At 45.3% G+C, this 57671-nt stretch carries 62 protein-coding genes and 1 riboswitch (2 of these 63 running past the window's edge); of the genes, 13 read left to right on the top strand and 49 right to left on the bottom strand.

Going from position 1 to position 57671, the window contains the following annotated elements; genetic code table 11:
* The 12 genes from sigB to acpS all read right to left on the bottom strand — a co-directional run.
* A protein-coding gene (gene sigB / locus MHB62_RS02675; RefSeq protein ID WP_029727187.1) for an RNA polymerase sigma factor SigB crosses the window boundary here: on the bottom strand, nt 1-197 show its 5' portion. 592 nt of this gene lie to the left of the window's left edge; the window shows 197 of its 789 coding nt (coding positions 1-197); the start codon lies at nt 195-197; its stop codon lies beyond the left edge, outside the window.
* Nucleotides 163-645: an anti-sigma B factor RsbW gene (rsbW, locus tag MHB62_RS02670; protein ID WP_003234299.1), complete on the bottom strand. Its 483-nt coding sequence runs from the start codon at nt 643-645 to the stop codon at nt 163-165. The genes sigB and rsbW overlap by 35 nt, the downstream gene beginning before the upstream one ends.
* Nucleotides 642-971 carry an anti-sigma factor antagonist RsbV gene (gene rsbV, locus MHB62_RS02665; RefSeq protein ID WP_003234298.1) on the bottom strand — a complete coding sequence of 110 codons (330 nt, stop codon included), beginning with the start codon at nt 969-971 and terminating at the stop codon, nt 642-644. The genes rsbW and rsbV overlap by 4 nt, the downstream gene beginning before the upstream one ends.
* A gap of 61 nt (nt 972-1032) precedes the next feature.
* The gene (rsbU, locus tag MHB62_RS02660; protein WP_003234295.1) at nt 1033-2040 is read right to left on the bottom strand and encodes a phosphoserine phosphatase RsbU; all 1008 of its coding nucleotides are present in this window, start codon (nt 2038-2040) and stop codon (nt 1033-1035) included.
* 11 nt (nt 2041-2051) lie between these two features.
* Nucleotides 2052-2453: a serine/threonine-protein kinase RsbT gene (gene rsbT / locus MHB62_RS02655; protein WP_003246640.1), complete on the bottom strand. Its 402-nt coding sequence runs from the start codon at nt 2451-2453 to the stop codon at nt 2052-2054.
* A gap of 3 nt (nt 2454-2456) precedes the next feature.
* Nucleotides 2457-2822 carry an RsbT antagonist protein RsbS gene (rsbS, locus tag MHB62_RS02650; protein ID WP_003225190.1) on the bottom strand — a complete coding sequence of 122 codons (366 nt, stop codon included), beginning with the start codon at nt 2820-2822 and terminating at the stop codon, nt 2457-2459.
* 4 nt (nt 2823-2826) lie between these two features.
* A complete protein-coding gene (rsbRA, locus tag MHB62_RS02645; protein WP_009966610.1) occupies nt 2827-3651 on the bottom strand; it encodes an RsbT co-antagonist protein RsbRA in 825 nt (274 codons plus the stop codon).
* Between the two features lie 114 nt (nt 3652-3765).
* Entirely contained in the window at nt 3766-4116 is a 351-nt protein-coding gene (gene ndoA, locus MHB62_RS02640; protein WP_003156187.1) for a type II toxin-antitoxin system endoribonuclease NdoA, read from the bottom strand.
* Nucleotides 4117-4120: 4 nt separating this feature from the next.
* On the bottom strand, nt 4121-4402 hold the full coding sequence (gene endB, locus MHB62_RS02635) for a type II toxin-antitoxin system antitoxin EndoAI (RefSeq protein ID WP_003225183.1): 282 nt from the start codon (nt 4400-4402) through the stop codon (nt 4121-4123).
* 115 nt (nt 4403-4517) lie between these two features.
* Nucleotides 4518-5687, bottom strand: a complete 1170-nt coding sequence (gene alr / locus MHB62_RS02630) for an alanine racemase (protein ID WP_032722929.1) — start codon at nt 5685-5687, stop codon at nt 4518-4520.
* 114 nt (nt 5688-5801) lie between these two features.
* Entirely contained in the window at nt 5802-6818 is a 1017-nt protein-coding gene (locus MHB62_RS02625; protein ID WP_003234282.1) for an outer membrane lipoprotein carrier protein LolA, read from the bottom strand.
* Nucleotides 6819-6983: 165 nt separating this feature from the next.
* The gene (gene acpS / locus MHB62_RS02620; protein WP_015252768.1) at nt 6984-7349 is read right to left on the bottom strand and encodes a holo-ACP synthase; all 366 of its coding nucleotides are present in this window, start codon (nt 7347-7349) and stop codon (nt 6984-6986) included.
* A 94-nt stretch (nt 7350-7443) separates the two neighbouring features.
* On the opposite strand from acpS, the gene MHB62_RS02615 reads away from it, so the two are divergent.
* A complete protein-coding gene (locus tag MHB62_RS02615; protein ID WP_032722928.1) occupies nt 7444-8043 on the top strand; it encodes a rhomboid family intramembrane serine protease in 600 nt (199 codons plus the stop codon).
* 196 nt (nt 8044-8239) lie between these two features.
* Here the strand turns inward: MHB62_RS02615 and MHB62_RS02610 are convergent, their stop codons facing one another.
* The 5 genes from MHB62_RS02610 to MHB62_RS02590 all read right to left on the bottom strand — a co-directional run bounded on the left by MHB62_RS02610 (nt 8240) and on the right by MHB62_RS02590 (nt 14777).
* Nucleotides 8240-9721, bottom strand: coding sequence for a PH domain-containing protein (locus tag MHB62_RS02610; RefSeq protein ID WP_017697005.1), 1482 nt, complete (start codon nt 9719-9721; stop codon nt 8240-8242).
* Nucleotides 9711-10190, bottom strand: coding sequence for a PH domain-containing protein (locus tag MHB62_RS02605; RefSeq protein WP_003234318.1), 480 nt, complete (start codon nt 10188-10190; stop codon nt 9711-9713). The genes MHB62_RS02610 and MHB62_RS02605 overlap by 11 nt, the downstream gene beginning before the upstream one ends.
* Before the next feature lie 172 nt (nt 10191-10362).
* Entirely contained in the window at nt 10363-11847 is a 1485-nt protein-coding gene (gene cshA, locus MHB62_RS02600; RefSeq protein WP_003246685.1) for a degradosome RNA helicase CshA, read from the bottom strand.
* A gap of 399 nt (nt 11848-12246) precedes the next feature.
* Nucleotides 12247-13620, bottom strand: a complete 1374-nt coding sequence (gene murF / locus MHB62_RS02595; protein WP_032722958.1) for a UDP-N-acetylmuramoyl-tripeptide--D-alanyl-D-alanine ligase — start codon at nt 13618-13620, stop codon at nt 12247-12249.
* A gap of 71 nt (nt 13621-13691) precedes the next feature.
* On the bottom strand, nt 13692-14777 hold the full coding sequence (locus tag MHB62_RS02590; RefSeq protein ID WP_014475870.1) for a D-alanine--D-alanine ligase: 1086 nt from the start codon (nt 14775-14777) through the stop codon (nt 13692-13694).
* Between the two features lie 153 nt (nt 14778-14930).
* Between MHB62_RS02590 and MHB62_RS02585 the strand changes: the two genes are divergently transcribed.
* Nucleotides 14931-15251 (top strand): thioredoxin family protein, encoded by a 321-nt coding sequence (locus MHB62_RS02585; protein ID WP_032722927.1) that lies wholly within the window; start codon nt 14931-14933, stop codon nt 15249-15251.
* A gap of 14 nt (nt 15252-15265) precedes the next feature.
* On the opposite strand, the gene MHB62_RS02580 is transcribed toward MHB62_RS02585, so the two are convergent.
* The gene (locus MHB62_RS02580) at nt 15266-16138 is read right to left on the bottom strand and encodes a cation diffusion facilitator family transporter (protein WP_032722926.1); all 873 of its coding nucleotides are present in this window, start codon (nt 16136-16138) and stop codon (nt 15266-15268) included.
* Nucleotides 16139-16385: 247 nt separating this feature from the next.
* Here MHB62_RS02580 and MHB62_RS02575 point away from each other — a divergent pair, with 247 nt between their 5' ends.
* Both MHB62_RS02575 and fbpB read left to right on the top strand, forming a co-directional pair.
* Nucleotides 16386-16550, top strand: coding sequence for a Fur-regulated basic protein FbpA (locus MHB62_RS02575; protein ID WP_003225157.1), 165 nt, complete (start codon nt 16386-16388; stop codon nt 16548-16550).
* Nucleotides 16504-16683 carry a Fur-regulated basic protein FbpB gene (gene fbpB, locus MHB62_RS02570; protein ID WP_010886410.1) on the top strand — a complete coding sequence of 60 codons (180 nt, stop codon included), beginning with the start codon at nt 16504-16506 and terminating at the stop codon, nt 16681-16683. Before MHB62_RS02575 ends, fbpB begins: the two co-directional genes overlap by 47 nt.
* A 24-nt stretch (nt 16684-16707) precedes the next feature.
* Here fbpB and MHB62_RS02565 read toward each other — a convergent pair whose 3' ends face one another.
* From MHB62_RS02565 to dctS, 8 genes are all read right to left on the bottom strand, one after another.
* The gene (locus MHB62_RS02565) at nt 16708-17853 is read right to left on the bottom strand and encodes an acyl-CoA dehydrogenase family protein (RefSeq protein WP_032722925.1); all 1146 of its coding nucleotides are present in this window, start codon (nt 17851-17853) and stop codon (nt 16708-16710) included.
* Between the two features lie 129 nt (nt 17854-17982).
* Nucleotides 17983-18318, bottom strand: a complete 336-nt coding sequence (locus MHB62_RS02560; RefSeq protein ID WP_003225151.1) for a hypothetical protein — start codon at nt 18316-18318, stop codon at nt 17983-17985.
* A gap of 94 nt (nt 18319-18412) precedes the next feature.
* The gene (locus MHB62_RS02555; RefSeq protein WP_015715273.1) at nt 18413-19180 is read right to left on the bottom strand and encodes an ABC transporter permease; all 768 of its coding nucleotides are present in this window, start codon (nt 19178-19180) and stop codon (nt 18413-18415) included.
* Nucleotides 19173-20099, bottom strand: coding sequence for an ABC transporter ATP-binding protein (locus tag MHB62_RS02550; RefSeq protein ID WP_003246573.1), 927 nt, complete (start codon nt 20097-20099; stop codon nt 19173-19175). Before MHB62_RS02550 ends, MHB62_RS02555 begins: the two co-directional genes overlap by 8 nt.
* Before the next feature lie 276 nt (nt 20100-20375).
* Nucleotides 20376-21428, bottom strand: a complete 1053-nt coding sequence (locus tag MHB62_RS02545; RefSeq protein WP_015252777.1) for an AI-2E family transporter — start codon at nt 21426-21428, stop codon at nt 20376-20378.
* 148 nt (nt 21429-21576) lie between these two features.
* On the bottom strand, nt 21577-22842 hold the full coding sequence (gene dctP / locus MHB62_RS02540) for a C4-dicarboxylate transporter DctP (protein ID WP_032722923.1): 1266 nt from the start codon (nt 22840-22842) through the stop codon (nt 21577-21579).
* A gap of 120 nt (nt 22843-22962) precedes the next feature.
* On the bottom strand, nt 22963-23643 hold the full coding sequence (gene dctR / locus MHB62_RS02535) for a two-component system response regulator DctR (RefSeq protein WP_003234347.1): 681 nt from the start codon (nt 23641-23643) through the stop codon (nt 22963-22965).
* The gene (dctS, locus tag MHB62_RS02530; protein ID WP_032722922.1) at nt 23633-25240 is read right to left on the bottom strand and encodes a two-component system sensor histidine kinase DctS; all 1608 of its coding nucleotides are present in this window, start codon (nt 25238-25240) and stop codon (nt 23633-23635) included. The genes dctR and dctS overlap by 11 nt, the downstream gene beginning before the upstream one ends.
* Nucleotides 25241-25309: 69 nt before the next feature.
* Between dctS and dctB the strand changes: the two genes are divergently transcribed.
* Together dctB and MHB62_RS02520 are read left to right on the top strand one after the other, a co-directional pair.
* Nucleotides 25310-26362: a C4-dicarboxylate TRAP transporter substrate-binding protein DctB gene (gene dctB / locus MHB62_RS02525; RefSeq protein ID WP_032722921.1), complete on the top strand. Its 1053-nt coding sequence runs from the start codon at nt 25310-25312 to the stop codon at nt 26360-26362.
* An 84-nt stretch (nt 26363-26446) separates the two neighbouring features.
* A complete protein-coding gene (locus MHB62_RS02520) occupies nt 26447-27268 on the top strand; it encodes a manganese catalase family protein (RefSeq protein ID WP_015715268.1) in 822 nt (273 codons plus the stop codon).
* A gap of 36 nt (nt 27269-27304) precedes the next feature.
* On the opposite strand, the gene MHB62_RS02515 is transcribed toward MHB62_RS02520, so the two are convergent.
* The 4 genes from MHB62_RS02515 to MHB62_RS02500 all read right to left on the bottom strand — a co-directional run bounded on the left by MHB62_RS02515 (nt 27305) and on the right by MHB62_RS02500 (nt 29449).
* Nucleotides 27305-27664, bottom strand: a complete 360-nt coding sequence (locus MHB62_RS02515) for a YdbC family protein (RefSeq protein ID WP_032722920.1) — start codon at nt 27662-27664, stop codon at nt 27305-27307.
* Nucleotides 27658-27999, bottom strand: a complete 342-nt coding sequence (locus MHB62_RS02510) for a cupin domain-containing protein (protein ID WP_003246564.1) — start codon at nt 27997-27999, stop codon at nt 27658-27660. Before MHB62_RS02510 ends, MHB62_RS02515 begins: the two co-directional genes overlap by 7 nt.
* Nucleotides 28000-28130: 131 nt before the next feature.
* Entirely contained in the window at nt 28131-28502 is a 372-nt protein-coding gene (gsiB, locus tag MHB62_RS02505; protein WP_003246542.1) for a glucose starvation-inducible protein GsiB, read from the bottom strand.
* Between the two features lie 128 nt (nt 28503-28630).
* Nucleotides 28631-29449, bottom strand: a complete 819-nt coding sequence (locus MHB62_RS02500) for an EcsC family protein (protein ID WP_003234359.1) — start codon at nt 29447-29449, stop codon at nt 28631-28633.
* A gap of 117 nt (nt 29450-29566) precedes the next feature.
* On the opposite strand from MHB62_RS02500, the gene MHB62_RS02495 reads away from it, so the two are divergent.
* The 5 genes from MHB62_RS02495 to MHB62_RS02475 all read left to right on the top strand — a co-directional run bounded on the left by MHB62_RS02495 (nt 29567) and on the right by MHB62_RS02475 (nt 32400).
* Nucleotides 29567-30019: a DUF2188 domain-containing protein gene (locus tag MHB62_RS02495; RefSeq protein ID WP_003246574.1), complete on the top strand. Its 453-nt coding sequence runs from the start codon at nt 29567-29569 to the stop codon at nt 30017-30019.
* Nucleotides 30020-30096: 77 nt separating this feature from the next.
* Complete coding sequence (locus MHB62_RS02490) at nt 30097-30354, top strand: GlsB/YeaQ/YmgE family stress response membrane protein (protein WP_003246519.1); 258 nt, start codon at nt 30097-30099, stop codon at nt 30352-30354.
* Between the two features lie 229 nt (nt 30355-30583).
* Complete coding sequence (locus MHB62_RS02485) at nt 30584-31861, top strand: Nramp family divalent metal transporter (protein WP_003234364.1); 1278 nt, start codon at nt 30584-30586, stop codon at nt 31859-31861.
* A gap of 103 nt (nt 31862-31964) precedes the next feature.
* Nucleotides 31965-32231, top strand: coding sequence for a hypothetical protein (locus MHB62_RS02480; RefSeq protein ID WP_021481716.1), 267 nt, complete (start codon nt 31965-31967; stop codon nt 32229-32231).
* Between the two features lie 28 nt (nt 32232-32259).
* Entirely contained in the window at nt 32260-32400 is a 141-nt protein-coding gene (locus tag MHB62_RS02475; RefSeq protein ID WP_128992274.1) for a hypothetical protein, read from the top strand.
* 56 nt (nt 32401-32456) lie between these two features.
* On the opposite strand, the gene MHB62_RS02470 is transcribed toward MHB62_RS02475, so the two are convergent.
* The 10 genes from MHB62_RS02470 to lrpC form a co-directional block, all read right to left on the bottom strand.
* Nucleotides 32457-34181: a pyruvate oxidase gene (locus MHB62_RS02470; RefSeq protein ID WP_032722919.1), complete on the bottom strand. Its 1725-nt coding sequence runs from the start codon at nt 34179-34181 to the stop codon at nt 32457-32459.
* Between the two features lie 24 nt (nt 34182-34205).
* Nucleotides 34206-34697 carry an 8-oxo-dGTP diphosphatase MutT gene (mutT, locus tag MHB62_RS02465; RefSeq protein ID WP_048217621.1) on the bottom strand — a complete coding sequence of 164 codons (492 nt, stop codon included), beginning with the start codon at nt 34695-34697 and terminating at the stop codon, nt 34206-34208.
* A 58-nt stretch (nt 34698-34755) separates the two neighbouring features.
* Entirely contained in the window at nt 34756-36579 is a 1824-nt protein-coding gene (gene kimA, locus MHB62_RS02460; protein ID WP_003246693.1) for a potassium transporter KimA, read from the bottom strand.
* 196 nt (nt 36580-36775) lie between these two features.
* Nucleotides 36776-36919, bottom strand: a riboswitch (cyclic di-AMP (ydaO/yuaA leader).
* A gap of 135 nt (nt 36920-37054) precedes the next feature.
* The gene (locus tag MHB62_RS02455; RefSeq protein ID WP_003246598.1) at nt 37055-39166 is read right to left on the bottom strand and encodes a cellulose biosynthesis cyclic di-GMP-binding regulatory protein BcsB; all 2112 of its coding nucleotides are present in this window, start codon (nt 39164-39166) and stop codon (nt 37055-37057) included.
* 5 nt (nt 39167-39171) lie between these two features.
* Nucleotides 39172-40434 carry a glycosyltransferase gene (locus tag MHB62_RS02450; RefSeq protein WP_003246697.1) on the bottom strand — a complete coding sequence of 421 codons (1263 nt, stop codon included), beginning with the start codon at nt 40432-40434 and terminating at the stop codon, nt 39172-39174.
* Nucleotides 40427-42136, bottom strand: coding sequence for a DUF2334 domain-containing protein (locus tag MHB62_RS02445; RefSeq protein ID WP_404978350.1), 1710 nt, complete (start codon nt 42134-42136; stop codon nt 40427-40429). The genes MHB62_RS02450 and MHB62_RS02445 overlap by 8 nt, the downstream gene beginning before the upstream one ends.
* 10 nt (nt 42137-42146) lie before the next feature.
* Complete coding sequence (gene epsK / locus MHB62_RS02440) at nt 42147-42998, bottom strand: cyclic-di-GMP receptor EpsK (RefSeq protein WP_003246541.1); 852 nt, start codon at nt 42996-42998, stop codon at nt 42147-42149.
* The gene (locus tag MHB62_RS02435; protein ID WP_003246551.1) at nt 42979-44067 is read right to left on the bottom strand and encodes a lipoprotein; all 1089 of its coding nucleotides are present in this window, start codon (nt 44065-44067) and stop codon (nt 42979-42981) included. Before MHB62_RS02435 ends, epsK begins: the two co-directional genes overlap by 20 nt.
* Nucleotides 44068-44269: 202 nt before the next feature.
* A complete protein-coding gene (locus MHB62_RS02430) occupies nt 44270-46453 on the bottom strand; it encodes a DNA topoisomerase III (RefSeq protein ID WP_029317313.1) in 2184 nt (727 codons plus the stop codon).
* Nucleotides 46454-46517: 64 nt separating this feature from the next.
* Nucleotides 46518-46952, bottom strand: coding sequence for a transcriptional regulator LrpC (gene lrpC, locus MHB62_RS02425; RefSeq protein WP_003246585.1), 435 nt, complete (start codon nt 46950-46952; stop codon nt 46518-46520).
* A gap of 184 nt (nt 46953-47136) precedes the next feature.
* Here lrpC and MHB62_RS02420 point away from each other — a divergent pair, with 184 nt between their 5' ends.
* Nucleotides 47137-47427: a DUF3817 domain-containing protein gene (locus MHB62_RS02420; protein WP_015252794.1), complete on the top strand. Its 291-nt coding sequence runs from the start codon at nt 47137-47139 to the stop codon at nt 47425-47427.
* Between the two features lie 44 nt (nt 47428-47471).
* Here MHB62_RS02420 and amj read toward each other — a convergent pair whose 3' ends face one another.
* The 5 genes from amj to MHB62_RS02395 all read right to left on the bottom strand — a co-directional run bounded on the left by amj (nt 47472) and on the right by MHB62_RS02395 (nt 51305).
* Nucleotides 47472-48281, bottom strand: a complete 810-nt coding sequence (gene amj, locus MHB62_RS02415) for a lipid II flippase Amj (protein ID WP_032722918.1) — start codon at nt 48279-48281, stop codon at nt 47472-47474.
* 505 nt (nt 48282-48786) lie between these two features.
* Complete coding sequence (locus MHB62_RS02410; RefSeq protein WP_003234396.1) at nt 48787-49209, bottom strand: pyridoxamine 5'-phosphate oxidase family protein; 423 nt, start codon at nt 49207-49209, stop codon at nt 48787-48789.
* 77 nt (nt 49210-49286) lie between these two features.
* A complete protein-coding gene (locus MHB62_RS02405; protein ID WP_014478866.1) occupies nt 49287-49838 on the bottom strand; it encodes a GNAT family N-acetyltransferase in 552 nt (183 codons plus the stop codon).
* An 87-nt stretch (nt 49839-49925) separates the two neighbouring features.
* The gene (lyxE, locus tag MHB62_RS02400) at nt 49926-50429 is read right to left on the bottom strand and encodes a D-lyxose ketol-isomerase (RefSeq protein WP_003234400.1); all 504 of its coding nucleotides are present in this window, start codon (nt 50427-50429) and stop codon (nt 49926-49928) included.
* Nucleotides 50430-50444: 15 nt separating this feature from the next.
* Nucleotides 50445-51305 carry an SDR family oxidoreductase gene (locus tag MHB62_RS02395; RefSeq protein ID WP_032722917.1) on the bottom strand — a complete coding sequence of 287 codons (861 nt, stop codon included), beginning with the start codon at nt 51303-51305 and terminating at the stop codon, nt 50445-50447.
* 154 nt (nt 51306-51459) lie between these two features.
* Between MHB62_RS02395 and MHB62_RS02390 the strand changes: the two genes are divergently transcribed.
* Nucleotides 51460-52056: a class I SAM-dependent methyltransferase gene (locus tag MHB62_RS02390; protein WP_032722916.1), complete on the top strand. Its 597-nt coding sequence runs from the start codon at nt 51460-51462 to the stop codon at nt 52054-52056.
* Nucleotides 52057-52075: 19 nt separating this feature from the next.
* On the opposite strand, the gene MHB62_RS02385 is transcribed toward MHB62_RS02390, so the two are convergent.
* The 4 genes from MHB62_RS02385 to pbpC all read right to left on the bottom strand — a co-directional run.
* Complete coding sequence (locus tag MHB62_RS02385; RefSeq protein WP_014478863.1) at nt 52076-53587, bottom strand: class I adenylate-forming enzyme family protein; 1512 nt, start codon at nt 53585-53587, stop codon at nt 52076-52078.
* Between the two features lie 211 nt (nt 53588-53798).
* Nucleotides 53799-55883 (bottom strand): mannitol operon transcriptional activator MtlR, encoded by a 2085-nt coding sequence (gene mtlR / locus MHB62_RS02380; protein WP_032722915.1) that lies wholly within the window; start codon nt 55881-55883, stop codon nt 53799-53801.
* Between the two features lie 185 nt (nt 55884-56068).
* Nucleotides 56069-56971, bottom strand: a complete 903-nt coding sequence (locus MHB62_RS02375; RefSeq protein WP_003234411.1) for an aldo/keto reductase family oxidoreductase — start codon at nt 56969-56971, stop codon at nt 56069-56071.
* 100 nt (nt 56972-57071) lie between these two features.
* Nucleotides 57072-57671, bottom strand: partial view of a penicillin-binding protein 3 gene (gene pbpC, locus MHB62_RS02370; protein WP_032677496.1) — the end only. Its footprint extends 1407 nt past the window's final position; only the last 600 of its 2007 coding nucleotides appear in the window; its start codon lies off the right edge, out of view — the gene reads right to left on this strand; its stop codon occupies nt 57072-57074.

The raw sequence follows: 57671 nt of genomic DNA, 5'->3' as shown, positions 1-57671 counted from the left end.
CCGATCATGCCGACCTGGCGGAGATCCTCGTGGAAGCTTTTGCCTTTTGAATATTTTTTCGCAAGCATGTCAACCAGATTTGTATACACCCGCACAAGCGTTTCCTGCGCCTGTTCATCTTGCCTTGTTTGGTAATCGCTTATGAGCCGATCGACTTCATCTTTAGTTAGTTTCGTAGTTTTTGATGGTTGTGTCATGATCAACTCGCTCCCCATTTAAATACTTTGTCATCGCTACGGTGACGCCGGAGTGGTTTTGCACTCTGACTTCATCCATGAGCGTTTCCATTAAATATAGACCGAGCCCTCCTTCTGATAATTGATCAACTGTGTGCGAAGGTGTGTACGGCCCTAAATCCTGCTGCTTTTGATCAAAGTCAAAGCTGTCTCCTTCATCCGCCACAATAACCTCTAAACGGTCTTCAAACACACCGAATCGTATTGACACTTCCCCATTTTTATCTTCTTTGTAAGCGTGCTGAACCGCATTTGTGCACGCCTCACTGACTGCGATTTTCAAGTCTTCAATTTCATCGTACGTATAGCCCATTCTGCTTGCGACCCCTGACAGCGTCAGTCTTATAATTCCCACATATTCAGGTTGGGCCGGCACTTTCATTTCGATGTAATCAGCATTATTCTTCATTGCACTCCACCTTCTGACTTTGCAGAAATATCAATGATGTCCTTCAAGCCTGTAATGTCAAACAGTCGGATCAGCCGTTCAGAAAGATTTTCAAGTTTCAGCGAACCGCCTTGTTTTTTCACCATTTTAAAGGTCCCTACAAAAACGCCCAATCCGGTACTGTCCATGTAGCTGACATCTTTCAGGCAAATTCTTAAGTCAGCTCCTTGTTCTGCCAGAGGAACGAGCTTCTCTCTAAGCACCGGGGCTGAGTATACATCAATTTCTCCTGCAATGTTTACTTGTATATCATTCTCGTTTTGCTTCACATCAACATTTATATTCATTCGTATCACCTCAAATTTTCCTTCAAATCACTAGTTGCTTTATACCCTGGTCTGACAGACGTTAAACCTTTCTCCGCAAAACAATTAACGTAAAATCATCGTGAAGCTGAAAATCCTGCAATTTGAGGAGGCTGTCATAAATGTTTTTGACCATTTCCTGCGCGGAGGAACACATATGTTCCTCAATGAGCTTCTGCAGATCAGGACGCTCCAAGAAACCGTTTTCCGTTCTGCATTCTGTGACGCCGTCAGAAAATAAAACAATCATATCGCCCTTTTCCAGATGCTGATCGAATTGTTTGTAGTCATAGTCCTGCGAGATGCCGAGAACGAGTCCTTTGGCCTCTAAATCGTAAAACGTGTTGTCTTTTTGAGAATAATAGAATCCCGGTTCATGTCCCGCTGAAGCATATGTAAATTGATGCTTGTCCATATTGTAATTCGCATAAAACATCGTAATAAACATACTGGCATCAACGTTTTGTTCAACAACACGATTCAAATTTTTCAGCACTTGAGAAGGGTGTATGCCCGTTTCCGGCAAAGAGTCCATCGCGTATTTAATCATGGACATGCATAAAGCCGCTGGAATGCCTTTTCCGATCACGTCCGCGATTGCGATATTGATGGATTCCTTGTCTTTGACAAAGTGGTAGTAATCACCGCTCATCTGTTTAGCAGGAACACTGATGGCGCCGATATCCAGCGCTTCTTCCTGAGGAACTTTAGTTCCGAGCAGCGTCTGCTGGACATTTGCCGCGATTTCAATTTCTGATTTGATTTCCTGCTGTATCCCTCTAAGGGTTTGATGCTCCTGATAAGCCATTCCATAACCAATCATGACTTCTATTAAAAAATCCAGCGAATGAAACACATCTTCCGGGAGACTTGGATACAGCTCCTTCAGCACTTTTCTGTGAATGCTGATGATTTCTTCCGGAGGAATTTGGTGCTCGATTGTTTTTCGGCTGAATTTTTGGGCTTGATATAAAGATGTTTCTGTTAATTCGGCTATATATCGACTAAGCAGCTGATGATACCGCTGCTCAATAACCTCCCTAAAATCCACGTTCTTACCTCCTACCGAAGCCATTTGATGGCTTGTATCTCTGTTCCTTCCCCCGCTACGGAATTTAAGCTGAATTCATCCATCAGCCTTTTGACCCCGGGAAGTCCCGCACCAAGTCCTCCAGACGTTGAAAACCCGTCTTCCATGACTTTTCGGATATCAGGAATTCCCGGCCCTTGGTCTTCCGCTATAATTTTCAGGCCTTTTTTTCCTCTGTCTGCGACCTGTTCAATTCCAATCTGCCCTTTGCCGGCATATAAATAAATATTCCTGGCTAATTCTGAAATAGCCGTTGTAATTCTAGCCTGGTCTACCGTGCCGAAACCCAGTTCTTTCGCAACGTTTCGTCCCAGCTGTCTGGCGGCCACAATATCCCATTCTGTCATGATTCTTACACAGGATTGGTCGTTCATTCGCTATTCCCCCAATTCCCGCTTCAATGTCTCAAGCCCCTGCTCTAAGTCGAGCGCAGTTTCGATTTCCTCAAGTGCGATTCCAAGTTCAATCAGCGTCACTGCCACAGCGGGCTGAATGCCGGTCAAGACAACTTTTGCCCCCATTAACTTAGACATTGTAATGACGTCGCCCAGCACTTTCGCGATAAATGAATCAATCATATCCACAGATGTCAGGTCAATGACGACTCCGTTAGCACCTGTTTCGTATATTTTATTTAATAAGTCTTCTTGAAAGGTTAATGCTGTTTGGTCATCAAGTTCCCACTGAATGGACACTAATAAGCAATTATACAGTTTCAAGATCGGGATTTTCGGATGTCTCAAAATGTTATTCCCCCAATGAAACGATTTTTCGATCCGTCATTTCCAATGCTGTTTGAATTCCTTTTTGCAGGGTATTCTTAGTTATAACTTGGGATAAATCAATCCCCAGGTTGACGATTGTTTGAGCAATTTCCGGACGGATTCCGGCCAGCAGGCATTTTGCTCCGACAAGCCTTACAGCTTCTGATGCCTGAATAATATGATGGGCAACCATCGTATCGACGACAGGGACACCTGTAATGTCAATCAGCACGACTTGGGAACGGTGTTTGACGACGCCATTAAGAAGGTTTTCCATAATTCGTTTCGCGCGTTCGGTATCAATTGTTCCGACAAGAGGCATCACAGTGATATTTTCAAACACCGGGATAAGCGGCGCAGACAGCTCTTGCAGCGCGATTTTTTGCAGGGATACTGTTTTTTCCCATGAGATTGAGTATTGATTAAAAATTTCTGTGTTAATCGGGCTGAAAAAGCGATCAATCTGCCAGATTAATTCCGTGCTCTCTTGATCTGGCAATCTCTTATCATTCATTTTCGTGTAGAGACGCTTCCAGAATTCAGCAAGTGCAGTAGCCAAAAACTTCATAGACAGTCCGATTTGGACCGCTCGAAGCGCCAGTTCGCTGATTTGGCTTTCAGCAGCGTTTTCGTCCTTAACAGACAGCAGCAGAATGTCGATATATTCTTTAGATATATTTTCATACACTTGGTCAGTCAGCTGATAGGATTCTTGCTCGCTTAATTCTTTTAGTGTGTCAGTCCACAGTTGGAGCAGTTCATTTTGATTTTCGGCAATGAACTGGTATACAGTCTGATTCGACATCAAATTCGCTTACCTCCCAATAAAAAACAACATATTTTTTCGTTATTTCACTATTATATCGTTTATGTTTTTTGAAAACAAAAAAAGTTGCTCTATTTGAGCAACCTGCAAATATGTCTAAAAATCAATGAGTGCCAAACTGATTTGTAAGGCTTCATCAACCTTATCCATCATTTCATCATCCAGATGAGTAATCTTATCCGTTAACCTTTGCTTGTCAATCGTCCGAATTTGCTCCAGCAAAATAACGGAATCTCTTTCAAAACCGTAGCGTTTTGCATCGATTTCGACGTGGGTTGGTAATTTCGCTTTCTGTATTTGTGCTGTTATGGCTGCAACAATAGCAGTTGGGCTGAAGCGATTTCCGATGTCATTTTGGATCACTAAAACCGGGCGCACCCCGCCTTGCTCTGAGCCAACAACAGGAGATAAATCAGCAAAATAAACATCGCCGCGTTTCACAATCAAATGATTATCCTCCGCTGACTAAGCGCTCAACTGTCGTTTCAGCCTCGCACTCCGCAAAGTGAGCCTCAGAAGAAATATTCAGGTTGATTTTCGCCATTTCCATATAGCCGCGTCTCATCAAATCACGGTTGTGACGAGTTGTTCGTTCGCTGACATACGCTCTCACTGCTTGTGATATCAGTTCGTTTCTGCTTCGTTTCTCCCGCATCGCTACACCATCCAATTCAGCTACTAGGTTTTCGGGCAAGCTGATTTTCATTTCGGTTCTTGCGCTGGATTCAGACAAAAAACATACACCTCCACCAAACTTACGGATACGACTCTTTTATCCATCCAGTGATAATGATACCATTATTCACTCTTCAAGCAAAGCTGTTTTATGAATTCTCCATTTAGGTAAGTTAATTGCTTGTATTTACCTGCAATAAAGGATTTCTTACTTCCATTATACTCCCATTTTCCAAAAACATACGGGGAACACGGGAACTTATTGTACAGGCCACCTCATAGTTAATGGTTTCAAGCCTTCCTGCAATCTCATCCATGGAAATACATTCATCCCCCTGCCGGCCTATTAATGTAACTTTTGTGCCCGGCGGATATTCCTGATCCAGCTCCACCATAAATTGGTCCATGCAAATTCGGCCGGCAATTTTCAGGCGTTTTCCCTTCACAAGGATGTCGGTCCCTTTCAATTTTCGGAGCCAGCCGTCCGCATAGCCTACAGGCACCGTCCCGATCCATGTATCTTTTTCTGCTGTGTACTCGGCTCCGTAGCTGACGCTCTCGCCTTTTCTGATCAGTTTGACATGTGACAGCGTCGAATGCAGGGTAAATGCCGGACGCAGCTGAAACGGTATCTCGTCCGAAATGTCAGCAGACGGGCGAAGGCCATACATGCCGATGCCGAATCTGACTGCATTAAAAAAGCCTTTTTTCAGCCGGAGACCGGCGGCGCTGTTCGCGCAGTGGACCATCAGATTCTTTAACGGCAGCGGAGCAATCAGCTCTTTAAAGCGCTCAAACTGCATTAAGAAATAGCCTCTTTCTTTTTCATCCGCTGTCGCAAAATGGGTAAATACCCCTTTGCACTTTAAACGAGGGTTGCGGTCAAGAATGGCCATCACGTTCTGAACTTCTTCCTCTGTTTTTACACCAAGCCTGTTCATCCCCGTATCGACCTTCAGATGAAAATGAAGAGAACCTTTTTTCGTGTGGCGGGCTGCCTCCTGAAGCCATTCAACAGAATAACCTGTTAAGGTCACGTCATACTCAGCAGCGATTGCCACATACTCTGGGGGAACCGCGCCAAGCACCAATATAGGCGCCTTCAAGCCCTTTTTGCGCAGTGAAATCGCTTCATCCAAAATAGCCACAGCCAAGCATGAAGCACCTGCGTCAAGAGCAGCCTTTGCTGTTTCTGCATCACCATGCCCGTAGGCGTTTGCTTTCACAACTGCCATCAGGTGGACATGTTCACCGATATGTTTTTTCATATTGCTGACATTTTCCTTTATCGCGGACAAGTCAATTTCCGCCCACGTATCTCTGTAAAAAGGTTTTGTGCTCATTACGACACTTCCTAGCTTTTATTCAATATCATTTACATATCATACTAAAATTAAAGGCTAAAGGGAAACGATGTCTAACGAAAAAAAGGCCAAATCATGTTTGGCCTTTGGCGGTTATTTCGATGATTGTCCCTGCATGCTTTTCGCTACTGTCACCATTTCCTCTTTAGAAAGATCTTTAGAAGAGAGAAGGTAATCTACGCCGTCATATGTCCATGATAATGATGCATCCGACAGGGCGCCGATGGTGTAGCCGAGATTTACCGGTTCGCCGTTCAGCGTAACGGAGGAGGAAGCCTTGGCAATCTGGGCTTTTTCCTGAATTAACGTAAATGATTTTTCTCCTCCGTACGTCATGATGATGCGCTTCCCGTCTTCAGTAGATATATCTTTTTCTTCAAGCAGCTTGACGCCAAGCGGCAGTTCCAGCGGCGTTTTGACCGCGAATGTATCGGAAGGCTTTGCGCTTGTGGCAACATCCATTTGAGAAAGGGTCATATTTTTCTTTTCGTCAAATGATTCTTTATCAAATTGTTTATTAAATTCAAAGCTGCTGAATTCTACTTTGACCATCACTTTCCGGTCAGTATCCATCACTTTGACAGATGACGGGCTCATATCTTTTTTGTTAAATGTGATTTCTTGCGTGGGCAGCATTTTGTTATGCTGATAATTTGTTTTTGTTTCGAATACGTATTTCTTTTCTTTCGCTGTGAAAACTGCATCCGAATCGTTTTGAACATCCTTTACGAGCGATTCAAACAGATAAACCTGGCTGCTGTTGTTCGGCCAATCGCTTTGAAATCTGAAGCTCTTATTTAAAGACGGCGTGAGAACGAATACTCCGTTTTCATTTCGTAAAATGACTTGGTTTTGGTCCTTTTTCGGATTTTCTAAATAAACCCTGTACAGAGACGGCTTTTTGTGCCAGATTTCCACATTGTATACTTGAGGCTCACTCCCTGTCTCGATGGTCATTTTCGCTTTTGCTTTGTACGAGGTGTATTCTTTCGCCTTTTCATCTAACCCGGCCACAATATCTTGCTGTGTTTTTTGCCCGCAGGCAGAAAGAATAAGAACAGCAAGCAGTCCCGTTAAAAGCAAAACAAAGCTTTTTCTCACCTTTTTCAACCCCTTTTTCTCAATTGATGTAAAAGGAAGAAATCGCTTGTTTGACTTTAACGGTACGCTCGGTACACGTTTAGGCAGAACAGATGCGTACCATAAAAGCCTCAAACAACTTGTCTCCCTTAATGCACTATCAAATATATGAGTGGGGTTTCCCTAATATGCAGACTAGCTTGACAACCTTTCAATCACAACCTGCGCGGCAGCGTATTCTTTTGTATGAGTGATCGATACGTGAACGGCGGCTTGGCTCAGTTTCGTGCAAATGATATAGGGCTTGCCATTTTGGTCTTTCCTAATTTCAATGTCCTGAAAGCTGAGCTGCCTCCCAATGCCGGTGCCAAATGCTTTCGAGAAAGCTTCTTTTGCCGCGAATCTGCCCGCGAGAAATTCGATTTTTCTTTTCTCTGAAAGCTCATAGTATTGGTCAAGCTCGCTTCGCGTCAAAATCCGCTCGGCAAACCTTTTCTGGCGCCCAGCCATAGAGGCGATGCGTTTAAGCTCGGTAATGTCCAGCCCAATGCCGTAAATCATGTATGATAACCTCCTTTGCCTACGTACTATTTAAATGGTTTGTCTCATAAACGTGTTACTATAGATATACCAAAATGAAGAAAAGGGGCTCGGAATGTTTATACGGACTGAAAATTTTCAAACGTTTATCAGGCTTTACCCCGTTGTCACCTTTATATTGGCTTTGCAAGCTGTTCTCTGGCTGTTTTTTTCACTTCCTGCCCATTCAGTCGTGTTATGGAGGGATACCGTCACAGGCTATAATCTAGGTGTCGCAAACGGTGAATGGTGGCGGCTGATCACACCGATTTTGCTGCACGCCGGTTTCACACATCTGCTGTTTAATTCCATGTCCATCTTTTTATTTGCCCCGGCTTTGGAACGCATGCTGGGAAAAGCGCGTTTTCTTCTTGTATACGCCGGCTCCGGCATCATCGGCAATATCGGCACTTATGTTACAGAGCCGCTTGATTACGTGCATGTCGGTGCTTCAGGCGCAATTTTCGGGCTATTCGGCGTGTACCTGTTTATGGTTCTTTTTCGCAATGAGCTAATAGGGCAGGAGCATTCCAAAATGATCATCACACTGCTCGCATTTGCCGTTCTCATGTCGTTTATCAACTCCAATATTAACATGATGGCCCATCTGTTTGGACTATGCGGCGGGCTTCTTCTTTCGTTTTTATTCGTGCAAAAAAAAGAGCGGCGGTATTAACCGTCGCTTCAGATTGTTGACAAAATCCTAAAATGGTTTTCATTTTAGGATTTTGTCATCTTTTCAGCGTGATTGAAAACCCTTGAAGTCTAGGAAGGACGAGCATAGGAGCGGAGCGAATGTTCTAATTCGTGAGCACCGAAGCGCAGTCCTGACAACGAATGCGAGGGTTTGTCGACACGCTGGAGCGGCGGTATTAACCGTCCGCTTTTTCATATGAGTACCAGTTTAAAATGAAGGCTGCATCCTCTTCACCTACATCCCTCACCGTTAATTCTTCCATATGGCTCGATGATTTCACCGAAGTAGAAATGGTATACAAGCGGCCTTTCTTTTGGAAATAGGATTGGCTGAACTTGCAGACCTGCATTCGTTTTTTCAGTACAATGGCGGTTGTTCTGCCTATAAATCTAGACGTCAGCTGAAGACGGTCCCCGTTGATCGTCCATGCAGCCTCTTTATACGCGAGATAGCCGAAGAGCAACTCTATCGGCAACAGGATGGCTGACAGATAGCCCCATGGCTGAAAGAAGATACATAACGGGATGATCAAAAAGAGTGAAAAAATGACAGAACGGAACAAATAGCGTTTCAACGCGCGCCGCGGCAGGCGGCGGCAGTTTTCTTCCAGCGTATATTCCGGCGTAAATGTTCGGAGCATGTGCGGAAGCTTTTTTTTATGAATCATTGGAAAGAGAATGGTCAAAGCGCCTTCTTCTTTTTCCCGGTCGCCGCCTCCTGCGCTGACGATGGACACCGTTACAAAGCCGAAAAGCTGGCGAATGATATTTTCTTTGATTTTAATGGCTTGTATTTTTCGCAACGGAATCGTGACTTGATGTTTTTCAATAATTCCCCTTGAAATCACCAGTTCCTGCTCTTTTTTTATGATTTGAAAGTTCGCGTATCTAAACATCATGCCCGCGATGCTGAAAATCCAGGCGATAAATAAACCGATAAAAATGAGTACCGCGTAAATACCAATACTGGCGTGCTGAAGGAAGGAAAATTTATCAAATAACCAATCCATTGGCAGCACTTCATCAAGCTGGGAAATAAGTGCAAATACAGCGGAGATAATGACTCCGATTCCGCCGGAGGTAGAAGCGGCCATGAGCAATTCTTTCGCGTTCATGCGATAGTGCTCTTGCACCTCAACGGCCGGAACCAACTCCTCTTCAGCTTCAAGCCGTTCTTCATCAAGTTCATTTTCTCGTCTTTGCGCTTTTTTCTTAAAGACAGCTTCTTTGATGCGTTCGGCTTCTTCAACAGAAATAGCAGAAAGAACGGCTTCTGCCTCCTTGCCTCCGCCTGCTGTTTCAATTTGCAGCTTCACAAGCTTAAAGATTTGCTGGACAAGGCCCGCGCTCGTATTCATCGTTTGAATCCGATCAATCGATATGTATCGCTTTTTCGTAACAAATAAGCCTTCTTCGATTCTAAATTCATCATCTTCAATTCGATAGGTAAACCTTCTCCATTTGATAATGCTTGCCGCTACAAGCCAGATGAATAGCACACCGAGCGCAATGGCTCCGTAAAAACGGACAGTATGGTTTGAATTGACAATATACACAAAAAAGAATGGCAGAATGATATTTTTTATCGTTTGAATAATGGTATGGCATAAATTCAAAATGACTGCTGCCGGGTGCAGGCGTTTCGGTTCAGACATCATCATCAGTCACCCTCGCCAGACGGGAAATGGAGTCTCTCAGCCGATCCGCTTCCTCCATCTCTAAAGCGGGGATCGAATGAACGGTCGCGGCCGTGGAAATTTTCACCGTTGCCAGGTTGTATTTTTTTAATAATGGCCCTTGTGACGTATCGACGTGCTGAACTCTGACCATCGGAACAATCACACGTGTCACCACAAAAATACCTGACTGAATATCTATTTCATGTTCATGGACTTCATATCGCCACACCTTATGACGGACCTTCGGAATGATAAAGACCGTCACAATCGATCCCAACAGCCAAACCGCGCCGAGCACGCCGCTGATCCAGTACGGCCAATGAAAATAATAGCTTAACACTGCAACTGCAATGACAATAAGTAAGCAAACAGCGGATATGATGATCTCTTGAAGTCGCCAAACCTTTAATCCGTCTGGACTGATTTGGTTTTTTGGCTGCTCTCTCAAAAATACCTACCTCCCTTTTTTTCGTCGTTATTTATACGTCTCTTTTACAGAAAGGTTTCATTCTTAAGCATACAGAGAAAAATGGCTTCCGTCAGCTGAAAATTTGCTGAATAACAAATCGCGAACATAAAAAAGCCCAAAACATCATGTTTTGGGCTCTGAATCGATCAAATTAGTAAGATTTTTTCTGGCGTCTGTCACCTGAAGAACGGCGATCGTTTGAACGCTTTTTGTCATAGGAAGAACGGTTGTTGCTTTTCCCTTTTCCGCCGCGGTAGCCGCCGCCTTGACCGTCTCTGCGTTTAGAAGAGCGCTGGTTCTTGTAGCGTTTGCTGACCATCGGCGCTTCGTCTGTTAAGCGAACCGGTGTGTCGTCTGGCTCTTTTGTAGCCATTTTGATAGCCGCCGCAACCACTGTTACTGCATCATGATCTTCAAGCAGCTCAGCTGCCGCTGTCATGTAGAAGTTCAGGTTGTTTTCACTGATTGTCGTGCGAAGACGTTCAACAGTAACCTGCTGCTGGCCTTCTAACGCTTCATCAAGTGTAGGCTCCTTCATGCGGTCCATTTTGCGTTTTGTTGTTTGTTCAATTGCGCGAAGCATGCTTTTCTCACGCGGTGTAATGAACGTCATCGCCATACCTGTTTTTCCTGCACGGCCCGTTCTTCCGATACGGTGAACGTAGCTTTCAGGATCTTGAGGCACGTCGAAGTTGTATACGTGTGTAACACCTGAGATATCAAGTCCGCGAGCGGCAACATCAGTTGCGACTAGAACTTCGATTGCGCCTTCTTTAAATTTACGAAGCGCAACCATACGTTTCGCCTGCGTTAAGTCACCGTGAATACCTTCAGCTGCATATCCGCGAAGGTTCAGGGCTTCAGCCAGCTCATCGACACGGCGTTTTGTACGTCCGAATACGATCGCAAGCTCAGGAGACTGAATGTCAAGAAGGCGAGTCAGTGTATCGAATTTTTTGCGTTCTTGCACTTCCAAATAGAACTGCTGAATGTTAGAAACCGTCATTTCTTTCGCTTTTACTTTTACGTGTTCCGGCTCAGTCATAAAGCGCTCTGCAATGCGTTTGATCGGCGCAGGCATTGTGGCAGAGAACAGAAGTGTCTGATGCTCGCTTGGCACGTTTGAAAGGATAGATTCAATATCATCAATGAATCCCATGTTCAGCATTTCATCCGCTTCATCCATTACAACAGTATTAACATTGTTTAAACGAATGGTGCGGCGATTGATGTGGTCAAGAAGACGTCCAGGTGTTCCGACAATAATATTCGGATTCTTCTTTAACGCCCGGATTTGCCGTCCAATATCCTGTCCGCCGTAAATAGGAAGAACCTTCGCACGTTTATCTTGTCCGATTTTATACAATTCTTCAGATACTTGAATGGCTAATTCACGGGTTGGCGCGATTACGATTGCTTGAATATTAGGAGACTCGGGGTTAATTTTTTCAACAAGGGGTATACCAAACGCAGCTGTTTTACCTGTACCTGTTTGCGCTTGTCCAATGACGTCTTTATTTGAAAGTCCGAGCGGTATCGTTTGTGCCTGAATCGGTGTTGCTTCTTCAAATCCCATACGATTAATTGCTTTCATGAGATCAGAACTTAAATTAAAATCTTGAAACGTTATAGTCAAATTATTCAAACTCCTTCTAATTGCTGTTTCAGTAATGTCGTGATTTACCACTTATAAAACTGCCCTTTAGACAAGAAGGACAGGATCCATCCGTATACAAAGCCCGAATTACTTTAAGTTTTATCTTACCATTACACTATTTGTTTTTCAATAAGATGAGAAGCAGATCGGCATCTCGAATATGCCGGCTGCTGCTCCATCCGCTCCCAAGAATCCAGCGGAGAACTTCGGGTCACGATGAAAAGTCCGGACGAATATGTTCGTATCGCGAAATAACCTATATATATTGTATCATAGCCGCAGCCGGCCAGATATACATAATTTTCGGCCGGCATACATTAGTGTTTGCACATCATGTTATTTTATGATGCAATATGCGTTTTTTCGCAAAATATTTTCTTACGAAAGCGGGCTCTCTATTAAATCTTTAACGATTTCTTCAAGCTTCATACCTCTGGACGCTTTGAATAAAATCAAATCGCCTTTTAATGCGTTTTCCTTCACAGCTTGGAGGAGATCTTTTTTCTCAGTGTAATGGCTGACGCGGTCTTTCTCAAAGTGTTTCAGGGCGCCTTCCGCGATAAAAGCTCCCAGTTTTCCGTACGTAAAGACGCGGTCAATTTTATCAGGGCTGATCACAGCGCCGCACTCTTTATGGAACGTTTCTTCAAGATCGCCGAGTTCAAGCATATCACCGAGCACGAGCATTTTTTTGCCGTAGCCTTCGAGGCTTTCTGTCAATTGAATTGCAGCTTTCATGGAAGTCGGGCTCGCATTATAAGCGTCATTGATTATCGAAAGGCCGCTGTCTGTTTTGATGAGTTCAAGTCTCATCCCGGTTACCTTTAGGCCGCTCAGTCCTTTTGCCGCACCCTCAGGCGTGATGCCAAAATAAGCTCCTGCAGCAATCGCTGCCATGGCGTTCATCACATTGTGCTTGCCGAGTATTGGAATAAAAAACGTGTTTTTTATCCCTTTGATTGTAAAATGGGTTCCTTCCTCACTCTGGCTGACATCCTGAAGCTGATAATCATTATGCGCTCCCGTACCGTACGTTTTCGTCTGGCAGCTGTATGCATTTTGAAGAAGCGGTTCGTCCCCGATATAAATCAGCACTCCGTCTTCTTTAAGCCCGTTAATGATTTCAAGCTTCGCCTCCGCGATGCCCTCTCTAGAGCCAAGGTCTTGCATATGCGATTCGCCGATATTCGTAATCACTGCCGCATCCGGGTTTGCCAGTCGGCTCAAGAGGTCAATTTCTCCTTTGGCGCTCATTCCCATCTCCAATACGGCGATCTCCGTATTTTCAGGCATCGCTAAAACCGTCAGCGGCAAACCGATATGATTATTGAAGTTTCCTCCTGTTTTGTGAACACGGTACTTGGTCCCCAGTACGGCGTGAATCATATCTTTTGTTGTCGTTTTGCCATTGCTTCCGGTTACTCCGATGACACGTGTGCCAAGCTCCTGCAAATAGGCTTTTGCAAGCTGCTGAAGTGCGGTAAGGGTATCGTCCACTAAAATGACGGCGTGATTCTCGGGCGGATTTGGTTCTGACCGATCCCAAAGAACAGCCGCTACACCAGCTTCAAAAGCCTGCTCCACAAAAGTGTGGCCGTCAAAACGTTCCCCTTTCAGCGGAATGAAGAGCTGATGTTGTTCCAGTTTTCTTGTATCGGTTGCCACTCCATGAATGACTGTTTGTTCATATTGCGGATTTGTTAGTGTGCCATTAACCATTTCGGCAATGTTTTTTACTGTTCGCTTAATCAAGTAAGGTCCCTCTCTTTCTTTTGTATATACGGGAAAAAACACTGCCCTTTTACCGGCAGTGTCCTTCTTCATTAGAATGTATGCTTAATCAATTGTTTTTCAGCGTGGCGTTCTTTTGCAAGCTCCACAAGCTGTTCAATCAGGTCAGCATATTCCACTCCGGCTTCTTTCCAGAGCAGCGGGAACATGCTGAAAGGTGTAAAGCCAGGCATTGTGTTGACTTCATTGATCAGAACTTCGCCGTCAGCTGTCAGGAAAAAGTCCGCTCTGACGAGTCCTGAACCGTCGATCGCTTTAAATGCTTTGATCGCCATATCACTGATTGTTGCGTATTCCTCATCAGTCACAATCGCCGGAATCATCAGATCAGTATCTCCATCCTCATATTTCGCTTTGTAATCGTAGAAATCCGTCTTCGGTGCGATTTCCCCCACAACAGAGCATTTAGGATCGTCATTTCCAAGAACGCCGATTTCGATCTCGCGGCCGTTAATGCCTTCTTCGACGACGACTTTGCGGTCATATTGGAAAGCAAGCTCAAACGCTTTTTGCAGTTCTTCACGGTTTCGGCATTTGCTGATTCCGACACTTGAGCCGAGGTTAGCCGGCTTTACGAAGCAAGGGTAGCCTAATTCCTGTTCAACCTGCTCGCAGCTTTCTTTCGGAGAACGAGTCCAGTCTTTCTTAAGGAAAGCTGCGTATTTAGCCTGAGCAAGGCCAGCCTGCGCAAATAAATGTTTCATGACAACTTTATCCATGCCAGCTGAGGAAGCAAGCACTCCGTTGCCGACATAAGGAATGTTCAACAGCTCGAGCATTCCCTGAATCGTACCGTCTTCTCCGTTCGGTCCGTGGAGGAGCGGGAATACGACGTCGATGGCTTCATTTTGCTGTGACGCTTCCTGCGGAAACATCTCCTGGTTCAAGGCAGCTGGAGAAAAAGCACTGCCTCCTTGCTCAAATTGAAGCATTTTCACATTTGAAACAGGCTCAGTTAAACGGGCGCCTCTTACCCATTCGCCTTTTTCTGTTATATAAATCGGATGTATATCAAACTTCTCAGTATTTAGCGCTTTGATTACAGCCAGAGCCGTCTGCAGGGAAACATTATGTTCTGCCGACTTTCCTCCGTACACTAATCCTAGACTTGTTTTCAATGGATACTCCCCCCACTACAATTCATCTTTACTATCTTATCATTTTCACCGGAAAATGATCTAATTATTTTTGGGCATGCTGATGTTGAATGCATTTGTATGTAATTCCTTTTTATTTTATATTAAAATGGCATTGAAAAGGAGATGTGACATATGAAAAAAATCACAACAAACGAACAATTTAATGAACTGATTCAATCCGATAAAGAAATCATTGTAAAGTTTTATGCTGATTGGTGCCCAGACTGCACACGCATGAATATGTTCATCGGCGATATTTTGGAAGAATACAATCAAAACGATTGGTATGAGCTGAATAAGGACGAGCTTCCTGACCTGGCTGAAAAATACCAAGTAATGGGCATTCCCAGCCTGCTTATTTTCAAGAACGGTGAAAAAACAGCTCACCTTCACAGCGCCAATGCCAAAACGCTTGAAGAAGTGACTGAATTTTTATCTGAACATATAAGCTAATTCGTTAAACAGCCTTATTTTATGTCGTCAGGCTCTACATGAACATGAACATGAGTGACATCGTGTTCATGTTTTATTTTGTCTTCTACTTCATCCGCCACTCCATGGCCTTCTTCTACTGTAAGCTTCGGATCAACCGCAATGACCATCTCGATATGAACTGTACTGCCTAAATACCTCGCTTTCACATCCTTTAGGCGATGCACATTTTCGATCCTGCCGACGGTCTGTTTGTAAGGCTCAAGATCTTTTAAATGGAAGCCGTCTGTTAAGGAATGTGAAGCGTCTTTAAAGATATCCCACGCTGTTTTGCAAATGATGATGCCGATGATAAAAGCCGTTACCGGATCAATCCACGGCAGCTTCAGCTGGGACGAAAAAACACCGATAAACGCGCCGGCGCTTACAAAAGCGTCTGACCTGCTGTCCTTTGCCGCTGCCATCAGGGCAGAGCTTTTAATGGATGCTGCCAGCCTTTTGTTATATAAATAGATGCCATACATAAACACAGCACTGCCTAACGCCGTCCATGCCGCGATAAGATTTGGCGTTTCCGTTGTGCCGCCCGCAATCGCTTTTCCTCCGCCGATTAACACTTCAATGCCGACTGCCATCATAATAAAAGACGCAACAAGAGACGAAATTGTTTCAGCCCGATAATGGCCGTATGGATGATCGCTGTCAGCCGGTCTTTGAGAAATCCGCAATCCTATCAGCACTGCTACTGACGCAACAATATCTGTTCCATTATTTAACCCGTCTGCTCTCAGCGCTTCAGAATGATATAGAATCCCGATGACTAGCTTTACAACAGCAAGAATGACATATGCAAAAATATTGAGGAGCGCCCCTTTTTCTCCCTTTTTCAGATTTTCTGTCCGCTCCATTGAATACCAGCCTCCATTCTATTACATAGTATGGTTCAAAACATGAAAAATAGCAGGGTGCGTTCAATGAAGCGGAATATTTCGACAGCAAATTATTGCCCGGGAAACTTTTTGTCGATTTGTTGAATGTTTGTAAATTGGAGAAAGAATAGGACTCTTTTCATCTTTACAGGCTATTGCGGACATTGTATACTGAAGTTAATTGATAATGATTATCAATATCGTTTGATTGGAGGTTGGTGACACAATGACACCTCAGTCTGCAGAAATCAGAAAAAAACAGCTCATTCATCTGTTAATACAGAATGGTATATACAAAAAGTCAAAGCGTCATCTGTATGAATTGTCGCTGACGGAGTTAGAAAGTGAATACAAACATGTCAGGAGGGCGCCGGAGCATGCCGAAGCGTAAAGTGAAAACTTACCAACAGCTGATCCAGGAAAACAAAGAGGCGATTATGGGCAATCCAAAGCTGATGAACGTTATTTATGACAGAATTGACCGCAAGCATCAAAAAAATCTGCAAGAGCAAAACAATACATAAAAAGAGCCGGTAAGGCTCTTTTTTTTATGACTCAAACGCTTCAGCTGCCAGCTTGTGTATCACGGCGTCATCCATCGGCGGGTTGTGAAGACCGGCGCGCACATCACGGTAATAGCGCTGAAGCGGGTTGGTTCGTCCCAGGCTTTTGGCCCCGACAATTCTCATCGCTTTATCAACAACAGACAGCGCAGCGTTTGTGACGATATGTTTCGCCGCACCGAGCTCGCTGGTCAAGTGTGGACGCCGCTCCGGATCGTCATACAATTGAGCGATATGGAAAAGAAAGTGTCTGGCATTGAGCAGTTCAAGCTCCATTTCGCCTGTTCTTTGCTGTACGGCCGGGACATTCTTGATCGGTCCATTCAAGCTGTTTGGAGAATACTCAGATGCAAATTGCACTGCATAGTCACGAGCAGCTTGAGCCACACCAAGATAAATCGCAGGAATGTGAAGCAGCCAGCCATTCGGCTTAGCTCCACGAGGCCCTTGAAGCAGTTCCACCAGCTTATTCTCATCAAGCATTACTTCGTTCAGTACAAGGTCATGGCTCCCAGTCGCCCGCATCGCCATCATATCCCACGTCTCTTCAATCGACAAGCCGGGATCATCTTTATGAATGAGAAACACGCCTGTTGTTTGTTTGTCTTCAATCCATGCGGTTACTAAAAAATAATCCAGAGCTTGTGACATCGTCGTAAAGGTTTTTCTCCCGTTCACTGCCCATTTGCCATCCTTTTTGACGGCGTGTGTACCCGGACGCCCTCCTCTTGTCGGGCTTCCGGTTTTCGCTTCAGTCGCCGCCCTGTTAATGACGGCTCCGTTTTGGACTTCCTTGGCAACAAATGCAAATACGTCTTCATCCCAGCTGTTGCCTTCTCCAAGCTCCCCGATCACGCTCAAATGCCAGCCGATGCTAAGAGCCGTCGAAGCATCTCCCCGTGCAAGCCGTTCTTGAAACAGGAGCATATCGTAAACAGAAATGCCCCCTCCGCCATGAGATGCCGGCAATGTTAATGCTGTATACCCAGCATCACGCAGTTTTTGTATTTTCTCTGCAGGAAAACGTCCCTGTTCGTCATCTTCAGCAGCTGTTTGCTGAAATTCATCCGCAATCCGTCCGATTTTCTCCATCCATTGCCGCTGTTGATCGTTTTGTATAAATAATGACATCCGGCAGCCCCCCAAGTTTTAATTCCGATAAATTTAATATGTATTATAGATTTCCTGCCATTTTTCCGCAACTGTTAATCTTTTTGTCCAGTATAGAAAAACACGCCGTTCCCAAAGGGAACAGCGCGATTACACAGGATTTGCATCCCGGTCTTGTTTCATGCCGAGATAAATCAGCATATATGTCAGGTAACCCATCGTCATCACCAGGCCGCCAAAGAAAAAGCTTGAGAAAATCGGCTCTTCAAAAGCGGTCACTGCGGCCAACACAATCCAGCTGGCATACAGATAGATGATAAAATAGCGGATGCCCGTCTTCATTTTATATATCATGTACAGTCCCACGAGAGAAAACAACCCAAGCGCGAGCCTGAAATAAACAAGATGTTCAAACTGAAACATGAATGACACAAATGAGAATCCAAGCAGCAATACGATCGGTAAAGCGGTAATAAAGTTCCTCAATCGAGACACCTCCGTCAGTACCTTTAGTATAAACCAAAATATCAAATGATATTGATTTACGTGAGCTTTTTCACAAAAATGTCATTCCTTGCCTTTAGACCCGAACATCCCGTTTACAGAAGCACCACCAGCCAACAACGATGAAGAATATGGCATGTATGATGAGAATTCCAATTGAAAACAATGGCGTCATGCCTGAAAACAACGCTGTCTCTCCGCTTCTGTATTGCGTAAAGTCAGTGTTCGCAAAAAGCAAAAAGCTGCCCCACTTGTTTTCAAACAACTTCATGAGCTGAACAAGTGTACTCGCTCCGTATAAAACGACAAAAGAAACAACAACTGCTACCGCGCTGTTGCGGAACAGCGAAGAACAAAGCAGCCCGAATAATCCCATCATTACAGCTTCAAGCCAGTTTGACCCGATCAGCGCCAAGGTGTTGACCAGCAATGTCTTTGATTCCGCAGTCACCGATGTGCCAAAAAACACGAGACCGAATAATAATGCCAGAATGTAGTATGCCAGATACAAATAGAAGCTGACCATCACGACTGTGATTAATTTTGACCAAAAGACCTTTTGGCGTTTAACCGGACGAATGAGCAAAAATTTGATCGTCTTTTTATCAAATTCCATCGAAACAATTGTTGCTGCAATTACGATCGTTAAAGCCTGCAGCAAAATGTTCAGGCTCGGTGTATACGATAAATAGCCGATGAAGTTTTCATCTGTTCCGGCACTGATGACAATCCGTTTAATGATCAATGCCATGAAGAATTGAAAGACAGCCATCAGGATAAGAGAAACCAAAGTGACCTTCCGATTAAAAAGTTTCATATGTTCATTCCAAATTAATTTAGACAAGCTCTTCTCCCTCCTCTTGATGAGCTGTTGTCGCTTTTATAAATTCGTCTTCCAGTGACTGCGTGTAAGGCGTAATGGAAAACACATTCAGATCTTGTCCGACAAGTGATCGGTTCAGCTCCGGTATGTTTTCTTTTGCCACCTCAACTACAATTGTCCCGTCTTGGCTCTCAGCTTGATATTGATTGCCTGTCAGCCAATTGAGCGCTTTTTCTTGCGGCTGCACTTCTATAATCGCTTTTTCTGTGGTTTGATCAGTTCCTTGTAAGCTGACTTCCGCTTTGATCTCACCTTTTTGAATGATGATGACACGGTCGCACAAGTCTTCAACCTCGCGCAATAAATGAGTGGCGAACAGGACAGCTGTTCCTTCCATTTCTGCGAGCTCTTTAATATGATCGCGAAAATCCTTCATCCCCGCAGGATCGAGGCCGTTTGTTGGTTCATCTAGAATAAGAAGCTTCGGCCGGTGAAGAATTGCCTGGGCGATTCCCAGACGCTGGCGCATCCCAAGGGAATAGGTTTTCACCTTATCATGAATCGCTGACGTCAGCCCGACACGTTCCACCACTTCATCAAGCCGTTCATCCGCTATTTTTTTGTGCATATTCGCAAAGTGCTTGAGGTTTTCCCAGCCTGTCAGGTACGGATAGAACTCAGGGTTCTCAACAATCGCTCCAACCGCTTCCATCGCTTTTTCAAACTCTGTATCATGCTGGAATCCGCTGATTGTCACGCTTCCGCTGTTTTGTTTCAGCAGCCCGACGATGATACGGATGAGTGTTGTTTTTCCGGAACCATTTGGACCGAGAAGGCCGATGATTTCACCCTCCATGACGTCCATGCTGATCTGTTTTAAAATCTGTTTAGACCCAATCTTTTTATCGAGGCCTTCAATATGTAAAATCGGCTCAGCCATAAAGCCTTCCTCCTTTTTCGACAAAAAATAAACAGTGCCTAACATTAGGCACTGTTTGTATTATAGCATTTGTTGCTTCCAAATGTTTGGTTAAACCGATGATGAGCGTTTACTCCGACTGTTTGTTCTTTTCAGTTTCTGTAATGATGACAGGCATTGTCACCTGTTGTGTTCACCACTGTGCGAAGCAATGCCAAGCTCCGATTCCGAGTCTTAATTCCATGCCTTGAACAGGCAGGCCGGCAGATCGAGGCACACTCATTATTCGATTTTAAACTACATTTTATCGCTATTCTCTCGGGGTCCTTTAGACCTATCTTCCTTGTTGGTGACATCCAGAATATCAAGGAGAAACACAAAGATCGGAATCCCGATAATTAAACCCCAAATGCCGAAGAAGTGTTCAGAGAAAATGAGTACTGTGAAGGTGAAAAAAATTGGCAGCTCTGTTTTCGCCGACATCAGCTTCGGATTTAAGAAATAGGTTTCGATCGCATGAATGGCGAATATGACAAGGACAATGTAGAGCACATACATTCCACCGCCAGTGCTGTAGGCGATAATGCTGAGCGGAATCAGGGAAATGACGACGCCTGCTACAGGGATCAATCCAAGGAAGAACACCATAATCGAAAGCCCAAACAGCTGCGGAAAATGCATAATCCAAAGCGCGATAAACGTCAGAATACAGTTGACGAGCGCAATGATAAATTGAGCCTCGAGCACCTTGCCGAACGTTCTTGCAAATTTGCTTCCGAAAAAAGCAATCTCCTCATAAAAGACCCTCAGTTTGCTCGTTTTAAATTTCGCCATGAATTCAGAAAGCCGTTTTTTCTCAAATAAGAAAAACATGCTGAGAATGAGCGCCATCACGACCTGCAAGCCGAATGTGCTGATATCGGCCAGATACGTATACACTACATTGAAGCCCTCTTTGACATATGAACTGATGTTAATATCCCCGAAGACACTGGTGATCTCATCAAAGAAAGGGATGCTGTCAGGATGATACGCAATATGTTTAATCTGCTTTACCAGCTGCTGGATCTGCGCCGCGACGACCGGATAAAACACAAAGCCCCCGACTGTGAGCAGCACAGCCAGCAACATGTAAAGAAACGTAATGACAACCCGCTGGCTCACGCGGAAGAACTGGCTTACAAACTGCCGCACGACAAGCTCCAAACGATCCATTAGAAATGTGAAAATGAAGGTAAGCAATATTAAGTTGATCATGCTCTTAAATAGATATAACACACCAGTTAACACGACAAAGATGGAGAAACGCCTTACTCCCGGGTGCTGAAAAAATTTAACTAAAGCGGCCATTTATACACTCCTGTTAGGACAAACGTCCTTCATTCAATATAGTATCCATTTGTAAATTATATAACAAAAAAATGCTGAGGTCTCTGTCCTTACCTTAATAATTCTTAAACAATTAAAAAAACGGCCCCATGGATGGGCCGTTCTTTTTTCAGACTGCTGTTTTCATTTTTTTCATGCCTTCAACAGCCTCTACGCTTTTTTCTTCATCAAATTCATTTTCGCTTTTAGCAACAATGATCGTGGCGATTCCGTTTCCGATCAGGTTCACAATGGCTCTTCCTTCACTCATGAAACGGTCAACCCCTAGCAGGAGTGCAAGACCCTCCAGCGGAATGACCTGCAGCGCTGACAGCGTTGAGGCAAGGACGATAAATCCGCTTCCCGTCACACCTGCCGCTCCCTTCGATGTCAGCATCAGAACGAGGATAATCGTAATTTGCTGGCCGATGCTGAGGTCTACTCCAAACACCTGTGCCAAAAAGACAGTCGCCATTGATAAATAAATGGATGTGCCGTCGAGGTTAAACGAATAGCCCGTCGGAATAACTAGCCCGACAACGGATTTGGAACAGCCGTAGCGCTCCATTTTATCCATCATACGCGGAAGCACCGATTCGGAAGAGCTTGTGCCAAGCACGATCAGAAGCTCATCCTTAATGAAGCGAAGGTAATTCCACAGGCTGAATCCGTAAAGCTTGCAGATGATATTTAAAGCAACAAATACGAACAGGAACATCGTAATATAAACAGACATCATTAAGCTTGCCAGCGGTTTGATGGAATCGAGCCCGAAGTGTCCGATTGTATACGCCATCGCCCCGAATGCCCCGATTGGCGCGGCACGCATAATGTAGCCGATAATTTTGAAAAAAACGTGAGAAACCTTGTCGAAGAAATCAATGACGCTTTTCCCTTTTTCGCCTAATGCCGCAAGACCCACTCCGAAAAGAATAGAAAAGAATAAGACCTGCAAAATGTCCCCTTTTGCGAAGGCATCAACCATGTTGGATGGAACAATGTGTGTAACAAATTCAATCCAGTCGATTCCCTGACCGCCATTTTGCGTGTATTGTGATACATCTCCCTTTTCAAGCTTGCTGTAATCAAGACCCGCACCCGGCTTCATAATATTGACGACAAATAAACCGATAATGAGTGCGAGGGTGGTGACAACCTCGAAATAGATAAACGCTTTTCCCCCTACTTTTCCAACCTTCTTCATATCGCCCATTTTTGCAATCCCGAGAACGATTGTGAAGAAAATAATTGGTGCGATCACCATTTTAACAGCGTTGATAAATGTATCGCCAAGCGGTTTCATTTCTTTGCCGACATCCGGCCAGACCAGCCCGACAATGACCCCGATGATGACCGCGGTTATGACCTGAACTGTTAAATTTTTAAACAGTTTCATATCCTTCATCCTCCTGTCCTATTCGCCTTTTGTGTCTTTCTTACTAGAATGATAGCGTTTTCATAACGTCTGGGGAAGTTTATGATCATAACGGACATTTTGGTCTTTTTGGTCTCAGGTTTATCCTTTTAACACGTAGCGGTTGACCGGCCGGCCGACTCCGCCGTATTGAACGTCCAATTTGATGATCCCGGTTTTTTCTAAGTAATCAAGATATCGTCTGGCTGTCACTCTGGCGATGCCGAGCGCCTTGGCGACCTCTTCAGCAGAAAGGGATGCGGTTTGCTGTTTCAAAAAAGCAGTGACTTCATTCATCGTGAAGTGATTCAACCCTTTCGGCAGATCCTGTACGGCCTGCTGCGGAATATTCAGGATCGCATCGAGCTGTTCCTGGGACAGCGTATCATTCGCTTCGATTTTTTGTTTATATTGCTTGTACTTTTCGAGTGCCTGTCTCATTCGCTCAAGCTTAAACGGCTTTAAGATATAGTCAACCGCCCCGTTTTGCAGCATGAGTGAGATCGTTTCCTTGTCTTTTGCAGCGGAGACGACAATGACATCCACTTCAAGCTTTTGCTTTCTGATCTCCTGCAAGGTCTTGATGCCGTCTTTTTTCGGCATGTACACATCGAGAATGACGAGATCCGGCTGTTCTTCTTTAATCAGCTTCATGCCTTCCTCTCCGTTTCCTGCCGTTGCACAGACAGTAACGCCTTTAACAGTTGTAATAAAATCCTTATTGACCTCTTGAACCATCGGATCGTCTTCAATGAGCAGAACCTTCCATTCTTTACGAGCCATGCTGTGCTTCCTCCCCCTTCATTGGAAAAACGATAGAAAAAGATGTCCCCTGCCCCGCATGTGAATCAACTTCTATCGTGCCCGATCCTTTGTCTATGATTTGTTTCACTAGATACAAGCCATAGCCTGTGCCGCCAGTTTTATTGACCGTAAAACCTTTGTCGTAAAGGCGAGGCATATGTGCCGGATCAATTCCGCAGCCGTTATCTTCTATTAAAATAGCAAGGATATCATCTGTTTGTTCGATACTAATGTCAATTCGTTTGTCTTCAGATTGAACGGTTTCAAATGAGCCGAAGGCATTTTCAATCAGATTCCCCAAAAGCACCACAATATCATGCTGATCAACATGCTCGGGAAATTGCTGAAGACTGCTGTTTTCATCTATATGAACAGCAACGCCGAGCTCTCTTCCCCTTCTGATTTTACTTAATAGAAGGCCTGCCGCAGCGTCATTTTGAATCGAGCGGTGCAGAAATTCAGTCACATTTTCCTGCTCAGTTGACGCCTGGAATGCAAGCTGCAAGGCTTTTTCAGATTTCCCCAGCTGGATGAGACCGGCGATCGTGTGCAGCTTATTCATATGCTCATGGTTTTGGACACGGAGCGCCTCCACAAAGTTTCTGACACCAGTCAATTCCTCTGCCATCTTGGCCGCTTCCGTTCTGTCCTGAAAAATCGCGACGGCGCCGATCACTTTTTTCTTCATGACGATCGGAATTCTGCTGCTCATGATGACTTTTCCGCTAACACGAATTTCTTCATTATAAACCGCTTTGTTCCGCTCCACGATTTCGGGCAGGCGCGAATCCTTGAGAACCTCCCAAATCACCTTGCCGATCAGATCCCCCTGCACTTCAAAGATCTGTTTCGCTTTTTCATTGAAAATCGTAATGACGAGCCGATTGTCAATAGCGATCACCCCTTCATTCATCGAGTGAAACGTCGCTGTCCGTTCTTCATACATTCGGACAATCTCATGGGGTTCAAGCTGAAACATTTGTTTTTTGATATGGCGGGCCAGCAAAAAGGAACCAGCAAGGCCAAAGCCGAGTGTCAGCACAACGATGAATGCAATATCACGCTTTAAATGAAGCAGGATGTCAGCGATCCCCGGCAGCGTTTTTCCGACAAGCACCACGCCTATTTGGTTCAGGTCTTGATCCTTAACCGGATAAAAAGCGCGAACCGCCGTGCCGAGCTCGCCCTTTGCTTCAGAGAAATAAATGTGCTCCGCAAACGCTGCCTCCTCGTCTGCACCTTCTGATTTCTTGCCGATGCTTGTGCTGACAGGATGCGTATATCGGATGTGATTCATATCCATGACGACAATATAGTCTGCTTCATTAATCATCCTGATTTCTTCAACCGCATGGCGAACAGCTTCTGTTTGTTTTTTTCGCGCCAAGGCTTCTTTCACTTCTGTCATCTCTGACACCGTCCGGGCCGTATTCATCAGCCGCTTTTTCAGCTCCCGCTCCTCTGTATGCTGAATGTTGCCGATGAGCACAATGCCGCCGATCAAAAAGGAGAAAATGACGAGTATATAGGATAAGATTGTGATTTTCCAACGGATTGAGAGCTTCTTTTTGTTCATCAGCTTCTCCTTTCAGGTCTTTACGAATGTCATTGCCCCCATTATCCTTAACATAGGGGAGGGCTTTTCATGAAGAGTTTGCTTGCATGTCTCGCACTGATGATCGCTGGAATTGCAACCGCTTTATTTATTGGATTCCATGATCATACAGGCAATAAAAAGATTGTTTATGATGACGACCAGGAAGGCCTGAAGGATCAAATCGTGTTTAAATTCAGCCACGTGGTTGCTGAAAATACGCCAAAAGGGCTGGCCGCCAATAAATTCGCTGATCTGGTGAACGAAAAATCAGGCGGGAAAATAAAAATAGAAGTATTTCCGAATGGAAGCCTGTACTCGGACATCGAAGAAATTGAAGCATTGCAAAACGGTGATGTTCAATTTATCGCCCCCTCCACATCGAAGCTCGGCATGCTCTCGCCTGAATGGGGAGTGCTGGATCTGCCGTATGCATTTACAGATTACAACGCCGCCAAAAAAGGGCTGAACGGAAGCATCGGCACACAGCTGTTTGATTCTCTAAAGAAAAACCAATTAAGAGGACTGGCCTATTGGACGAACGGCTTTAAGCAAATCACAACAAATCAAGGGCCGGTCAAAACACCGGATGATTTAAAAGGGCAGGATCTGCGCATTATGCAAAGCGATGTGATTGAGGATCAGTTCAAGCTGCTTGGCGCAACACCTCATCAGGAATCCTTCAATTCTACCTTTCAGCTGTTAGAAAACAATGTAGTCGATGGCGAAGAAAATACAATTTCAAACATCTATTCTAAAAAATTTTATAATGTTCAGGACTATTTGACAATAAGCAGCCACGGTTACCTCGGCTACGCTGTCATGACTGATGAACACTTCTGGAAGGCGCAAACACCAGAAACAAGACGCATTTTGACTGAAGCGATGAAGGAGACGACGGAGTGGAATGAAACGTATGCCGAACAAATGAACAAGGAGCAGCTGGAAGAAATCAAAAAGAATTCTGCTATACATATTTATGAGCTGTCAGATAAAGAGAAACAAGAATGGATGAAGCGTCTTGACCCTGTTTACCGGCAGTATGAGCCCATCTTTGGCCGGGAGCTGATCCGGGAACTGTTGGAGCTGCGAAAAGATTCATAGTTCCCATCTCGATACGCTGTTTTTCGTTTATCTTTCTATCGATCGGAAATATAAAAAGAGATAATCGAAAAAGGAGATGGGTACATGTTTAAGCACACAAAAATGCTGCAGCATCCTGCTAAACCAGATCGTCCAGATCCATTATTCGCTAAAAAAATGCAAGAAATTTTAGGCGGGCAATTCGGAGAAATTTCAGTTGCCATGCAGTACTTATTTCAAGGCTGGAACACAAGAGGAAATGAAAAATACAAGGACTTGCTGATGGATACGGCAACTGAGGAGCTCGGGCATGTTGAAATGATCGCAACGATGATTGCCAGACTTCTTGAGGATGCCCCTCTTGATCAGCAGGAAAAAGCTGCTGAAGATCCGGTCATCGGCTCCATCCTGGGCGGCATGAACCCTCACCATGCGATTGTATCAGGACTTGGCGCCATGCCGGAAAGCAGTACAGGCGTACCTTGGAGCGGCGGTTATATCGTAGCAAGCGGAAACCTGCTGGCAGACTTCCGCGCCAACCTGAATGCGGAATCTCAGGGCCGTCTGCAGGTCGCACGCCTGTTTGAAATGACGGATGACAAAGGCGTCAAAGATATGCTCAGCTTCCTGCTGGCGCGTGACACAATGCACCAGAACCAATGGCTTGCCGCCATTAAAGAATTAGAAGCACAGGAAGGTCCGGTTGTGCCGGGTACATTCCCGAAAGCGCTCGAAAAACAAGAGTTCTCACATCAGCTTATCAATTTCTCTGAAGGCGAAGAAAGCGCCGAGCAAAACTGGCTGAATGAAAAAGCGCCGGACGGAGAAGCCTTTGAATATGTGAAAGAAGCAAAAACGTTTGGAGAAAAACCGGAGTTAAAACCAGCACCGCCTTTTGTTCATAATACACTTCCGGGACGCGAGTAAAGAGACAAGCCCAAAACATGATGTTTTGGGCTTTGATTATGCCTTCAGAACCGTCCAGTCTGGTTCGTACCGGATATCAGGGTTATGTAACAGATCGTGAACGAACGGTTTATCCTCTTCGTACACCGTCACCTCTATCGAAAGAATTACAGCCTTCTGATCGTTTTCCTCGTATATGCTGTCATGTTCGTTCTCCATAAAATGATCATAGGCTTCTCTGTTTTCCCATACACTGATGATTTCTGCGGTGAGCGGCTCGTCTATCGTTTTTCGCCAGCCGCCGGCCTGTTTGATAAAGCCGCTTATATGCGATAATGCTTCCCACTGTGACTGCGCTTTTGCAAATGCTTCAGCGTTTGCAGCGTCTACTTCACATATCACCTTTTTGATTAGCATGGCTGCTCCTCTATGATGACGGTTTCGGCTTGTTTATGCTCCACACAGAGATTAACCGTTCTGACATAAGAGCGTGTGCGGTGAACCGTGCCTTTCGGGATCAGCAGGCTGTCATTTGCTTTGAGCACCGCGGTTTCTTTGTCCTTAAAATCGATCAGCAGCTCCCCTTCAAGAACAATAAACAATTCGTCTGAGTCAGGGTGATGGTGCCAGTCATATTCTCCCGTAAACACCGCAAGGCGCACGCAGTGGTCGTTGACCTCTGAGATTGAAAAATTGGCGTGCTTTTCTTTGACTTCATTTGCGATGGCGAGCAAGTTTTGCATCTTGGACATTAGCGAAAACCCCTTTTTCACTTATTGTATCGCAATAGCGGCATAAATTGAGAAGATTCCAAAAAAAAGCGATCCAGCTGATGTGCCGGATCGCTTTTTTATTTACAGGTTGTCTGCCTTTATGCTTTTGATTAGTCGTTGTTGCGGGCGTTTCCGCCTTTTGAGCCAATTTCTTGGTAGAATTCTTTATCATGATTTTTGCTTGTTGCCTCTCCGCCTTTTCGGCCGATTTCTTGATAGAATTCTTTGTCATGATTTTCGCTAGTGGCTTCTCCGCCTTTTTCACCGATTTCTTGATAGAACTCTTTGTCATGGTTCTTGCTAGTGGCTTCTCCGCCTTTTTCGCCGATTTCCTGATAGAATTCTTTGTCATGGTTTTTGCTAGTGGCTTCTCCGCCTTTTTGACCAATCTCTTGATAGAATTCTTTGTCATGGTTCTTGCTTGTTGTTTCTCCGCCTTTTCTACCTGCTTCTTCTCTGCTCATTTTGTTATTGTCTGCCATTTTGAATTCCTCCTTTAATTGGTGTTGGTTGTTGTATTCCCGCTCACAATTCTTTTAAACAAACAAAACACATTGGGTATGTTTCCACTAAAAAAAGCAGGCGGATCGCGGTGTCCGTCTGCTTTCTGCTATTCCATCTCTCGTTCTGTTTCTTTCAGTCGTTCAAGAATGCGCCTCTTTTTGTACAGCATCATGCCTGTCTCGGTAATGTCGTTTAATGTTGAGCGATTGGCAGCGGCGCCAAAAACCATTCCGGCAACCGGCACCATCTGGAAAAGTTTTTTCCAGCCAAACGTGTCTCGATAGCCCAAAACGACTTCTCGCCAGCCTTGGATTTGAGAAGCGACATTCTTATATGTACGGTCTTGATCGTAGTGTTTTAATTCCTGCAAAATCGATCTTTTGCCGACAACATCAGCCGACGTCAGCTGCAGACATTTCACAATGAAGACGCGTTCTTTTTTCTCCTTTGGGTCATAGCCGTATGCGACTGCGATATCCTGTAATGTTTTTAGTGATAAGCCAAGCACTGCCGGAATGTCTGCCGCCAGCGTAAACACGCCGCCCACACCGGTTGTCGCGCCTTGAACGGTTGCTGCGTTGGTTCTGTTTTTGCCCATTCCTTCCGCAATTTCATCCATGACAGGAAGAGGCGCTTTCCGGATGTCCTCCAGCGATTCAAAGATCTCCTCCGGCAGTTTCTTTTGAAATATCCTGATAATCTGTTTTTCAGATGTCAGGTACTGTCCGCCTGTTTGAACAAAGCTGCCGACCTCATCCAAGAGCTTGCCGATCTTTTTCTGGATGAATTCCGGTGTCAGCTTGTCCAGGAGTTGAAACGGGAGACGGCTGAGCTTTTCCCAAAACCAGACTTTTTGCTGATCTTTTTCCCATTTCTCTATCTCTTTTAATTGCTGATGTAAGTCTTCTTTTCGTTCTGTTGGCACCCAATCCGCACTTCCCTTCCGTTTTTTCTACTATATAGTATACCTTCATTTTTTCGGATGCGTTTTTATTTTTCACCTGCGGGTACCATTTTTATAAAAGGAAAAGGAGTGATGGACATGCCTTGGTCGATGAAGGATTATCCTGCTTCATTAAAAAATCTTGAGAAGCCGGTGAGAAAAAAGGCGATAGACATTGCGAATGCGATGATTGATGAAGGCTATGAGGAAGGGCGCGCGATTCCAATTGCGACAAGCAAAGCGAAGGAATGGGCGGAAAACGCCTCTACAGATGAAATTGATGATTTCCTGACGCATGATGATGAGACAGAACGCGATGCTGATCCAAGCAGCGGCAGCGGCCCCGAGCTCATGAATAAAGCAGAGCATGTTATTAAGCATAAAAAAGGCTGGGCAGTCAAAGCCGAGGGCGCCAAACGTGTGTCTGAAATCAAGGATACAAAGAAAGAAGCGATTGAACGGGCAAAGGAAATCGCGGCGCATAAAGGCACTGAGGTCATTGTTCATTTAGCTGACGGCAGTGTGCAGAGAAAGATTAAAACAGGATCATAAAGGAATATGCTTTCAAGTGTTTCGAAATGATCAGGAGCGGTTATTGATTGGTAAATCATTTATGAGAGGTGATCATGATGCTTAGCTTTTTGGTTTCATTAGTTGTTGCTATTGTTATCGGATTAATTGGGAGCGCCATTGTAGGAAACCGGCTGCCGGGAGGAATTTTCGGCTCTATGATTGCCGGGCTGATCGGCGCTTGGATCGGGCACGGACTTCTTGGCACATGGGGACCGAGCCTCGCCGGCTTTGCTATTTTCCCTGCCATCATCGGGGCAGCCATCTTCGTATTCTTGCTGGGCCTTATATTCCGCGGGCTGCGGAAGGAAGCCTAGACTCATTAGATACAGAAGGCATCGTTTCGAACTGAAACGATGTCTTTTTATATGGGACCTTATCCCGAATCCCTACATATCATGTTACATAACAGGGAAAAATTCAGAAGTGTATTTTGAACATTTTCGGTTGACAAGAAACCGGGATGGTCATATGATGTAGATAAAATAATTTGCCTTAAGGAAACTCTTTGTTGTACGGCAAAAACAAACAGAATTCAGGTGAGACATGATGAACAAGGACATCACAGCACAATCTCCCCGTTCCAAAGCCGTCCAAGATGCGCTTGACGGGAAAATCAGAGGATTCAGAGGGCTGCTCCCTTTTCTCGGCCCTGCATTTATAGCAGCCATTGCCTATATTGATCCCGGCAACTTCGCAACGAATATTTCGGCGGGTTCTAAATACGGATATATGCTCTTATGGGTGATCTTATTTTCCAATATCATGGCCCTTTTAATTCAATCCCTATCCGCCAAACTCGGTATTGCGACAGGCAAAAACCTGCCTGAGGTTGCCCGTGAAGAATTCCCGAAGCCTGTCTCGATCGGATTATGGATTCAGGGCGAGCTGGTCATTATCGCAACTGATCTGGCGGAATTTATCGGAGCGGCTCTGGGACTGTATTTGCTGTTCGGCATTCCGATGCTTGAAGCGTCTATTATTGCGGCGATCGGTTCTTTCGCGATATTGGAGCTTCAGCGCCGCGGTTATCGCTCACTTGAAGCCGGTATTGCCGGTATGCTGTTTGTGGTCGTGATCGCCTTTGCGCTGCAGACCTTTTTCGCAAAGCCTGATGCCGTGTCAGTGATGAAGGGCCTTTTTGTCCCGGCGTTTCATGGCACCGACAGTGTGCTTCTTGCAGCGGGTATTCTTGGCGCAACTGTTATGCCGCACGCCATTTATTTACACTCTGCCCTTACACAGCGGCGGGTGGTTGGCAAAACTGATGCAGAACGGAAGAAAATCTTTAGGTTTGAATTTATTGATATTTTAATAGCGATGCTGATTGCAGGGGCTATTAATGCAAGTATGCTGATTGTGGCTGCCGCATTATTCTTCAAAAACGGCCTGTTTGTTGAGGATCTCGACGTCGCATTTCAGCAATTCGGACATCTTGTCAGCCCTATGTCTGCGGCTTTATTCGGGATCGGGCTGCTCGTTGCCGGTCTATCCAGTTCGTCTGTCGGCACACTTTCAGGCGACGTGATTATGCAAGGATTTATCAACTACCGCATTCCGCTGTATGTACGGCGTTTTATCACGATCATTCCGCCGATCTTGATCATCGCGTCAGGTGTTAATCCGACGACCGCTCTCGTACTGAGCCAGGTCGTGCTGTCCTTCGGGATCGCCTTTGCCCTCATTCCGCTTATTATGTTTACAAGCAATAAACGGATCATGGGATCTCTGATCAACGCCAAATGGATCACAGTGGTGTCTTGGCTGATTGCTGTATTGATCGTTGCTTTGAATGTGTTTTTAATTGTAGATACGTTTCGATAAAAAAACCGGCTTCTAAAGCCGGTTTTTATTTTTTCGCAAAAGCTCATTGATACCCTTTTTGACAGAAATTTGTTATGATAGAAGAAAAATCGGAGTTTTGATGATGTCAGTATTTATTCTGTTTTATTTGTGGATTGTTCCTATTGTTATCGGCATTTTATGTTCTGTTGCTGCCCATAGATCCAAGGGAAAAATGAGAGTCGCGCCCGGCATTGCCATGATCGTGCTCAGTATTATTTCCCTAATCACGGCGTTTACGGCCGGACACACAAATTTCCACGTGTTTATCGGCGGCATGTTTTTATTCGGCACCTTCTTGGTCGGTTCTGCTTTTCCTTTCTTCTTCGGGCTGAAGAAAAAAGAGAAATAACCCTATTATGAGAAGAGTTCTGTAAGATTTGATAAGAATAAACATACAAGGACAAATGCATCTCATTGCTTTGAAACAAGATGCATTTGTCCTTTTGTCTGTTTCGAGAATGGCGAAATCAGTTCCTAATACATACACCGATCATTTTATGAATTCAAACATGTTATAGCTGAAAATACGTTTGTTTCCAACAAAAAACAGAGGCCTTTTGGGGCCTCTGTTTTTTTAGAATAACCGTTTCAAACTTTTCTTCAGTGACGGCATTTCAAATTTTTGGTTTTCGAAGAAGTTTTTCAGCATGTACTTGCTAAAACCTTTCGCCTGCCCGTAGGTGATTTTGCCAGGCAGCGGCGGTTCGTTTCCAATCATGACATCCACTACGACCGGTTGGTCAGAGTGCAGCGCCTCATGGAAAGCCGGCGCAAGCTCTTCCGCTTTGGTCACTTTGATGCCCTTTGCTCCGCAGCTTTCTGCAAATGCGGCATAGTCGACATTTTGAAGTTTTGTGACATAGTCGATATTGCCTTTGACCTGCTGCTCGTACTCAATCATGCCGAGATTTTCGTTGTTTAAAATGACGACTGTGATCGGGAGCTTATATTTGACGGCGGTCGGAAGGTCCTGCATGACCATAGAAAATCCCCCGTCACCGCAGACGGCGATCGCCTGGCGTTCCGGTTCGGACAAGCTTGCTGCAATCGCTCCCGGCAGGCCGCAGCCCATTGTCGCAAGCCAGCTGGAGACGATGAAATCCTGGTTCGCGTTCATTTTGAAATGACGCGCCATCCAGACTGTCACAGTTCCGACATCTACAGAGAGCACCGCATCATCGGCTGCCGCTTCCTGAAGACGGGCCACGACCTGCTGAGGTTTAAGCGGTGTTGTTGCCTCTGTCTCATCTTTTTCAATTTCGTTCCACCAATGCTGCATATGTTCTGTGCAGGCATTCAGGAATCTTCTGTCTTCCTTGCGTTCAATATACTCTGTCAATTCGCGCAGACCGAGAGCCGAATCGCAGACAAGGCCCGCTGTCACCGGATACCTTTTTCCGATTTTTGCCGGGTCTGAATCGAGCTGTATCGCCGGTGTGTCATCAGGCAAATAATCACGATACGGGAATGACGTTCCGAGCATGATTAATAAATCACATTCCTCCATTGCCTCGTAAGCCGGCTTTGTTCCAATCTGACCGAGGTTGCCGAGAAAATGCGGGTGCTTATCGGGAACAACACCCTTTGCCGGGAGTGTAACAACGATCGGAGCGGCGGCTTTGTCCGCAAATTCTAAGAGCTCCCGTTTCGCCTTTTTCATTCCCTGCCCTGCCAGGATAATCGGCTTCTTAGCGTTATTAATATATTGGGCGCAGGTGACGAGCTGTTCTTTTTTCGGTTCAAGGTTCCCTTCAATATACACTGGTGAAGTATACAAGGGCTCCCGTTTGATTTTCTCCGCAAACAAATCATCTGACACGCTCAATACCGCAACGCCTTTTTTGCTGTAGGCGGTCCTGATCGCCTGATTTAAGAGATCCGGAAGTGATTCTGCGCTATGTACCTCTCTGTTGAACACAGCCACGTCCTCAAACATTTGCTCCAGCTTAATCTCCTGGAAATAGTCCCGTCCGACTTCGCCAGAAGAAACCTGTCCTGCAATCGCCAGCACAGGGGCGCCGTCGGCTTTTGCATCATATAAACCATTTAATAAGTGCACCGCTCCCGGCCCTGCGATTGACAGACAGACTCCGACCTTGCCGGTGAGTTTTGCTTCAGCTGCGGCTGCCAGTGCCGCTACCTCTTCGTGGCGGGTTTGAATGAACTTCAGTTGATTTCTTTCGTGTCTTAATTCTTCAATAAACTCATTTATACTGTCTCCGGGGATGCCGTATACATGATCAACTCCCCATTGCTCAAGCAGCTCTGTCATTACTTGTCCTGCAGTTTTATGTGCCATAACGTATCCTCCTTTTTCCTTTTTTCAATACCACAGGAGAAAGGCTTTAAAACCCGGAGACCTGAATCGCTTGCCCAGTCTTCTTTTCAACAGGTCGATCGCCGCGAGCAACCCGCTATCCTTGACGGTGACATTTACATCTTGAGCGCCGTTCTTGAAATCATTGATCTGCCTTTTTCGATTCGGCACCATAAAAAGCGGCAAACGCCCCGGGGAAACCCACTTTAATCCCGCTGTCTCTGTGCCGTCAGCCATTGCTTGTCCGCCTGTAATGCTTCCGAAAAACAGATGCTGTTCATCTTGAAACTTTGGCCTTTGGTAAACACCTATTTTCGCAGAAAGCGCTGCATTGTATCCCGTTTCTTCCAATATCTCCCGCACTGCCGCTTCCTCAGCCGATTCCCCGGGATCAACCCTGCCGCCGGGCAAATCCCATAGAGGGACATCTTTTCGTTTCACCAGCAGAATTTGCTGACTTTCGTTCAATACGATCACAAAAGCACCTTGTGTATACACCCCCATACCTCCTTTTCCCGCTAAAAAGGACCAAGGTGATTCCCTTGGTCCTAGAGCTTTACTTTTTAAAATGATACGGCAGTGTGGCAACCATTATGTCCTTTTTCCAGAACAGCCGGACTCTGAGGAGGAAGGCCGATTGGTTGTGAAGGATGGTGTGCCAGCGTTTTTTCGTTATAAATTGCGGAAACAGCACCATAACGGAAAACTGCTCCTTCTTCGCTTTTGCCTCAACTGTTTCCAAAAACTTATCAAACGGATGGACAAGGCTTCTGTAAGAGGAGTGAAGCGTCACGAGACGCACTCCGTTATTAAGCTCTTCCCAACGTTTTTCGAATTTCTTTTCCTGTTCTCTGTCAAATGACACGTGAACGGCGATCACCTGATCGGACAGTGATTTCGCATAGTGAATCGATTTTTGCACGACGGTGGTGACACCGGCCACAGGCACAATCACAACGGTGCCTTTGATTTCTTCCGGCTCTTTGTCTACGATGCGAAGCTGTTCACCAACCGCAGTATAGTGATTTTTAATCGCAAAAAACAGCAAAACGACGATAGGCATAAAGATTAACACAGGCCATACGACATTAAACTTCGTCACAAACAGAATGGATAGAACCATAAATGATATCAGAGCGCCGCAGGAGTTGATCAGCATTTTTCCGATCCAGCCTTTTGGTTTTTGCTTGATCCATTTCATGCACATGCCGGTTTGTGAAAGCGTAAATGGAATAAATACGCCCACAGCATATAACGGGATTAAGTGCTCCGTCTGTCCCCCGAATAAGATAATGAGAACAATGGAGGCAAAGCCTAAAAAGATAATCCCATTTGAGAAGCCTAAGCGGTCGCCCCTGACTGTAAACATTCGCGGCATATACTGGTCTCTCGCCAGGTTGAAGGCAAGCTGCGGGAAGGCTGAGAATCCCGTATTTGCCGCAAGAACCAAAATAAGCGATGTGACACCTTGGATGACATAGTAGAACACATTCCGCCCAAAGGTTTCGGACGCAATTTGTGAAACCACTGTTTCATCAGGTTTCGGCGCCGTACCATACCCGTACGCGAGAACCGTGATGCCGGAAAACAGAATCGCCAGCAAAATCCCCATCATCGCAAGCGTTCTTGCCGCGTTTCGCGCAGGCGGGTTTTTGAATGCAGGAATCGCATTAGAAATGGCCTCAACCCCGGTCAACGCTGAGCATCCGGAGGAAAAAGCCTTAAGCAGCAAAAATAGCGTAATGCCGGCTACAGGTGTGCCGAGCGATGTATGATGGGCTGGCTGGTCTATTTGTCCTGTCATAAGTTTAAACAACCCGACTGCAATGAGAACCAAAAGCGCCACCACAAACAGATAAACCGGGTAGGCAAGTATGGATGCTGATTCCGAAAGCCCGCGCAGGTTCAAAATCATAATCACTAACACGAGAAAAATAGCGATCGGCACATGATAATCATGCAATGCAGGAAAGGCTGACGTGATGGCATCCGTGCCTGCGGAAATACTTACCGCTACTGTTAAAATATAATCAACAAGCAATGAACCGCCCGCAATCAATCCCGGTTTTTCACCGAGATTTTCTTTAGAAACGATATACGCCCCGCCGCCCTGCGGATAAGCGTAAATAATTTGCCTGTATGAAAGAATCAGTGCGAGCAGCAAGATGAGAACGCCAACCGCAATCGGAATGGAGTACCAAAATGCGGCTGCACTGATTGTTGCCAAAATGATTAGAATTTGTTCTGTCCCATATGCGACAGATGACAGCGCATCTGAGGAAAGCATAGCCAAGGCTTTTAATTTCGTCAGTTTTTGCTCTCCAGCTGCTTGGGATTTTAGTGGTTTCCCAATCAAAAAACGTTTGATTGAATGATACATCGATGTCTTCCCCTTTTAATTTCTCATTTTTCAATTAAAACAATAAAACATCCATCAGTGTCTTGCTCTCACATGTTGATGATAGTCCTTTCTGCTATGATGTCTCTGTATGCGATTTGCATTCAAAAATGAACAACAAAAAACACAGAGGCAAACGGATGCCCCTGTGCCATAACATCGAACACAGGTTTCATTCATCTCCTCTCACGAACGCTTACGAGGTTAGCTGACGGATTCGGGCATATGAGAGTTAGCCCTACCTAAAAAGGATTCACCCCAACGGCAAAAAGCCGTTCTATTGGGTCCCCCGCTCTGATTTCAGATTAAGCGATTTGTTTTCTAAAAGAGATCATACTCCCGTTCCCGCACGTTGTAAAGAGGCTTATTGGCTGAGAGAAAAAAATAAAATGACAGGTTCCACAAATGGAATTTACTTACCAAAAATAAAAAAACAGAGGCTAAAATCGCCTCTGTTTTATTCTGTATCTGTCTTTCTTTTTTTGCGTCTTACGGCAATCCAAATGAACACTGCCGCAACCACCATAATGAGTGCCAGCACACCAATATACATCCATTTCTGGCTATGATCCTGTGTTGGTTGTTCTGCATCGGAACTGTTTGTTTCCGATTTGAGCTGCTGGTGGTTTGTAAACACCTGCTGGCTGTTTGTTTCATTAAGGACGGTTGCCGACTCATCGTTGCTGTTCAGATAACTGATGATCTCTTTTGTGACAGCCGTGCCATCTCCTTTTGACGGTGCAAAGACAGCCATTGTATAGCGTGAATCCCAAACCGATGCTTGGGTAAATACCACTTGTTTTGTCGTCTCATTCAGCATCTCGAAACTAGATACATCAAACGAGCCGTTCTTTTCCTGCGGCACAAGCAGATCTGATGATTTCTCCTTCAGAAGAGAAAATTGATTGATCCCTCCTATGAAAATGAGGTTTCGTCCTTTCGCATCATTTGCTGTAACGTCAGATGATTTCTTTACCGTATATGAATGCTGTGCTTCGTTGCCAAAGGATTCTGTTACGAGAGAAAGCTCCTCTAGCTTCGATTGGCTTACGGTGTCAGGAAGCACGATTAACGTTGTTTGATCCTGGTTTCCGGCGTAAGGCAGCGGCCACTCTTGAAAATCCGCTGACGGGGACATGCCTTTGATGGCGTATGATAATGTACTGTTTTTATCGATAAAAACCCACTTTTCTTCATCAGTGGTGTTACAAGGGTTGTTTTCCTTTAAACCGGTCGTGACGAACTGAATATCAATGTAGCGGTTTTTTTGCAGCAGCTTAGGGTCCACTTTCACTGTGACATGATAGAATCCGTTTTTATCTTCTTTTCCTAATTCATCAAGCCGGACCGAGTGCGGCTGGCCGTTGATCATCACTTTCAGTTCTGCAGCCTGAGAGGCTGACTCGTTTTCAGCCGTTGAGGCTTGAATCGTTTCAGACTTTTTCAGTTTAAGCGACAGCTTCGCCGATTGGTTTTCATCTAAAACAGCCGAAGCCGGATAAAAATAATGTGCTGAAGATGTTTTGTCGGCTCCAATTGTGATATCACCCGCTCCAAAATTCTCAAGGGTCAGCTTATCGCTTTCTTTTTTTTCAGTCTGCTGAAGCTTGCTGATTGAAAGTGTATCGCCGCTGAGCTGGCCTGTATATGTCTGATCTGTCATCACGCTGATTTTTTTTGTGAGCGCGTCCTCGGACGCCGCTTGCGCAAACAGAACCGGCTGCTGTTTGCCCTCTGCTTTCAGCACCCGCTCCGCAAGCAGAAGGTTTTCTCCTTTTGCCTGTAGCCCGGCTTGTTTCAACAGTTTTTTCACTTTGCCGTTCCAATGCTTGTCCACGCCGATAACAATCGTCGGCTTATCGATTTTTTTCAGTTCAGATTCCGTGACATACGCAATACTGACACTGCTGTCCACCGTTTTCAAATAGCCTTCTGTTTTAACAGCAGCTTCTATTTCTGCTGAACTTGGGTTATCCGGAATGACGATAGCTGTTTCTTCCGCTGTATTTCCAGATTGGGCGAAAGGATACGGATAATGGTCCAGCGACGTTCCCTTCGCTTCACTGCTGTCAGCAAGTGTCAGCCGGCTGTCCGGATAAATTTTGATCCAGTTGCCTGATGTATCCTGTCTGACGCACACGCCCTCTTTCATTACGCCGTAGAATTTCAGCGATACGTTGTGATAGCCTTGCGCAGACTGGCTTTTATTCAGATTCAGCTTCACTGTTTTCCGTTTGGAATCACCATCAAGCTTTAACGTCTTGACCGGTTCATCATCAATGACAACCGTTAACGATGATGGAGAAATTAAAAGATTTGATGCCTCGTATTCGATTACCAATTGCTGATTGCCCGAAGAGGCGCCTGCCGGGATCTGATACGTCAGCTCTGCGCTGTCTTTTGATCCATACAGTGTAATCAGCTCGCTTGTCAGCACCTGCTGTTTGGCTTGTTCTTGGCTGCTTTTCCCAAGGAGCGAACCGCTGACCTGTACGTCTTTGGCAAGAGCCGTTTGTCCAGTCATCGCCAGCAGCATGAAGCTTGTGAGAAAAATCATTATTTGTTTCAAAAAGGTCACCCGCTTTTATGTTGATTGTATCGTTCTGTCTTGTACCATTTGACCTCTTGCTTGAATAAACGGTGCTTGATTTCTACGAATAAAGAGTAGATAACAAGCACAATCCATGCCTGCGAGTATGTGAAGTACATGAGAAATACGATAAAAAAGTTTTGCTTGTTCATTTCTGTTTTTTCAATGCTCAACGTAATCATGACCTCTGTCATAAATAAGAAAAACGCCAAAATCCAGAGAATCATTGCCAAAAATCCAACAGACAAATGCAAATCATAAAACAAATTCACTACAAAAATCGCATTTGACATGATCACGCCAAAGAAAAACAGGAAGTACGTAAAGAAAAAATAAAACAAATCAAAGATAATCCGTTTTCGTTTCAGCTTAAAAAACTGCGCCAAAAATTTGAGCACGACATATTGATTGCCGCGCGCCCATCGGGTGCGCTGGCGCCACCATACCTTCCATGTTTCCGGTTCCTGCTCCCACGTGATGGCGGCAGGGAAAAAGCGGATGTGATAGCCGAGATTATATACCCGGATGGTCAGCTCAGTATCCTCAGCGAGCGCTTTGTCATCCCAGCCTCCGAGCTTTTCGATAATGCTTCTGCGGATCGCGAAGTTGGTGCCTGGGATCGTGGCGATTTTGAACCACTTCCATCTGCCTCCCTGGGCCATCCACTGAAAACAGATCGTTTCGATATTAATAAACCTCGTCAGCAGCGTCTTTGCCGCATTGATGACGCGGAATTTCCCTACCACGGCGCCTGCCTTTTCGTCATTCATCAGGCCGAGCACGAGGTAATACACGGCCATTTTCTCAGGCGTGTTGTCGGCGTCATACACACAGATCACATCGCCGTTCGATTCGGCAAAACCCGAGTTAAGTGCAGAGGATTTTCCTTTTCCTGCATTTGGCGGCTTCGTAATCACCATTTTGATGAAATCGTATTTCTCGGAAAATTCATTGACGATATCACCCGTCCGGTCTGATGAATTATCATTAACGACGATAATCTCCAGCCGGTCCTTCGGATAATAAAGGTTGACCATGGCCTTCAGCGTCTGCCGAATCACAACCTCTTCGTTATGCGCCGGGATGAGGACGCTGACCTTCGGCAGTTCCTTCATATTTTCTCTCCACTTCGGGATATTCCGTTCGAAGGTCATATAGTGGCGAAACCCGCCCTGCATGAGGAACATGTGGTAGAGAAGCATAACCCATATTAAACTTAGCGAGATAAAGAACAGCGTATTACCCAAGGCTTCTTCTCTCCTTAAAAATTCGTTTTTTCAATGTGGCTCTCAAGTAAAACGTATAACTGACAAACATGATGACAAATAAGAGCACAACAGCGGAGAGAATCCATAACGCCTTTTCCAGAGGGGTTTGCCGGTGATGATCGAAAAACTCGTAAATGGGGCTTACGCCGTTTTTCACCTGAATCGTTCCGTCACCGCTTGTATGAATTTCCACTTTGTCTGTTTTGACGGTTTGTTTCGTTTTCTTTAAATCAAGCCATTCACTGTCTGGAATGCGTTCCATCTGATCAACCAGCTCAGGCAGATATTTCATCCCAAGGTACGGGTGATAAAATCCTCCGGCTACTCCGCCTTCAAAATCAATCATCTGGGAGATATGCTCCTCCATCTCACCGAGCGGGTTTTGCTTCGATGTGTCGACAAAGCCGATCGTTTCCGGATAAAGCGTCATTCCGTGCAGCATCGAAGGAGCAGTCACAAACGGAGGTGCACCGGATGTTTTCCATGTTGTGCTGCTGAGCTGGACCTGGCCGAAAATGCTTGTAAAATACTGCGAGGCGATTTGATAGCCATATTCGGACATCGTGTAATGCGGCGCTTCAAACGCCAGCGGGTAAAGACCCGATGATGTCAAATCCTCAATGGCACGCGTCAGTTTTTGTTTTGTATACGTTTCTTCCTTTTCCCGAAATGGTTCAAGATAGCTGTGATAGGCTTGTTCGTTCGGGAAGTCCTGTTCTTTCTCCAAAATGGACGGGGGGGCTTCGGCATTTCCGGATGTAATCGGCTGATCCGCCTTTGCATCCCAAAATTCAAATCCCTCTCCTGTTTCACTGTAGCGATAAGCGTGAGTATAGCCGTGAACTATGATACTGCCGCCCATGCTTTGCAGCTTCTTCAGCACCTTGACCATCTTCGGTTGATTAGACAAATACACTTTGTCGCCTGTTTCCGGATTCAAGTAAACCGGAATGACCGCCAGGATAAAAGGAATATGCCGCTTATGCAGGTATGTACCGGCTTGAAGCAGCAGTTTTTCATCAGACATCGGGCTGATATCCTCGAGACGCAAATACAATAACGTCGTCCCCGCCTTCTCTCCGAAAGCTTCTCTGAGCTGTTTCGCCACGATCAAATTGTCATTTAACAAATTTGTTAATCCAATGTACACATTCCCTTTTTTTGTTTTCCATATAAAAGAATGCGTTGTGCCTTCATCCGCTTTGAAGGTGTAAAGCGCCGTTCCTTTCAGGCCTGATACACTCAGCACGTTAAGCCCGCTTTCCAGAGACACATCGGCCTTTTCTGACCTGCTGTGAACCTGAAACACATTTTCTTTGCGGGCTAATGAAAGCCCAGAAAATTGGCTGATTTGGCCTGCGTTATAGCCAATGGCGACAACCGGTTTTTTCACGCCGCTGATAAGAGACAGCAATTTTTGGCTGAGCTTTCTTTTCGTTTGGCCGTAATAAATCACATGGTCTTTCCCTTTGAAATCCGACGCTTCAACGTCTGAATCTTTTTTGACTGTCACATGGGATGTAAAGTGGCCCGCAAGCAAATCGAGCATTTTGACTTGTGACGACTCTTTGCCGTCCAAGGTTGAGTAGATGATGAGAATGCCGGCATCCTGATCTTTCGCTTGCGCAGAAACGGGAAAAGACGCAATAGCTGAAAATAGAAGCATCATGACGCATAGCAATGTGATTCCTTTATAGTTCATTCATCATCATCTCGTTTTCCAGTTCTTCTAAAAATTGATCAGCTGTTTGGATATCGTTGCGGTAGGGCAAATAGCAAACGTGGAACGTAAGCGACACATACTTTCCATTTTCCAGCTGATATGTATCCAATTGTTTCTTCAGCTTAGTCAGAACGGCCGGCATATGTTCAGCAGGCGTGTGCGTCAGCACGATCCCGATACGCTCGTCAGAGGGACGGAATTTCTTATCCGTTTCCCGAACGCTTGTCCTGATTTGCTGACCGACATATTGGAAGAGGCGGTCCGTTTCTTTTTCACCGTACAAAGACTTAAACTCTTTGAAATAATGCATATGGAGCAGCAAAAACACAAAAGAATTGCCGTAGCGCTCCGCCCGCTTGATTTCTTCTGAAAGTTCCAGCTTCATCCTTTGCTTGTTATCAAAACCAGTCACTCTGTCAACAGCAACATAGCTTTTAATTTCGGATTGAAGCCGTGTCATTGAGCGCCGAAGCTCTGCTGTAATATCGTGGATTCTTCCAGAAATAAAAGAAAACAGCAAAAGCGCGATTCCCCACACGACAAGCATTCGCAGCCCTTCCTCAGCCGGAAAGAGCGATGTCTGTCCAGTCTGGAAAAACATCATTAAGGTGCCGAGAACAAAGAGTACGATTAAGGTCACTGCCAGCGCGTAAATCGGGCCGAACCAGATGCCTGCGGCGATGACGCCAAATGTGATGCAAAGGATCAGAGCACCTTCTGATTGCTGGGCTGACACATAATAAATAAACAAAGACAGGGCCGCGATGAGCCCTGAAAAATAAGCAAATAATTTTTGTGATTCACTGAATGATATTTTCATTAAAAAGCTTCCTTTCGGCTAACAGCGGCAGCAGATTGTCAAATGAATGCGTCTGAGTGCCGCTCATATAGCCTCCATAATACGATTTCACCGGATCATGAATTTCAAAGTCATTCATTCTATCATATATGGCTTTGATGACAGAACTGTTTTCATGCTGTTTTGTCAAAAACAATACGGCTAAGGCATATACGGATGGAGACTCATATTGGACGGCAGGCTCCTTCGTATATGCCGAATACCGCCCGTACAGCTTTCCGTTTTTCTGAAATTCCTGCTTGATCCAGTCCGCTAAAACAGATGCTTTTTCATCCCCTTCCGGCAAATGCCAAGCAGCGTAAAGCTGATCAATCAGGTTGATTTCACTATCATATGTGTATTCCTTCGTCTCCGAGCTGTATGTCTTCGGCAGAAAGCCATTTTTTAAAGGAGCTGAATAGAGAACATTGGCATTCCGCTGTTCTGTTTCTTCGTCTATGATTCCATTCTTCTTTAAGACAGCTAAGGCATCAGGCATGACGTATGAAAGCGTCACATCCTTTGAAGCGGCCTGTGAGTCGTAAAAGTCTGTAAAAAACCCGTTGTTCATATTGTATGTCTTCAAAGACGTGCCGATATCCCTAGCCGTTTGCGCGTAGTCGCTGCGGCCCCATTTTGCGGCGGCTTGGTCAAGAGACAGCATAATTCTCATATCATCTATCAGCGCATTCGTCCCGCTCGCTTGGCCATTTTGAATCTTCCACGTCACCAAGTGATTGCTCATCAGAAATGAATCAGTCAGATGCTGATATTGATCCTGGAAATGTGGTGCGTCATTTTTGCTGAGCAGAAACTCCATCCACAGTCCGAGAGATTCCGACAAGTAAGAAGGCTGGTCTGAAAAATCGGTTTTGATCAGCCCTTTGTCATTCATTAAATTGTGATAGATGAAATATTCCGCCGGCTGGAGCGGGCTGGCATTCACTTCTGTCGCCGACTGATTTTGGGTCTTGTTTCCAGCTTCAGCACACCCTGCGGAAAGTCCGATAGATAAGAAGAATAAGATGACAGCAATTAGTACATGCCTCACAGGCAAATCCCCCTTTGTCGCCTGAAGCAAATCAGACGCTCACAAATAGTTATAGACGAAAATATGACTGCCATGTTACAAAGTACATTTACTATAAAAGAAAAAAAATGCAGATTGCTAGCTTTTTTTTCCCTTTTTGAACATTAAGAAAACAGGACCTAAGTCCAATAAAAAACCTGTGCGATAGGCACAGGTTTTTTTATTATTTATCCAAACCGAGTTTTTTCAGCTGTTCTGCCAGCGCGTTGTTAATCGGCTCATCTTTATTTTGTTTTTTCATATAAGAGGATACGTCCCGTTTGGTAGCACGCGCTTTGTCTTTGTTTTTTCGTTTTTCAAATACAGAGAGCTTTTCACGGTGACCGCACACACACGCAAAGGTTTGGCCCTCGCCTTGGCCGCGAAGCTCCATTCTTTTATGGCAATTTGGGCAGCGTGCGTTTGTTTTTCGGGCAATCGTTTTTCTGCTTCCGCATTCACGATCTTGGCACACGAGCATCGTCCCGCGTTTGCCGTTTACTTTCAGCATCATTTTGCCGCATTCCGGACATGCCGTTCCCGTAATGTTGTCATGTCGGAAGGTTTGGCTGCTGTTTTTGATTTCTTTTACCGTTTGGTGAGCGTAAGCCTTCATATCTTTAATAAAAACAGCCGATTTCAATTTGCCGGCCGCGATCGCAGACAGCTTTTGCTCCCATTCTGCTGTTAAGGCCGGTGATTTCAGATCCTCCGGAACAAGCTGCAGGAGCTGTTTTCCTTTAGATGTGATAAAAATATCTTGGCCTTTTTTCTCGATTAAAAAGCTGTTGAACAGTTTTTCAATAATGTCGGCACGCGTTGCCACCGTGCCGAGGCCGCCTGTTTCTCCAAGCGTTTTGACGAGGCCTTTTTCTTCTCCCTGCATAAACGCGCTTGGGTTTTCCATCGCTGACAGCAAGGTTCCTTCATTAAAGCGGGCAGGCGGCTTCGTTTGGCCGCTTGTTTCCGTTAACGTGCGGACGGCAAGTGTGTCGCCTTTTTGAAGCGCAGGAAGTGTCTGATCTCTGTCATCCTCCTGCTCATCATCCTCATCCGCCATATCATAAACGGCTTTCCACCCTTGCGACTGCACGGTTTTGCCTTTCGCCGTAAAGGTTTCTCCGCCGATTTCTGCGATGACCTTTGTTTCCTCATATTCGAATGCAGGCATTAATACAGCCAGGAAACGTTTCGCAATCAGGTCATACAGCTTTCGTTCTTTATCACTCAGACTGCTGAGAACGAGCGGCTCTTCGGTCGGGATAATCGCGTGGTGGTCTGACACCTTCGCGTCATTGACATATCCTTTATGAGATTTAATGCCGCGTTTTTTAATTTGGCTGACATATTGGGCATACGGTTTTACTTCCATGCCTTCCAGACGGTCTTTTAACGTCGGGACGATGTCACTGGATAAAAATCTAGAGTCCGTCCGCGGATATGTGACGAGCTTATGCTGCTCATATAGCTTCTGCAGGACAGAAAGCGTTTCTTTGGCAGAAAAACCGAAGCGCTTGTGGGCGTCACGCTGCAGCTCCGTTAAATCATAAAGCGCAGGCGCAAAGCTTTTTTTCGCTGTTTTTTTCAGCTCAGCTACGACCGCTTGCTTTCCTTGGAGATTTTTTAGCAGACGGCTTGTTACATCTTGATTGAACGTTCTCGTCTGCTTTGATTTCTTATCCTGCCACGTCAGCGTCATGCCGTCGACTGCAGCACGGATGCCGTAATACGGAACGGGCGTAAACGCCTGAATGTCTGCCTCGCGCTTTGCAATCATGGCAAGCGTCGGAGTCTGCACACGCCCGCATGAGAGCTGGGCATTGAATTTTGTGGTAAGTGCACGGGTGGCGTTGATCCCCACAATCCAATCCGCTTCCGCTCTGGCGACGGCAGAATGGTACAGGTTTTCATATTCTTTGCCGCTGCGCAGCTTTTGAAAACCTTCCTTGATCGCTTTATCCGTCACAGATGAAATCCACAGCCGCTTGATTGGTTTTCGGACATTCGCTTTCTCAATGATCCAGCGCGCAACAAGCTCACCTTCCCGGCCTGCGTCAGTCGCGATGACAATCTGATTGACGTCTTTACGGGTAAGCTGGGATTTGACTGCATTGAACTGCTTTCCGGTTTTTTTTATCACCACAAGCTTCAAGGGTTCTGGAATAATCGGCAGATCCTCTAGGCGCCATGATTGAAATTCTTTCCCGTAGCCTTCCGGATCAGCAAGCGTCACCAAATGGCCTAAAGCCCAGGTCACAATATATTGATCGCCTTCGAGATAACCGTTTCCTTTTTTATGGCACTTCAGCACCCGGGCTAAATCCCGGCCGACTGAAGGTTTTTCAGCTAATACAACTGTTTTTGACATGCTTGATCACTTCTCTTTCTTTCGCGCTCATCCTGTTATTATAACAGACTTCACGCGGCACTCTCTAACCGCGCCCGTTTTTCGTGTCAATTTCTGAGAAAATGACGTGAGTGACGGTTTGCGCGTAGGGCGATGTTTTGTTAATGAAATCTTCTACCGCTTCGAGGCTTTCGGCATTGATTTTCAGCATATAGCAGGCTGCACCTGCAATCCGGTAGCAAAATTCAATATTCGGCAATGTTTGAATATAGCTTTTGAACCGCTCGTAATCCGCGTTTTTAACGGTTGCTTCCACAATACAGGAAACGGGAAGCCCAAGTTTTTTCTGGTCGACCTCCAGCGTGTATTGCTTGATGATGCCAAACGATTCAAGCTGTCTTACCCGTTCTGTCACAGATGGAGGCGACAGCTTAATTTTTCTGCCTAATTCCCTCATCGACAAACGGCTGTCCTTCTTAAGCTCCTCAATGATATTCAGATCAATCTGGTCAAGTTTCATTTCAACATCCTTCTTTTTTGATTTTGTACACATTATCTCGGGTATTTTTGTAAATGACAAGTACAGTTCCCTAGAAAAGGCATGTAAAAATGAATGTTTTCCGAACATTTTTTGAAAGCTGTCATATGCCCCTCCGGATTGTTTATAGTATAAAATGAAAACGTGTCCACAAGGAGGGCGATTTATGCTGCACACGCCGATCGGAAGACTTCGCACGATGGGTTTTATTGAAGGAATGTCACTCTTAATCCTGTTGTTCATCGCTATGCCGCTTAAATATTGGGCAGGCCTTCCGCTTGCGGTGACAATTGTCGGTTCGGTTCACGGCGGGTTGTTCATTTTGTATTTGCTTGTCTTGGCTTATGCAACCTTCTCTGTCAAATGGCCGCTGAAATGGTCAGCTGCCGGCTTCGTCGCTGCTTTCGTCCCATTCGGAAATTTTTTGTACGACCGCGGATTAAGGAAATATAAATAAGGGAACGCAAAAAAGGCTGGATCTTTATGATCCAGCCTTTCTTATTAAAACCACTTTGTCAGCCACGCGATATAGTAGGCCCCCGGAATAAACATGAGCTGGGCGAGGAGTGTGCCCGCCACCCTTGATGTGACCATTGTGATAGAGGTCCATTTTAAATAGAGATAGCTTCGTTTTCCTTTTGCCACATCATCAGCTAGAACGGATACTTTAGGATCAACAAAAATGGCCAGCAGCATCGTCGCAATTCCGTTGATCAAACCCGAAGCCATGACGGCTGTCGTGCTGCGCTCCGGCGCCAGAAGGCCTGCGTATAAAGCCGAAAGCACGCCAATCGTATAAATCGATGTGATCAGCATGTTGATGACAAACAAACGCTTCGGAATCAAGCGCATATGAAATCCTTTTACATATGAAATGGACGGCAGACGCAAATAGGAAAGGGCATTTTTGAATCCTTGTTTCGAGAATCCCTTTCGGAATACTTGAAAAACGGAGCCGCCGCCGCCCGCCAAGTGAATAATCGCCCTTGAAAAAAGAGCGACAAAAGACGGGAGCAGGATAATGCCCAAAATGGTGCCGACTGTCGATCCGAAAATTAAAAAGCGGAACTGCTCCCCTACAATCGCCAGTGCGTTTTTTCCAGCAGCATCAATTAAATGCCCAGTAAAGGGCTGCTGCACCATGTTCGACATTCTGGATACGATGACCATGACATTAAACAGAGAAAGCGCGGACGCAATAAATCCAACGCGGGCCCCGGAAAGCCTTGTAGCATAGGCTAAGGTTTCTATCGAGTGAATCAGCAATAAAAAACAAAAAATAAAAAGTACTTGTGTTGTAATGACATGCACGTTATTCTTCCTCCAATTTCATCCTAGAGATAAGACTGGAAAGAAGACAAGGAGGTTTCAGTACGATGTGTTTTTTGCAATAAAAAAACCGTCCGGCGTACGCCGGGCGGTTTGTCTTATTCTTTTCTATACGCAAATAAAGATTATATCATCCGCCAAGTCAGGCGGGTTAGATTCATAAAGCATTGTTCCGAAGAATCATTCTGGAAAGTAAACACCATGGAAATTTCTTGAACACAAGACAACGAAAGCCCTACCTCTCAATCGTCACTGCGGCTCCGAAGCCGCGCCGGTGTGAATTGTAAAACAAAAAAGTCTTTTTTCCATCTCATCGTTAGGGGCGATTTGTTATGAAGGAAAAGAATAAGGGCAGCTGGTTATGCTGCTTGGGAAGCGGTAAGCTTCTCTCTCAAAACAGAAAAAAGAAGTTTACTTTCTTTTTTATTTGCTTATTTTTCTTACTAGCTATTCATAATAACATATCGCCCTTGAAAACACAAATTTTTTATAGTTCGAGTGAGACCGGCGTTTTCTCCCCGGCATTCATCAATCTGATATCCTCCGGTTCAATTTCAAGAATCACCAGATTCGGATCATCCTTGCCGTCAAACCAGCGCTCTAATTTGGAACTCCATATTTTGTCCTTGAGTTCTGCCGAATTGTTGATTTTGGCTTTTCCGGCAACTTCGACATATGCGTCGCCAAAGCCTTCACAATCATAGCCTAATAAAATGTGGACATTGGGGTTGTTCTCAATTTCTTCTGCTTTATGAGTTTCCTTGCTTGTCGGTGTGTAAATCGTCAGCCCGTCATGGAAAAAAGTCATGTAGCGGGAATGCGGTTTGCCCTTTTGAACCGTTGCGAGCGAACCTACTTTATGGTGATCTAGAACATCAAGCACTTTTTGTTTAATGTCTTGCTGATTCATCTCGAATCACTCCTTTTTAACGTCTCCGCTGTTACTTTTCCACATCCGGGGAAGATTTAAACAAGAAAGTGTGCTCTTTATTTTTCGCCTTCCCATTCACGCTTTAACAGACTGTAGTAGACGAGGTCGTGATGCCTGCCGTTTACGTATAAGCCATCCCGTGCCCTTCCTTCCTCTAGAAACCCGATCCGCTCCGGAACCGCTCTGCTTTTTTCGTTTCCGACAGCCGCACAGATCGCCACACGATTCAGCTCAAGCTCTTCAAAAGCATACGTAATGAGTTTTCGGCAGGCAGCTGTAATAATGCCTTTCCCTTCAAAGTCTTTAGCAATCCAATATCCGATTTCAGCCTTTCGATTCACTTGATCAAGGTTATGCAGGCTGATCATGCCGCATAGGCTGCCGTCATAAAGGAGCCCCGCCTCAATGCCGTTCAGGTCTGCATACTGATGCCGCCATTCTGGAATGATGGTTTCTCTGTACGTGTCAGCGCTGCTTGGATTTTCCGCCCAAAACAGCCACTGGCTGAGCCGCTGCTGATTTTGGATAATGAGTTCGGCCAGCCGCTCCGCATCATTCGGCTCCAATAATCGGATGGTGATGTGCTCATTTACCTTGCAAGTGAACATCGCTTCGCCCTCTTTCCTTTTTCACCCATTATATCGATGATTCTGTTTTTTTCAATACAAAAAAGGATGGGCTGCTAAGCCTCATCCTTATATTCTTGGATCGGTAAAGATATCATGTTTATCCGTGCTCGTCGATGACATTTCCGTCACGACGGCACCTTCTTCCCCGGCCTGGAACCAATGCTTTGTATTCGGGGGGATTGTATATTGCCCGCCCGGTTCTAGCTCAATTTCGTGCCAGACCGTATAGTGTTCTCTGTCTTCCTGAGGAGGGAGAACTTTTGGAAGTGGCGTTTTTTCTCCTTCTACGTAAAGATACACTTTTCCGTAGCGGCAGCGGAAGGTCTCCTGCTTGCCTTCCTGGCCGTCGACCGGCGGATGGCGGTGTTCCGGGCAAGTCTGTCCCGGAAACAGCACCAATTCCTTTGAACAATAACGGTCTGTATTGACGTAGACGAAGAGCTGGAGCCCGACTTTTCTTTCTTTTCCTAAGCCGTAATCCATCAGCTGGATTTGGTCTACTTCCTCGTCCGTTAATACAATCCCTGCTTTTTGATAGTAGCTGTTCACTTCTTCTTTCGTGATGCCCATATGTCTCACTCCCTCTTATGTCGTCACAAAGTTTCCGCCGTTGACATGCAGGGTCTGACCTGTCATGTAAGAGGACTCATCTGATGCCAGAAGCACATAACAGCCGACGTGCTCAACAGGCTGTCCAGGACGGCCCATCGGCGTATCTTGCCCAAATTGAGCAACTGTTTCTTCAGAGAACGTAGCTGGGATTAGTGGCGTCCAAATTGGACCCGGCGCGACTGCATTTACACGGATGCCGTCTTTGACAAGCGCCTGCGCCATTGTTCTTGTAAAGGCATTGATCGCCCCTTTTGTCGCTGTATAATCAATCAGTGTCGGGTTCCCTACGTACGGGTTGATGGATGTCGTATTGATGATGGCGCTGCCCGGTTTCAGGTAATCAATTGCTTTTTTAGTCAAATAAAATTGAGAATAAAAATTTGTTTTGAATGTGCGGTGAAGCTGTTCGCTCGTAATATCTTTGATGCTTTCCTTCGGATGCTGTTCACCTGCATTGTTGACAAGGATGTCAAGGCCGCCTAGTTCCTTGACCGTTTTTTCAACCGCTTCATTGCAGAATTCCTCTTCACCTACGTCACCAGCAATCAGCAGGCATTTTACGCCTTCTTGTTCAACACGTTTCTTCGTCTCCTCAGCGTCTTCATGCTCATCCTTATACACAATGGCGATGTCTGCGCCTTCCTTTGCGTAAGCGACGGAAACCGCGCGTCCGATCCCGCTGTCGCCGCCTGTAATAAGAGCTACTTTTCCTTTTAATTTGTCTGCTCCTTTATAATCCTCGTACTCATACACCGGACTTGGATTCATTTCGCTTTCAATTCCCGGCTGGCGACTTTGAGTTTGTGCCGGCAGTTCTTTTGGATAATTTGCCATGATGATTCTCCTCCTTTGTTTTCATGTCTATTTGTTGTGTACCTCACACACTCTTTGGATAAACATGGCTTGGCACCTTCGCATTGCTTTATCAGAAAAATGTTTCACATGGAACGCTTGGAGGAAATAACTCAAAAAGGAGGTTGGTTGCTGAATGATTAACATGCTTTCTAGAAGATTCAGCAGGCCAAAGGGCGTCATCGGCATGATTGCCGGGTACATCATGGCTGCTGAAAATCAAACACTGAATCAGTGGACAATCAATCAGCTGGGTATCACGCGCGGGGACAGCATTTTAGAAGTCGGGTTTGGCCCGGGATACTGCATGCAGCAGATGCTGAAACGCGAGAAGGATGTTCATCTTCATGGGATTGATGTGTCAGAGGCCATGCTGAAGCTGGCCGCCCGCAGAGTGAAACCAAAGGGCGTACGCCTGATACAAGGAAGCATCGAGACATTTCCTCTCCCCGCCTCGTTTTATGATAAAGTGATTTCCGTTAACAACTACACCATTTGGAATGACCAAACAAAAGGCATGAAACAGATTTATCGGGCATTAAAGCCAGGCGGCAAAGCAGCCATTACGATGCAGCCGCGGGAAGCGGATGCCAGTCCTGAGAAAACCAAATCATTTGGAAGACAGATGATTGCTGACTTTAAAGCAGCCGGCTTCGAAGACACTGATATACAATTTAAGAACATTAAGCCTGAGCTTTCCGTCTGTGCAACTGCAAAGAAGCCCGCCACATAAAGTGGACGGGCTTCTTCTTTTATGAATGTACAGCCTGATTGCGCAGGACGTCTTTTTTCACCTTGCCAAGGTTGTTTTTCGGCAGTTCGTTAACAAATTCAACTTCAGGTATTTTGTAAGCGGACAGGCGTTCTTTACAAAATGCGATGACATCCTCTTCCGTGATGCGCTGGCCGCCATTTTTCACGATAAAAGCTTTCGGTTTTTCACCGTAAAGCGGGTCAGGAATACCGACCACAGCCGTTTCAAGGATTCCCGGGATCTGCTGGATAACTTCTTCAACCTGATCAGGATAGACGTTATCGCCTCCGTAAATAATGACATCCTTGTAGCGTCCCGTGATGAAAATAAAGCCATCTTCATCCACATATCCTGAATCTCCGGTTCTAAACCATCCGTTTTGCAGCACTTTCGCTGTTGCTTCAGGATTGTCTTCATAGCCTTTAAATAAGAATGGAGTATGAACAACGATTTCGCCGATTTCTCCTTGAGGAAGTTCTTCTCCGGTCAGAGGATCTTCCACTTTGACTTTAACACCTGCCACAGGTTTTCCTGCAGATGCCGCTTTATCCATTCCCATATCAGGCGTCCATGTGCTGATGCCCCAAGCCTCAGTACTTCCATAGCCATGCGCAAGCGGAATGCCAATATCAAGATAGCGGCGTATTAGGCTGCTCGGCACTTTTGTTCCGCCTGTCATTAAAATAACAAGTGAAGATAAGTCAGTTTGGTGCGTTTCCCACGCCTCAAGCAAATACGTGTAAAACACAGGAAGAGCCATCACGGTCTGAATTTTCTCTTCTTCAATGACCTTCAGCATGTGAACAGGATCTTGATCCTTTGTAAACACAAAGGTTGTTTCTGCAAACGTTCCAAGCATGATGCAAATGAGCGCACTCGTATGATAAATCGGATGGCACGCGAGAAAACGAAGGCCCTTCATACGTGCTATTGAGCTGTTGGATTTTTTAACGTATCTGTATATGCCGCCATGTGTAATCATGCATCTTTTCGGGTTTCCCGTTGTTCCAGATGTAAACATCAGAAGTGCTGTATCATCAGGTGAAACCATTTCCGTCTCTGGCAAATGATCAGGACCTGCAAACAGCGCTTCAAATTCAGCAGATGTTTCGTAAGCTGTTCCTGTTTCCATTGTTACACACAGTGAGGACAATTCAGGTAGAACTTCATCCAGTATCTCTTTAAACTCCGCTCCGTAAAACATCGCTTTCGGTTCACTTGCTTTTAAAATGCCTGTCATTTCATATGGTTTCAGCTGCCAGCTGACAGGTACGACAACAGCACCTATTTCAAGCGCGGCGAACATAACAGTTGATGCGGGATGGCCGTTTTTGCAAAGCAATGCAACACGGTCGCCCTTTTGAATTCCTTTTTGAAGCATGGCATTCGCCAGCTGATTAATCCGTTTACGGTAACCTTTATATGTCAGTGTATGGTCTCCGCTTTTTACAGCCTCTATTTCTTCGCTATTCGGCATGTCATGCAGAATCAGATGCTGTAATGTTTCCATATCGTCATCTCCTATATTCTCTTGAATCTTCAATAATTTGTTAGATTTTCTTCCTTACCTCACCCATTTTAACCCAAAAAAGATAACTTGTAAAACTATTTCATTTTGGAATTATTCCAATACTGAATGATAAAATAGTCCCACATTTTCTTATTTTGTTCCCCATCCACAGAAAAACACACGCCAAATTTTTGACGTGTGCCATGCAGGTTTACAGTATGTTTTTTTCTTTCATCCATGTGAAAAATATGCGGTTTAACCGCTGATACAATTCTTGTTCTCCTTCTTCCTGAAACCCCGCCATGCTTTCTCCGCTCTCGATAATTGCCGAGCTGATCGCGCTTAAAATCTCCGAGCCTTCAGCAGATAATGAGCTAGGCGCCATCATGACGAGAATGCGTGTCATCCTGAGGGTATTTCCGTCCATGCCATCCACTTCATAGGAGGTGCTGAGATCAAACATTTTGAAAAAAGGCAGGACGATTTCATCATTTTTGAGATGATAAAGCGCCATGTTTGTTCCGGGGATTCCCAATCCCCCTTGTTTCTCCCGCTCAGCCAGGCAAACCGCAGCTTTTTCCGGATCACGGATCAGGCCATCCTTCTTCAGCTGTTGAAAAAGCTCTAGCAGAAGCATGCTATGGTCCGGGTTTGTTTTGAGTTGAGCTAGCGTAAAATGGCGCAGAACATCTTGGATAACTTCCATATACCGCCCTATGCTTTCCGCCGCCTCTAGCATGTCAGGTACATCAGCTTGCTGCGCCTCTTCCTTCGGGCTTCTTTTTTTGTTAAGAATAAGGGGAATCTTCCGCTTGATATACTGCTTGACCTGGTTTGCGTCTTCCTCATTTAATAGCGGGCTGACCATGATGTAATCAATGTTTTCATAAGGAATCGGTACAGTGGACACAATCATATCATAGGCTTGAACATCCTTCCCCTTTAGCTCGATCAGGGATGACATATCAAACGATTCAATTTCCGGCAGCTCTTTTTTCAGTCTGGAGGCAAGCATTTTCGAGGAGCCGATCCCGCTTGAGCAGACGACAAGCGCTTTCACTTTTGCTTCTTCTTTTTTGATTTCAAGAGCCGAGCCAAAGTGAAGAACGATAAAAGCGATTTCATCATCAGAAAAGGACATGCCCGGAAAATACTTTTCGACGCCTTCTTCGATCGCCATATAAAGCAGAAAATAATCGCGCTTGATCTGTTCCTTCATCGGATTGTATATCTCAATATTTTCTTTTATGCGGCTGACGGCCGGCTCCAAATGGGCAATCAAGCCTTCATATAAAGAGTAGTTTTTCGTTAGATCCATTCTGATTTTGTCTGAAATAAAAGCAATGAGCCGCTTTGTTTGCAGGGCTGTTTCCAGCTCAATTTCCTGCGCTTTGTATTCTGTTTTGTATTTTCGATTGGCGCTTCGAAGGTGGATTGTAATATAGCCGACCTCCGCCTCTGGAATCGTCACGCCGAAGGCACGTTCAAGCTCGCCCGCGATTTCAAGAGCGGAGCTGTATTCCTTCGCATTCTTCAGTTCCTCAAGCTCATTTTGCTCCATGGTGATAGTTTCCCCAAGCTTAATTCGTTCGATCGCATACGTCAGATGGACGACGAGCGCTATATAGGAGCTATCGGACAATGAAAAAGCGATTTTTTCTTTGAGCTGAAATAAGATGCGCTCCATTTTTAACAGCTCGCCTTTGCTGACAACCCCGAACATTTTCTCTGAAGAATCGGCTTTTCCTTTGATGTTTAATTCAACCGCTTCCAAAAACATTTGGATGTCAAGACGGTTCACAATCAAGTTGCCGACAATTTTCCGTTTCGCATTCTCCGGCCCTATAAGCTGGATGCCAAAACCTCTTTTGCGGATCAGTGTCAGTCCGAAGGGAGAAATCCACTTCTCGAGCTCATCTAAGTCATAGCTGACCGTGGCATTCGTCACCTGGAGATCATGAGCAAGCGTGTACAGTTTGACGGGCTCCTGAGACTCTAATAACGAACAAAGAATGAGCAGTTTCCGTTCGTCGGCGCTGTATTCATGCTGTTCATATGATAAATCAGTAAGCAGCTTTTGTTTATCCTCGGGACTTCCCACTGCTTTCAACCCTTTACCGGGCTGTTTATCTAACGTAAGCCCCACGGTTTCCATCAGCGGTTTAATTGATTTGAGTTCCCTGTGAATGGTTCTCGTGCTGACTTGCATCAGCTCAGCAAGCTCAGTTACGGTTATATATCTGTTTTGTAATAATAAGTGCTTTAACAGCTTTTGTTCTCTGGCAGTCATATACATAAAAAAGACCTCCTAGCCAATCTTGATGTGCGGATGAAGTCGCAAGGAGATGCAGTAGAGGATATAGAGAGGTTTCCTTTTAATATAAAACGCTTTCAAGAAAGAATCAATCACTTATAAATGGTAATTTGGCACTAAGCGGTGTGACAATATTGAAAAAGCATCAGCTGGTAAGCTGATGCTTTTTATGGAATATCGTAACCCTGTACGGCTGTAAAAATGCGGAACCATTGATCCTGGTCAAGCTTGTATGACAACGCATTTATCGCGGCGGAAATCCGCTCGCGCTTTCCGCTTCCGACAATCGGCATGATGTCGGCCGGATGCGTATACAGCCATGCGTACATCACCTCGTCCAATGAAGCGGCGCCAATCTCTGCTTGAACGGATTCAAGCGCCGTGCGGACACGCCGGTCTTTTTCCGTGTCACCAGTGAAAACTTTGCCGCCTGCCAGAGGCGACCAAGCCATCGGCGGAATCCGTTTTTCCTGGCACAGGTTCAAAGTGCCGTCGAGCATATTTTCTAATTCGTATGCGGAAAGCTCAATCTGGTTGGTTACGAGCTTCTCAGGCAAATATGATTCCAGCATCCGATACTGGTGATCTTTAAAATTTGAAACGCCAAAGTACCTGACCTTGCCAGAGCATTTCAAGGCCTGAAACGCCTCTGCTACCCCCTCCGGATCCATGAGCGGGTCCGGTCTGTGAATCAAAAGCATATCGATATAATCCGTCCTAAGGTTCATAAGCGATTGCTCAACGGATGCCAAAATATGCGATTTGCTTGTGTTATAATGATGCGATCTGTGAGCGGGCCGTTCAGGCGATTCAAGAACGATACCGCATTTTGTGACCAACTCTATGTTTTCTCTTAATCCAGGTGAAAGGGCAAGGGCGTTTCCAAACAGCTTTTCGCACGTATAGCCTCCATAAATATCCGCATGATCAAAGGTCGTGATGCCGTGATCGATACACCATTCAATGAGGCTCAGAAGTTCAGCATCTGAATAGTTCCATTCATTCAGCCGCCAAAGCCCGTGTATGACTCTTGAAAATTGAAGATCCTCCGCCAATTGAATACGCTGCATGCAAAATCCCTCTTTTCTTTGTATAAACCGGGTTTTGCCCCTTACTAGTTCATTCGGCCTCAGATCCCCTTTTTCCTTTCGCTCCTTTTAAAAAGACATTTTAATTCGATTGAAATTGCTTTTTCGCTTTCTCAACGACATAGTGGCTGCCGCCGCGGTCCTGCACATTTTGGATCATCATGGCGACAAGCAGGTCTTTGTTTTTGTAATCGTAGCCGACAAACCAGCCATTTTCCGTGCCGTCTTTATCATCTTTTGATGTTTTCAGCTCGGCTGTTCCTGTTTTCCCGGCCACTGTGATTCCTTTCACGACAGGCTGATACGCTGATCCGCGCTCATCTTCCACAACGCCTTTCAGACCTTTTGTAATGTCTGCTGCTCCTTCCTTGGTGACCACTTGCTTGTGCCAAACATCAGCTGTTTGTGAATCTTTTTTGATCAGCGTCGGTTTGACAAGGTCTCCATTGTCAACAAATGGCGTGTAAGCAGTTGCCAAGTGAAGCGGAGACATTTGCATTTGCCCTTGTCCGTAGCCTGTATCCGCAAGCAAAATGTCTGAATCAAGCTTGTCATTTGCAATAGACGATTTCTGGATCGGGAATTCGTACGGAACGTCCTCTGAAAAACCGAATGTCTTCAAGCCTTTTGTGAAGGTGTCCGCTCCCATATCAAGCGCATTCTGGGCAAAATAAATATTGTC

Source organism: Bacillus sp. FSL K6-0255 (assembly GCF_045040725.1).
In the GTDB taxonomy this organism is placed as follows: domain Bacteria; phylum Bacillota; class Bacilli; order Bacillales; family Bacillaceae; genus Bacillus; species Bacillus subtilis.
This window is presented reverse-complemented; position numbering and strand designations above follow the sequence as displayed.

Coding starts and splice junctions, on each gene's coding strand:
- gsiB (WP_003246542.1), bottom strand. CDS start 28,502: ATGGCAGACAATAACAAAATGAGCAGAGAAGAAGCAGGTAGAAAAGGC.
- lyxE (WP_003234400.1), bottom strand. CDS start 50,429: ATGGGCATCACGAAAGAAGAAGTGAACAGCTACTATCAAAAAGCAGGG.
- MHB62_RS02510 (WP_003246564.1), bottom strand. CDS start 27,999: ATGTCCAAGATGCAAAACTTGCTCGCCATCGCAAATGAAGTCAAAGAA.
- MHB62_RS02565 (WP_032722925.1), bottom strand. CDS start 17,853: ATGTCATTATTTATACAAAACGATCAACAGCGGCAATGGATGGAGAAA.
- dctP (WP_032722923.1), bottom strand. CDS start 22,842: ATGAAACTGTTTAAAAATTTAACAGTTCAGGTCATAACCGCGGTCATC.
- MHB62_RS02405 (WP_014478866.1), bottom strand. CDS start 49,838: ATGTTCACTTGCAAGGTAAATGAGCACATCACCATCCGATTATTGGAG.
- MHB62_RS02575 (WP_003225157.1), top strand. CDS start 16,386: ATGACACCTCAGTCTGCAGAAATCAGAAAAAAACAGCTCATTCATCTG.
- MHB62_RS02615 (WP_032722928.1), top strand. CDS start 7,444: ATGTTTATACGGACTGAAAATTTTCAAACGTTTATCAGGCTTTACCCC.
- MHB62_RS02580 (WP_032722926.1), bottom strand. CDS start 16,138: ATGGAGCGGACAGAAAATCTGAAAAAGGGAGAAAAAGGGGCGCTCCTC.
- MHB62_RS02520 (WP_015715268.1), top strand. CDS start 26,447: ATGTTTAAGCACACAAAAATGCTGCAGCATCCTGCTAAACCAGATCGT.
- MHB62_RS02515 (WP_032722920.1), bottom strand. CDS start 27,664: ATGCTAATCAAAAAGGTGATATGTGAAGTAGACGCTGCAAACGCTGAA.
- MHB62_RS02610 (WP_017697005.1), bottom strand. CDS start 9,721: ATGATGTCTGAACCGAAACGCCTGCACCCGGCAGCAGTCATTTTGAAT.
- dctR (WP_003234347.1), bottom strand. CDS start 23,643: ATGGCTCGTAAAGAATGGAAGGTTCTGCTCATTGAAGACGATCCGATG.
- MHB62_RS02495 (WP_003246574.1), top strand. CDS start 29,567: ATGCCTTGGTCGATGAAGGATTATCCTGCTTCATTAAAAAATCTTGAG.
- dctS (WP_032722922.1), bottom strand. CDS start 25,240: ATGAACAAAAAGAAGCTCTCAATCCGTTGGAAAATCACAATCTTATCC.
- MHB62_RS02420 (WP_015252794.1), top strand. CDS start 47,137: ATGCTGCACACGCCGATCGGAAGACTTCGCACGATGGGTTTTATTGAA.
- MHB62_RS02410 (WP_003234396.1), bottom strand. CDS start 49,209: ATGAATCAGCAAGACATTAAACAAAAAGTGCTTGATGTTCTAGATCAC.
- MHB62_RS02470 (WP_032722919.1), bottom strand. CDS start 34,181: ATGGCACATAAAACTGCAGGACAAGTAATGACAGAGCTGCTTGAGCAA.
- kimA (WP_003246693.1), bottom strand. CDS start 36,579: ATGTATCATTCAATCAAACGTTTTTTGATTGGGAAACCACTAAAATCC.
- acpS (WP_015252768.1), bottom strand. CDS start 7,349: ATGATTTACGGCATTGGGCTGGACATTACCGAGCTTAAACGCATCGCC.
- MHB62_RS02485 (WP_003234364.1), top strand. CDS start 30,584: ATGATGAACAAGGACATCACAGCACAATCTCCCCGTTCCAAAGCCGTC.
- MHB62_RS02490 (WP_003246519.1), top strand. CDS start 30,097: ATGCTTAGCTTTTTGGTTTCATTAGTTGTTGCTATTGTTATCGGATTA.
- dctB (WP_032722921.1), top strand. CDS start 25,310: ATGAAGAGTTTGCTTGCATGTCTCGCACTGATGATCGCTGGAATTGCA.
- MHB62_RS02550 (WP_003246573.1), bottom strand. CDS start 20,099: ATGGCTGAGCCGATTTTACATATTGAAGGCCTCGATAAAAAGATTGGG.
- epsK (WP_003246541.1), bottom strand. CDS start 42,998: ATGAAAATATCATTCAGTGAATCACAAAAATTATTTGCTTATTTTTCA.
- MHB62_RS02375 (WP_003234411.1), bottom strand. CDS start 56,971: ATGCAGCGTATTCAATTGGCGGAGGATCTTCAATTTTCAAGAGTCATA.
- MHB62_RS02395 (WP_032722917.1), bottom strand. CDS start 51,305: ATGGCAAATTATCCAAAAGAACTGCCGGCACAAACTCAAAGTCGCCAG.
- rsbT (WP_003246640.1), bottom strand. CDS start 2,453: ATGAACGACCAATCCTGTGTAAGAATCATGACAGAATGGGATATTGTG.
- MHB62_RS02430 (WP_029317313.1), bottom strand. CDS start 46,453: ATGTCAAAAACAGTTGTATTAGCTGAAAAACCTTCAGTCGGCCGGGAT.
- MHB62_RS02585 (WP_032722927.1), top strand. CDS start 14,931: ATGAAAAAAATCACAACAAACGAACAATTTAATGAACTGATTCAATCC.
- rsbW (WP_003234299.1), bottom strand. CDS start 645: ATGAAGAATAATGCTGATTACATCGAAATGAAAGTGCCGGCCCAACCT.
- MHB62_RS02545 (WP_015252777.1), bottom strand. CDS start 21,428: ATGGCCGCTTTAGTTAAATTTTTTCAGCACCCGGGAGTAAGGCGTTTC.
- MHB62_RS02390 (WP_032722916.1), top strand. CDS start 51,460: ATGATTAACATGCTTTCTAGAAGATTCAGCAGGCCAAAGGGCGTCATC.
- mtlR (WP_032722915.1), bottom strand. CDS start 55,883: ATGTATATGACTGCCAGAGAACAAAAGCTGTTAAAGCACTTATTATTA.
- rsbV (WP_003234298.1), bottom strand. CDS start 971: ATGAATATAAATGTTGATGTGAAGCAAAACGAGAATGATATACAAGTA.
- lrpC (WP_003246585.1), bottom strand. CDS start 46,952: ATGAAACTTGACCAGATTGATCTGAATATCATTGAGGAGCTTAAGAAG.
- alr (WP_032722929.1), bottom strand. CDS start 5,687: ATGAGCACAAAACCTTTTTACAGAGATACGTGGGCGGAAATTGACTTG.
- MHB62_RS02385 (WP_014478863.1), bottom strand. CDS start 53,587: ATGGAAACATTACAGCATCTGATTCTGCATGACATGCCGAATAGCGAA.
- MHB62_RS02480 (WP_021481716.1), top strand. CDS start 31,965: ATGTCAGTATTTATTCTGTTTTATTTGTGGATTGTTCCTATTGTTATC.